Consider the following 57,671-nt stretch of genomic DNA (forward strand, 5'->3'; position numbering starts at 1 on the left):
CTCGCCGCCACGGCGGTTTTCGTCGGCTGCTTCCCGTTCCTGGTCGGCAACGGGCTGTTCCCGACCGTCCTGGGCGGGCTCGTGTCCGCGGCGGTGCTGATGCGTTCGCGGGCGCTGCTCGGCGTGTGGCAGCGGGTGCCGCTCGCCGCCGCCGGCGCGATCGGCCTGGTGCTGCTCGGGCTGTCGCTGATCCAGCCGTTGCCGACGCCGTGGCGGGGCGCCTGCCTCGCCGGGCTGTGCCTGGTGTTCTTCCTGCTCCTGCTGGCGATGCTGCGCCCGCCGCCGCGGCGGCTGCTGCCGATCTGGGGGCACCTGGCGAACTGGCTGGAAACGCTGAGCGCGGTGGCGATGATCCCGATCCTGCTGCAGCTGTTCGGCGTCTACGCGTGGGCCGTCGGGCTCACTTCCTGAGCGATGGAGGGGTGACATGGTGCAAACGCAGAAGGACCACGTCGAGGCGTATTCGTTCCTGATCGGGCGGATGACCTCGGCGCTGGTGCTCGGCGACGCGAGCCACCTCGACGTGCCCGCGCGGCGGGCCTGGGTCGGCCTGCTCGTCGGGCTGGTGCTCGGCCTGCTGATCGCGGTCGGGTTCTTCGTGTACGGGCTGATCGCGCACCACACCGGCGGGGCGGCGCCCGCCGTCGGACGCCGGGCCTGAGCGGAAGGAGGGCAGCCATGGAACTCTCGCTGATCCGGCGCGACGACGGCGCTTTGGAGAAAAAGACCGTCGGCAACGCGCTGGTCGTGCACCTCGCGGAGGGGATGACCGGGCAGGCGCAGTCGCTCGCGCTCGGGGTCGCGGCCGATCCCGACCACGACCTGGTCGTCGTGGACCTGCCGGTCGATTCGCCGATCGCGATGTGGGAATCGGTGGCCAGGGCGCTGCCCCGGCGCCGCCGCGGCGTGCGGCTGGTGATCGGCGGCCGTTCGCGCGAGACGACCGCGCTGGCCGGGCAGTGGCTGGCCGAGCGGATCAACCGCCCGGTGCTCGCGCCGGACGGTTCGGTGATCCCGAGCGCGGGCGGCGCGCTGTTCGTCCACGCCGGGCGCGGCGGCGGCTGGGTGCGCTTCCGGCCGGGCCGTCCGCCGGCCTGGGAGGCGAAGCGGTTCCCGCGCCCCGCTTGGGATTCCGGGATCACCGCCGAGCTGACCACGACGAGTTCGCGCGGCGTCGCCGAACCGCTGCCCGGCGGCTTGTGGGTCCGTCCGGTCGGGTTCGACGCTCCCCAGCGGCACCACCGCGCGGCGCTGATCTCCCGGATGCCCGCGCAGCACGACACCATGACGATCGTGCTGGGCTGTCCCGGCTGCCCGCCGCTGGCCCTGGACGACGCGGCCCGGCTGTGGGTGCAGCTGCCGGAGAAGGTGCGGGCCAAGGCGCGGTTCGTGCAGTACGGCCCGATGTCGGTGCCCGGCGAGGCCAGCATCGGACAGGCGCTGGCGGATCTGCTCGGCAAGCCGGTCGCGTTCTACTCGGGCGTGCCGGTCGGTTCGCCGCAGCTGCCGACCCTGCGGACCGTGATGTACGACGGACGGTTCGGCTGGCGTCCGTTCACCACCGAACTCGGCTACGAACCGCGCTCTGATGACGAACCCCCGTTGCCTGAGCTGCTTTCGCACCGTCCGCCGATCCACGGGCTGGACCAGGTCGCGCCGGCGGTGTACTGGTATTCGCCGGACGCGGTGGTCGAGGTCGTGCAGTCGGGTCTGCTGGTGCGGCCGCCGCAGGACGGCCCGTCGTCGGCCGCGGTCCGCGAGATCACTCTCGACGCGGCGGTGCACAACCTCACCTTCGACGCGGCTGACGAGGGTTCGGCGTCGCGGATGCGGTTGCTGGCGGAGGATTTGCTGGCGCGGCTGGACGAGGAGACTCGCCGGATGAGCCGGGTCCTGCCTGCGGCCGCGCTGCTTGCCGAGCGCGCTCGGCCGCGGGTGGTGACGCGGGCGTTGGAGGCGATCGAGTCCGGGAATCCGGTGCCGGTCGTTGCTGCGGCTCCTCCGGCGGCGGCGTATTTGCCCGCGGCTCCGGCCGCGTTGGGCATTGCCGCGCCGACGGAGGTTCCTGGGGCGATCGCGGCTCCCGCCAAGCCGGGAACGGCTGACGTCCCCGGCCCGGCCGACCACAGCGAGCCCGCTCCGGCTGAGGTGCCGGAAGCAGCCGCTCCCCCGGTCAAGGCTCCCAGTGTGCCGCCGGTCATTCCTGCGGCGACGCCGTTGACCCGCATCGCTCCGGCCGACGTCGCACCGGCGAAGCCGGTCGAACCGCCGGTCGCCAAGCCCGCGGTCCCGGCGCCGTTGCCGACTTCCTCGGATTCCGCGGAGCAGCCCGGCCCGGAGTCCGCTTCGGACAAACCGGAACCAGCTGCCAAGCCGGGGCCGTCGCTGGCCCAGCGGCTGAGCCCGCCCGCCGCGAAACCGGCGAAAGCCCCGGCACAGCTGCGTTTCCAGGAGACCCCCGGCGCGGAATCGACCGCACTGCTGCCCAAACGCGGCGCGGACAAGGAACGCCAGTGGCTGCGCAAATCGCTCGGCGCGGAGTACGGCCTGATGTCGAACACCGTCGCGCGGATCCTGTCCGAGCACCCGGGCTTCCAGGGCGTGCTGTCGACCTCGTCCTCGGCGGAGGTCCTGACCGACGCGGTGGCCGTGCAGCTTTACCTGTCCCCCAAGGGATCGACCATCGACGAGGGACTGCGGCGCGGCGCGAACGGCCCGCACGTGCCGGTCGCCCGGTGCGTCGTGGCCGGGCTGAGCAGGCTGCCCTCGCACCGCGGCCCGGCGACCTTCGCCACCGAGCTGCCGCCGTCCGCGTGGCCGTTGCTGGACGGGCGGAAAGTGCTGACCGAATGGGGCTTCCTCAACGCGCTGACGCACCCGCCGTCCACTGTGGACGGAGAGACGGACGTGCTGGTGTGGTCGATCACCGGACGGCGCACCAAATTGCTGGAACCGAGCGAGGGCGGCGTGGAGAATCGCGTGCTGTTCGTGCCGGGGACCAGTTTCAAGGTGCTGGAAACGCGCGAACCGGCCGCGGGCGCGCGTGGCGCGGTGCTGCTGCGGGAGCTGACCGCGAGCGAGATCGACGAGACCGGCCGGGTCGCGAACGACCGGGCGTCGCTGGACGAACTGGCGATGAACTCGCTGCGGCAGACGCTCGAGACGTGGGCGGAAGCGGGCGAGGACCTGGTCCGGACCGTGATGGACGAGCAGGCGGCGGAGCGGTTCGGGGCGCTCCCGGGCCTGGCGTGAGTGCGGAGAGGCGGAGACGATGAACCGACAGCTGCTCGTGGTCGGCGGCGACCGGCCGGGTGCGTTCGGAACCATCGGCGCGGCGCTGGCGCAGGCGCAGCCGGGGGCGACGATCAGCGTGCATCCGGGACGGTACGAGGAAAACCTCGTGGTGGACCGGATGGTGTCGCTGGTGGCCGAACAGGGCGCGGGCACCGTGGAAATCGTGGCGAGCACCGGAAGCGTGCTCGTCGCGAACGCCGAAGCGGTGCAGTTGAGCGGATTCATCCTGACCGGCGTCGACGACCAACTGGTCACTGTGGACGTTGTCCGCGGCGAAGCGGCGCTGGACGGCTGCCGGCTGTCCGGGAATTCGTGGGCGACTTTGCTGGCCCGGCTGACGGGTTCGCTCGCGCTTCGGGGCTGCACGGTGACCAGTGCCGGTGGCGCCGGGGTCGTGATCGCCTCGCCGGTGCAATCGGCCATTGAGGACACTGAGATCGTGGACGCCGCGTCGTCCGGCGTGGTCGTGGCCGAGACCGGTTCGGTGCTGCTGCGCCGATGCGCGGTGCGGGGCGCGGCGGGCAACGGCGTTTGCGTCAACGGCGAAGCGGTCGCGATTGTCGAGCAGTGCGAGATCGTCGGCGCGCAGAAACCCGCGATGGTCGTGGAACAGCAGGGGCGCGCGACGATCACCGGGCTGACGGTGCGGGACAGCGCGAACGTCGACCTGTACGTGACCAGCAAAGGCCGGGTTTCTGTGGCGTCGTCGCAGTTCCGGTCGGCACCGATGCAGGCGGCGCACATCGCCGCGTCCGCCGAACCGTTGCTGCGCGAGTGCGTGTTCGCCGGGGCCGGCACGAACGCGGTGCAGGCCACCGGAACCGCCGCGCCGCAGTTCGTGGACTGCACCTTCGAAGGTTCCCCGGTCACGATCCTGGTCGACGACCAGGCGCGGCCGCGGTTCGAACGCGCGACCGTGCGGGGTTCTACGCACACCGCGATGTCGGTCGGCGCGGAATCCGCCGTGACCGTCGGCGGGCTGCGGATGACGCCGGACAGCGGGGCCGGGATCGTCCTGTCCGGACAGTCCGCTTTGAACCTCGCGGACGCCTCCATCGACACCGGCCGGGAACCCGGGGTGCAGGTCACCGAGGACGCCAAGCTGACCGTGACCGACATCCGGGTCGATTCGACGGCGGACAAGGCGGTCTCGTTCGCCGCCAGCGCGCCGTCCTCGGCTAAGTCGGTCCAGGTGCGCGGCGGCGGCCTCCACGTTTCCGGTACTGCGGAAATCTCCTTGCAGGACTGCGAGATCATCGACTCCACAGTGGACGGAATCACCGTCGCCGAAGGATCGGCGCTCACCGCTTCCCGCTGCCGGGTGCGCAATGCGCGAGGCAACGGCGTGTATGTCGGAGCCAAGGCGTCGTTCACCGAATGCGAGGTCCTCGGCGCGGGCGAGGACGGCTTCCATGTGGAAACAACCGAGCCGGTCGGCATCCGGGACTGCGTGGTCAACGACGCCTCGGGCGAACTCGTGAGCGGCGACCACGCGGACGTCGGCAATCTGAGCACCGATTCCGCCCGGCCTCTCGAGATGCTGTCCGGCCCGGAGAGCGACGTCGCGGCCGGGCAGACCGTGAGCGAGGCCGCCGGCGAGGTGCTCGAAGGCCCGCTGGGCGACCTGGAGGCCCTCGTCGGGCTCGCCGGGGTGAAGAAGGAAGTCACCGGCCTGATCAACCTGATCAAGATGTCGCAGATGCGCGAGCGGATGGGGCTGCCGATGCCGCCGATGTCGCGGCATCTGGTCTTCGCGGGCCCGCCCGGCACCGGCAAGACGACCGTCGCCCGGCTGTACGGCACGGTGCTCGCCGAACTCGGCATCCTGTCGAAGGGGCACATGATCGAGGTGGCCCGCCAGGATCTGGTCGGCCAGTACATCGGGTCCACCGCGATCAAGACCACCGAGGTCGTGGAGAAGGCCGTCGGCGGGGTGCTGTTCATCGACGAGGCGTACACGCTGAGCGCGCCGACCGGCGGTTCCGGCCCGGACTTCGGGCAGGAGGCCATCGACGCGCTGATGAAGATCATGGAGGACCAGCGCGATTCGCTGGTGGTGATCGTCGCGGGTTATTCCGAGCAGATGGAGCAGTTCCTGCAGTCGAACCCCGGCCTCGCCTCGCGGTTCACCCGCACCATCGAATTCCCGAACTACAGCGTCGACGAGCTGGTCACCATCACGACCGGACTGACCCGCAAGCACTACTACGAAATGACCGACGACGCGCTGGCCGCGCTGCGCGAGTATTTCGAGCGGGTGCCGAAGAACTCGACGTTCGGCAATGGCCGCGTCGCGCGCAAGCTGTTCGAGGCGATGGTGAACAACCAGGCGTCGCGGCTGGCTCTGTACCCGCCGTCCAAAGACATCGAGCTGAACCGCCTCACCGCCGACGACCTGCAGGCCGAGCTGACCCAGCTGCCTTCCGCCGCGAAGTCGGCGGTCTCGGTCACCGCGGATCCCGCCGCCGCGGTCAAGACCAGCGCGGGCTGGAAACGCCTCAGCGGGCTGGTCGGCCAGAAATCGGTGCGGGAGAACGCCGAACGGCTGCTGCTCAAACTCGGCAGGCTCACCCACGAACGGCAACCGCTCGGCCACCAAGCGAACCTGGTGATCAGCGGCAAACGCGGCACCGGACGTGCCGAATACGCGAAGCTGTACGCGCAGATCCTGTCCGAATTCGGCATGACCCCGACGGGACAGCTGGTCCGCCGCCACCTCGCCGACGAGCTGTCGCCGCAATGGCCAGGCCAAGCCGAACACCTGGTCCGTTCCGCGGTGGAAGACGCGTCCGGCGGCACCCTGGTCGTCGACCTGGACGGCGACTGGGACACCTCGCCGCACACCCCCGGCATCGAAGCCTTGGAAGCACTGTCCGAAATGGTCGCTCGACGCCCGGCTGATCCCGTCGTGGTGTTCACCGGAGAAAGCGACCGCGTCGGCGAACTGCTCGCCCAGCTGCCCACCCTGCGTGACGCCTTCCCATACGGCTGGCAACTCGGCGAGTACACAGTGGACGAACTCGCGGAAATCTCGGTGCGCCTGCTGGTCCGACGCGGCCACGAGGTCCCCGATGACGTCCGCGACGCACTCGCCCACGAACTCTCCGCCGCCTCAGACCACACCGCGTACGCCGCGCACGAACTCGCCCGCACGCTCTCGGCAGCCGCCGCGTCGCGCACGCTCGCCGCCGCCGACCTGCGCGGCATCCGCCCGCCCGACACCGGAGCCATGGCCCTCGGGCCCGGCCTGGCCTCGGTCGGCTGACCCGGGAGGAACCCGATGAGTACGCAGCACGAGAAGATGCTCGAAGACGCGATGGCCGCCTACCAGCACCAGCGCGACCACTTCGACCAAACCCGCCAGGACGTCGAAACCGCCACCAGCACAGTCACTTCCGCCCGCCGCGAGGTGACCGCGACCGTCGGCCGTACGGGCGAGTTGACCGAACTTTCCTTCCCCACCAGCGCCTACAAACGCATGGCCCCCGCGGAGCTGGCTTCGGTGATCGTGCAGACCATCTCCGCCGCACGGCAGAAATCCGTGGCCGCGGCGGCGGAAATGATGGCCCCCATGCTGCCGCCGGGCATCTCCGCCCAGGACCTGATGAGCGGAAAAGTGGACGTCAACGCCCTGTTCTCGGCGCGAGTGCCGGGATTCGACGAAGGGAACCTGCCGTGACAGACCAGTTTTTCGTCGACGCCGACGGACTAGACGGCGGCCGCGACGGCTTCGACGGCAAGAGCGCCGAACTGCGCACGCTGGCCCAGCTGGTGCAGAGCCTGGCGAATCCCGGCCGGATCGTGGACGCGGCCGGAAACGACAAGAACGGCAACGAATTCTCGAAGACGCACATCCAGTCGGCGGCCGAGATCTACAACGGCATCAACGCCTGGGCGCTGGCGGTGGAAGCCACCCGCGACGCGATCGGCGACATGGCCACGTCGTTCCGCGAGGCCGACCAGGGCGCCTACGACGGGTCGAACGCCCTGTTCAAGAACTTCACCGACCTGAACCACAAAGTCCGCAAAGCCGATCCCGGCGGCACCGACGCGCCTCCGACCGAGTACGGGCGCGGTGTGCGAATCCAGGGCAAACTGCTCGGCAAAGACCGGAAAGCCGAAGACGGCGGCGGCTGGACCCCGGCCAAGACCGCCCGAGCGCAGATCCCGGACCGCGGCCAGGAACCTCTGCCTTCGAAACCTGGCGAGGAGCCGCGGCGCTTGCGGCGGATGGCGGTCGAACGCCCGGTTCAGCACCAGGTGCTGAGGCGCGAAGGCGAGGCCACCCCGCTGCGGCCGGCCGAGTCGACCGTCTTCGTCCGCTCGGAAAAACCGGCGCATGCGGTCGAGGACAAGATGGAGACCCCCGAGGGCGAAGTCACCACCCCGACGCGTCCGCTGGAGCCGGCGGAGGCCTGGCTGCCCGCCGTGGAAGGCGCGGGTTGGCAACCGGCGAAGTCGATCCCCGCCCAGCCCCCGGTCGATCCGGAAGAACCCGTTTCCTGACTTTTTCGCTCCGTGCAAGGAGGTGACCCGCGATGAGCCTCATGGTGGACCCCAGCCTGAACTGGGTGTTCTACATCATCGCGGGTGACGCCTGGCCGCAAGGCGACGAGGACAAAGCGCGCGAACTCGCTGCCGAATGGGACCAGGTCGCGCAGCAGATCTCCGCCGCCGGAACCGGTTTCAGCCAATTGGCGGACCAAGTGGTCTCCAACGTCGGCGGCGAGGTAGCGACCAATTTCGCCGACTACGCCAACAAACTCAGCACCATGGGCGCCGGTTTCTCCTACCGGGCCCAGCAGCAAGCCGCGGCGTTGCGCGAATACGCCCTGAACGTGGAAAACGCCAAATACGGCATCCTCATTTCCATCGCGGTCACCGCCGCGGACCTGATCTGGGCGATGACGAACCCGTTCACCGCCCCGTTGATCCCCGGGATCTGGGCCGCCGGCCGGACCGCGGTGATGCAGATCGAACGCTCGCTGATGTCGCGGTTGATGAGCCTGCTGTCGAGGGTCGCGCGAGAGGCCGCGCAGGAAGCCGCGGAAGAGGCGGCCGAGGAGATGCTGGCCGAGTTCATCCAGATCGCGCAGGGGAACCGGGACGGCTTCGACTGGAAACAGATCGGCCAGAACGCGGCGCTGGGCGCGATCGGCGGTGCGTTCGCCGCCGGCGCGCACAGCGGCCTGGGCAAGTGGGGCAACAACGTCTTCGGCGCGGCCGGAGTGGAAGCGGCCACCGAGGTAGTGGTCGGTTTGGCCGGCGCCGGCCTGTTCGGCGGGGACCTGGACAGCCTGGGCTGGGGAGCCCTGAACGGCGGCCTGAGCGGCGCCGCCACGCACGGCGCCCACCACGCCGGGCAAAACCTGCACGACAAACTCACCGGCGGCGGCAACGACGGCGGCGGGGCGGGGAAGGGCCCGAACGATCCCGGTGGGGGCGACGGGACGGGGAATATCAAGGTGGACCCGGTCAACGGGCCTGGTTCGCCTGGTGGCTCCGGGGATCGGGGTGGCGTCGGTTCCGGCGGTTCGGGCGGTTCTGACGGGTCCGGAGGTTCGGGCGGCTCCCGTAGCGGCGGCCCCGGCAGCTCCGGTCCCGGCGGCTCCCATGGCGGCGGCCCCGGTGGTTCTGGTCCCGGTGGTTCCGGCAGCAACACCCCTCACGGCGACGGCCAGAACAACTCCCACTCGCCCAACACCACCTCGACGAACAACCAGCCCCCGGCGACCAACTCCACGTCAACGGGCGGCCCCAACTCCACGAGCGGCGGCACCTCACCCGGCAGCCAGAACTCCACCAACGGCTCCCATTCCACCGGTGGCCCCGCCTCCGGACCGAACTCAGCGAGCAACCCCAACTCGTCCAGCAGCCCCAACCCCGCAGGCAACTCAGGTTCGGCGAACGGTTCCAACTCCGCAAGCAACTCGCAGTCAACCGGCGGCGCCAACTCCGCAAACGGCTCGCACTCGGCGAACGGCAGCACCTCAACCGGCGACCTCAACCCCGCAGGCCCCAACACCACCAGCAACTCGACTTCACCGAGCAGCCCCACCGGCGGCTCGAACTCCGCAGTCAACCCGGACTCGGCGAACAGTTCCAACCCCCCAAGCGACTCGCAGTCAACCGGCAACGTGAACGCCGCGAGCCCCAACCCCACGGGCAACTCGGACTCGGCGAACGGTTCCACCTCCGCGAACCCACCCCACGACTCCAACCCCGCCAGCGGCAACACCCCCGCGAACGGCTCGGCGGGCGACACCCATCAGAACTCCCCCTCGCCCGGCAGCACCGCCACCACTCCTGCCGGAGGCACTGGCAGCTCCAACCACGAAGCCCCCACCACCGGCTCGAACCCGCCCGGAGTCCACCCCGGCACCGAAAACCCGGGCGGAGCCAACACCACCAGCCCGGGCGGCAACCCCAACCCCCCAGCCGCCAGCTCCGGCACGAACGGTCCCCAGGGCCCCGGCACGACCGGCAATCAGGGCACTGGCCCCGGCTCCACCGCCCACTCGGGTACGAACAGCAACCCCGGGCCCAGCACCAATCCGGCCCACAACCCGGAATCCGCCCCCGCCAGCCAAGGCACGAACGGCACCGATCACCACCCCGCCCCGCCCCCGTCCACCCCGGACTCGGTTAAAACCGACACCCCCGCACCACCGCCATCGACACCGGACTCGGTCAAGACCGACACCCCCGCACCACCACCGAACGCGACACCGTCCACACCGGACTCGGTCAAGACCGAAACCCCCGCACCACCACCGAACGCGACACCATCGACGCCGGACTCGGTCAAGGCTGAAACCTCCGCCCCACCAGCCGCGACACCGTCGGTGCCGGAGTCCGTCAAACCCGGAAGCCCCGACTCCACCAGCACAAACGACCAACCCCTTCCCCTCACCGGAGACCGCGCACCCTCACCGCCCGCGACCAACGGCAACCACGCGCCCACCCCACACCCCGACACCGGTCTCCCCGGCTTCGGCGGCAACCGGACCGCCGACCCGACGCCCAACACAGCTCATCCCAGCCAGCCGGACGGCTCCGCGAACCCAACGACTCACCCCGGGTCAGAGTCCGCCCCAAGCTCGCCCAACCACCTCAACCCGGCCCCCTCAACGAACTTCACCGGCGCTTCGAACCCCTCCCCCGGCCCGAACGTCACCCCCTCTCCGAGCCCGGCCGCCAACCACGCCCCGGAGGCCAGCCCGTCCCCCGGCTCCGTCCGCGCCCCGGGTTCGGCTGCCAACCTCAGCGGCCCGAACTCCAACCCGAGCCCGGACCCGGCCGCTGCCCCGCAGCCCAAGCCGGTCCCGCCGCCGACGTCGGCCAGTGTCAAAGGCATCGACTCCTCCCCGGCTCCGAAGACCACCGTCAACGGCACGAACCCCGCACCGGTCGCCACCGGGCAAACCCCGTCGCACGCCCCCGACCCGAGCCCCCATCGGACCTCGACCACCAGTCCCAGCCCGGCAACTGGCAGTCCGAACCCAAACCAGTCCACCAACCCGAATCCGCCGATCAAGTCCACCCCGGATCCGACGCCGAGCCCCGACCGGAACACCAGCCCTTCCCCGAATCCGGCCACCGCCGCGAAGCCCACCCCCGAGCCGACCCCGGGCGACACCGACCCCACCCAGCCCAAGAACGGCATCAAGCCACCCCCCGCCCCGGCGAAGCCGATCAGCGCCAATCCCACTCCCGCCCCGCGCTCCCGCGACAACGCCGCCCCACCCCGCGACCTCCCCACTCCGGGCGGCGCGCCCAAGAAACCAACCCCCACACCCAACCCGCCACACCGCAACCTCCACACCCCCGTCGCCGCGCCCAAAAAGCCAAACCCCCAGAGCCCCAACCTCCACACCCCCGTCGCGGCACCCAAGAAACCAACCCCCACACCGAACCCGCCACACCGCAACCTCCACACCCCGGTCGCCGCACCGAAAAAGCCGACCCCCGTCGCACCCGCCGGTCCCGGCCCGAACGTCGGCAAACACCCCCCGGTCACCGGCGGCAAGGGCGACTTCGCTCAGCACCACAAGAACTTCAAGTTCACCGTCGTGCACGAAACCGGCATCATCGGCGATCTCGGCACCCGCAACGAGAACAACCAGGACAGCATCGGCGTAGTAGCCACCGTCGCCGCGACCCCGGACGACGATCTCCGCACCATCGCCGAGAAGTACTCCACCGGATTCACCGGAAACTCCTCCGACGGGCGTTTCGGCCTGGTCATCGGGCTCAACGGCACACCAGGTTCAGAACAAGCGATCAACCAGAAAATCCAGCAATTCCAGAATACCTGGGACAACCGCTTCCCGGTAGCTATAATCGGATTCACCTGGAAACACCCGAGCAACCCGAACATCGACCAGAAAACCATCCCTTACGGCGGCATCCGCGAAACGATCGCCCGCAATCCGGTCACCGAAAAGCTCACCGAGCAGATCCGCGAAGCCGGTGGCGACAACGAGGTCTACCTGCACACCGGCGACGCCGACGTCCACACCCTCGACACCCGCAACGGACCGCTGTTCGACGCGGTCAACACCGCGGTCCAGCAGAACCCCGAGGGCCCGCCGGAGCTGATCAGCGGCGGTTACCACGTCCGGCCGGAGGACGGGGACCTCGCCAACCGCGCCGCGCGACTGGATCTCGACGTCCGGCAGGCACTCGCTGGAGTCGACCCTCGGTCGGTCTATTTCCCGGAGCCGAACACCTTCGTCCGGATGCCGGGAAACAAACTCGAGAACGACGCGACCTTCGGCACCAAAAACCCGAACACCGGCACCTTCGAATACGGAGCGAAGGAAGGCCAGGGGCTCGCCGATTCAGTACTGTCCCAGCGCAATCCGAGCTGGCAATACAGCGACCATCCGACCGCGATCGCGAAATTCTCCTCCGATCTCGCCGTCCAGACCGACGGAACGCGCATCGCGGGCAAGGTCGGCACCGACCCGAACGGCATCACCGCGCTGACCCAGAGCCACGCCAACGAAACAACTTGGTCCGACCAGATCGGCCATTACCTCGGCAATCACACGACGCTCGACCCGAATCTGGCGAAGATCGCCGCGAAAGCCGCGTTCCACGGGATCACGCCGAGCGGGCCTGCTCCCGCCCGGCCGGAGGTGTTCTCCGAGGTCGTCGCGAATCTGCCCAAGGACGAGCGCTCCTCGCTGGGCAGGGGCATGAAGGAAAACGTCGAGGACGGCAAAAAGCTCGCCGCTCTGACGCTCGCCACCCGGCAAGCCCTGGTCGACAACCTCAGCGGCAACCGTCCGGCGAACACGCAGACTCCCGCTGCCGCGCCAAAAAACAACGGGCAGGCGAAAGCGGCCCCGAAACCAGACCCGAAAACCCTGCCGGGGCCGAAGGACTGGAACGGACGCCGCGACGGCGCGCCGGTCACGAGGTTTTCCTCAGAGCGGTTCGACCCGATCAAAGAGATCGCCAAACAGTTCACCGGCAACCGCGCGGGACTCAAGGGCGGGCAGCTCGCCGGCGCGATGGCGCACATCCGGTTCGACGTGCGCCGGTTCGAGATCGCGCCCGGCCAGTGGGTGCGCGAGCACACCATCCCGATCGACCTGACCTCGCATTCCGGCTCGGTCTCGCCCGAGCAGCGCGAACAGTTCGTCCAGGACCTGCGGGCCCACCTCGACGAATGGGTCAACCAGTCCTCCCGCCTGCCCGGCGGCGACCAGCTGCACCTGCGCCTCGACGTCCGCGTCGCCGACGACATCCACCCCGGCGACACCAGCTGGCAGGCCGACCCCCGCCGCAGGATCCCGGTGAACCTCCACGATTCCACTGTGGACCCGGACACCCCGGACACGAACCAGCTCAACTGGGACGTGCACGACTCGGCCTTCGGCGTCACGCACGAGCTGATGCACTTCCTCGGCCTCGGCGACGGCTACAAGAACGACGAGATGCTCTTCAATCGCGGGGACCAGCCCGGCGTGATGGGGCCGGACGCGTGGCACGATTCTCGGCTCAACCAGGGCAACCTCGACCAGCTCGAACAGGTGTCGAACACCGCGAACATCCGCGACCACCACCTCGGCGACGCCCCCGCGCCGAACCCGCAGCCGCACCCGGAAAACCCCCGCTCACAGCCCGAGCCGGACGGCAAGCCGAACCTCCACACGCCCATCAAAGCGCCGCACGAAACCGGCCCAGAGCAGACGCCTGAGTCAAACCCGGAGCAAAACCAGACACCGCAGCAGGACGACGCCGTACTGGTGGCGGACGAGGAAACCGAGGAACCGCCGGACAATCGCCCCCTCTCCGACCGGCTGCCCGAGTTCGCCCGCGACGGCAAAGCACTCGGCTCGGTGGTCCCGGTCGACGTCCGCGGCGCGAAGGACGTCGGCACCAGCATCGAGAACCTGATCCACCGTCTCAACCCGAAGCAGCAGAACCCGCCGCGAACACACGGCATCGACGCGATCACCGATTCTCTCTCCGGCCCCGAGTTCGAGTCCTTTATGGGCGATGGCCGCAAATCCATGGTCCGGGCCGGCGAGAAATGGTATGAGGTGCACGTCACCGCGGAGCCGGACTTCAGTGCGGTCAACGCCGATCAGATCACCAAACTGCCGCAGCCGACGATCGGCGATGTCAAGAACGAAGTCAAGACCACCCACGCGAACCCGAACACCGACACCACCGCGAAAGCCGTCGGCAGCTCGTACTTCGGGATGTTCCCGGCCGGTCCGTACGCGTCCGTCGGCGGCACCGTGCAGCTCGCCAGCCCGTCCGCGGAACACACCGGCACCACGACTGGCACCGAGCAGCGCGTCATCCGGACCGCGGGCGACACGCAACGCGCCGACGCCCCGGTGACCTACCGGATCACAGTACGCACCGAAACCGGCGGCCTGGTCGGTTCCACAGTGGACGGACAGGTGGGACTGGTCCTGTCCACTGATCTGTCGAACCTGAAACAGGAACAGACCGTCGGACCCGCGGAGCCGAAACCGGACTGGGCCAAGAAGATCGAATTCCTCTCGCCGGAGGCCGTCGATTTCGACGAGAACGCCCTCTTCGACCAGGTAAGCAAGAACCTCCATCCCTCGGTGACGAAATTCGGCGCCCCGGGCCGCACCTCGCTGCGGGAATTCCTCAGCCGCGGCGGGGTGCGCAGCATGCTCGGCACCGCGATGCAGGGCAACCCGGTGGTCTCGAACGACCTGCTCAGCCCGCACGGCGCCCACCGGGAAGCCGTGCAACTGGCGGTGCGGCCGACGAACGTCGAATACCTCGGCACGATTCCCGGCGACAGCGAACTGCGGTTCAACGATTCCGCGGTGAACGGCGGGAGCGCCGCTGTCTCCTCCAAGTACGGCGGAGAGGTCAACGCGATCTTCGGCGGCGGGTCCTATGTGCCCGGTACGGCCGGCGGCGTCGGCGGGGTCAGCGGCAGCTACTCCCGGAAGGTCAACCAACAGTCCACAAGCGGCACCAGCTTCACCAACAAGTCCACAGTGAACGCGAAGGGCGACATCGGCCTGTACAAGGTCACCGTCGACCTCGACGTCACCACCTCGACCGGCGAGAAAACCACCGTAACGGCCACTTCGTACACGCGGATGGGCTTGCCCGAGGCGAAAGCCCAGGGACTGCCGGTGCCGAAGAACACCCCGACGAAGTTCAAGGACGTCGGTGCGCGCTACGAGCCGCCGTATCTCGCGGCGGCCGTCGCGGCGGGCACGGCCCGCCCCGGATCGTTCGAACCGGCGACCCGCGTCCAGCCGCAGATCGAAAACGCTCTGCGGAACCTCCCCGGCGCGGACAAGTTCCTGCCGCGCTGGGACCAGTTCCAGAGCGACAAACAAGGTTCCAGCCGGGACATCGCCGACCGCTTCGCGAACCTCCGGAAGATCACGTCGACGTTCTCAGTCGCCTCGCTCCGGGGCAAAATGGACAGTCTCTTCACCCAAGGCGTGTCGGCGCAACTGAAGCGGCGCGGGCTGTTCACCGACGAGTACATCAACGTCACGGTGAAGGCGAAGCCCGGGCCGGGACGTCATCTCGGCCAGGCGGACGGCCGCTCGGTCAAGAACAGCAACGAAACGAGCCCTTCGCTGACCAGCGCGACCACGACCGAACGAGGCTGGTCGGTCGGCGTCGAAGGCCGGATCATCATCCCCGGCGCCACGGCGGGCGCGAACATCGGCATCAGCCCGACCGTGACCCCGCTGCAGTACTCCGACAACCGGACGTGGAAGAACTCCGGCGGTCCGACGGTGACCACGACGACCGGCAAGGGCGGCAGCCCGGATTCGCAGGTGTTCGAACACGACGTCGAGTTCGAGGTCGAGATCACCAGCTACACCCGCAACCGGCCGTGGGTGCGGCGGCTGACGCCCGGGTCGCCGTTCCGGGTCACGCCGAAGGTGTCCACAGTGGCCAGGACCGGCGACCCGGACCTTCCGCCGATCTCCGGCAAAGTCGATATGTGGCTCAACGACGGCGCCGCGCTGACCAAGGATCCGGCGGAGTTCAAGCCGGGCAAGCCGGGGGTCGTCTCGATGACCCCGAACGAAACCCCGAGCATCGACGACCTGCTTACGCGGCAGCAAAACCAGACGACGCCGAAGTTCCTGCACGTGGAGGCGTTCGCCAATACCGAGGCGCTGCGGGACGAGGCGCTGCGCCAGCTCCAGCGTGCCGCCGGCGGCGACGCGGTGCTCGGTCTGCCCGGCAGCGAAGCCCGCGCCCGCGTGGACCGGATGTTCTCGCCGGAGAACTTCCGCGGCCTCACGCCGAAACTGCTGAAGCAGGGCGGGACGGCGAACGGATTCCGCTACGAACGCCGCGTGGCCGACCGGGTCGGCGGCCTGGGCATGGGCATCTCCCTGAGCAATCCGAAACTCGTCGCGGTGTCCGAAACGGGCGGCGGCGACCGGACGTACTCCGGCGGCTCGAAGGCCAGTTACGAAGGCACGCACAAACAATCCGTCGAAGCCAACGTCCAGCTCGGACTCACCGTGCGGCCGACCGGCAGCGACACGCACGGCCAGGGCCAGCTCTTCGGCACCGCGAAGTGGAGCCCGTGGCAGCGCAGCTCCGGCTCGTCCCACGAGGTCACCGCGAGCATCGATCACACCAACAGGTCCTCTTCGGACAGTCGCACGGTGCTCGTCCAGTACGACACCAATGTCCGGCTGATCGCGGAAAGCCGCCAGGAAGGCCTGATCAACGGGTCGATTTCGCGAGCGGGCGCGGACGTCCAGCTGCCGGGTTCGGTCTTCGTGGCGATGACCGAGGACGAGGCTCGCGCGGAAGGATTGCTGCCCCCGGTCGAGCCGCGCACCCCGGCACCGGGCAAGCTTTCCGCTCCGCCGCTGGTCGGCGGCAAATCCAGTTCGCTCGGCTCGGCGGTGCTGGAGGACGCTCCCAATCTGTCGAAACTGGTGCAGGACGCCCGGCAGCAGCTTGGCAAGCTCGGCGACAGACTGCTGCCGAAATCGGTGCTGGACGACTCGATGAACAACCTCCAGCGGACGCTCGACACCGCCTCCCCGGAAGCGGTCACGTCTCTTGTGGACGGTGCGCTGGACGGCGGCGTTTCCTTGGTGGCGCAAGACCCGGGCGTGCTCTGGACGGACAACTACCAGCTGCTGCTCAAGGCGAAGATCCTCGACACCCAGTTCCTCGACGTGAAACACGACGGCAGCGAGGTCGATCACGTCGTCAACTCGACCGTTACGGACAAAGAGAATTCCGGTCGCGGTTCGTCCTACGGCGGGCAGATCCGCGGGGCCGGCCGCGGCTTGTTCCAGGACAGCCAGCCCAAGGTCAGCGGGTACGACGGTGCGTACCTGGGAGCTTCCGGGACGCGCGCGAAGAGCGACCAGACCGTCGAGAACAAGGCCACGACCACGGCGTTGACCTCGTCCTCGAGCGGACCGTCGGCGCGGTACCAGCACCAGTTCCAGTTCGAATTGGTCGTCGCCAGGGACGGACGCACTTACCCGGTCGCCTCGCAAGAGGCGACCGTGACCTCGAGGTCGTCCGCGGACGACCAGAAGATCTCCGGCGACGAGCAGTACCACACCAAGCTCTACGGATCGCGGACGACCGAACTCAACGCCGCGGAGTCCACTCCGGACCGCCTCGCGGCGTGGCAGCAGGAAGGTTTCGGCCCCCTGCCGAAGTCTTCGACTGTCGAAGGACTCCGCGGCGCCGCGGACATGCGAGCTGGCGCCCTCCGCGCCTTGCGGCTGGCCGGCGCGGGCAACGGGCTCACCGGCCCCGGCACCGGCGCGCACAACACGCTCTCGTCCTCGATCACCAATGAAACGCTGCAAGCCCATCTCCCGAACATGGTCGGCAAACCGTTCGAGACCCCGGACTTGCATTCCTCCGCGGTGACCGGCAGCAGCCACGCCTCGGTGAAGGTGTACACCCGCGTGGTGAAACCGGATCTGGTCGGGCTCAGCGATTCGGTGAAACTGGAGCGTTCGGACCAATCCGGGTCCACGTTCACCGGCGAGGCCAAGGAAACGGTCACCGGCGAGCAACAGGGCAATATCGGCACCGGCGGGATCACCGACCCGGGCCGGAACACGCACGCCTGGGGCGGGCTCGACGTCCGGGGCCCGGTCGGCCAGAGCGATCCGACGTCCAGCACCGCCGCGGCGCAGCGGTCGGTCGTCGGCAAGGACAAGGGCCGGACCGGCCTGGTCGGGTTGGACGTCGAGTACCGGATCGTCGCGACGGTCGACGGCAAGACCGCCGCGGTCGAGGTGCGGGTGCCGCGGTCCTCGCGGACGCGGATGAGCGAAACCGACCTGGAGCAGTCGCTCGGCCAGCCGTTGCCCGAGACGCTCGCTTCCGCGCAGGACACGGTGAAGAAAGCCGCGGAGGATTGGCGTACCGCGGAAGAGGAACTCGAAAAGGCGCAGCGCGATTTCGATGATGCGTGGCTGTCCGAAAACGACAATGTGCGCACTACGAGCGACGGCGCACGCGGGCTGAACCTCCCGGTCGACGACAATCCAGTACAGCAGATGCGGCAAGCGGTCCGGACGGCGCAGAACGAGGCCCGCGACGTGGGCCAAGCACTGCGGACGGGCAACGACGAAATCGCCCGGCTCAACGAACTCGACGAACAGCTTCTTTCGCTGGCTCTCGGCGAGGAACCGGGTTCCGTCGCGCAAAGCGATCTGGTCGCGCGTGCGTGGGATACGCAACGGCAGGCCCAGCAGATCCGGAACGAGCAGGCCGAACTGGTCCAGCAGCGGCAGGCGGCGCAGGACCGCGCCGCGGAGATCCTGGCCGTGCTGGACGAGTACCGCAACAATCACACCGACCACGCCGCGCGGCAGGACGACGCGAACAACCGGATCCAGCAAGCCCGGGAGAAGGCCGACGAGGCCCTGCGGACGTGGTGGCAGGCCAAGTCCGAAGTGGACAATCAGATCACCGCGCACGCGTGGCCGCGCCCGCCGGAGCACACCCCGGAACAGCACCGCGAAGGCACTGTCGAGGCGAACGACACAGTGTCCGGTTGGGACGCTGACACCGATCGGCCCTACAGCTTCGACCCGGCCGAGATCCAGACGCGGACGATCACCGACGGCTCCGGCCGGGTTCGCGCCGTCTCGTTCCTCCCGGCGAACGAGCACACCGAGAGCGTCGAACGAGACTGGGTGGCCAACAATTCCGGTAAGGTCAGCACGCTTCCGGAAGGCGCGACGCCGGACAAGTTCGACCCGCTTTTGAAGCAGGCCAACACCACCGGGGCCACGCCGGACCTGTCCGGACGCCGATTCGGGGCATGGGCCGACCACACCGCGGCACCGTGGGACGACGACTCCCTCTTCGTCTTCGCCCACGGCCGCGAGCAGTCGGTGAAGGTGACCCTGCTGGGCGGCCAGACCGTACGGGTCGACGGCGATACGTTCGCCCGGATCGTGGCGCAAGCCGCTCCGCTGGCCCAGTCCCATTCAGTCACGCTCATCGCGTGCAGCACCGGCCAAACCAACGGTCCGGGCGGCCTCGCCCATGACTTCCAGCGCGCGCTCGGTGAACTCGGTGGACCGTCCACAGTGCACGCGCCGACCAAACCCGCTTTGTTCGGCCGGGATTCGGCGACGCTCGGCAAAGCGATCGGTGCGACGCACGGCTTCACCACCGTCACCGATGGCGGTCATTTCCGCACCTTCGGCGATTCTCCAGCACAGTCCACACCAGACGCTGCGCCAGCCACCGAGGTGCACCACTATTCCGCCCCCGAGGACCTGGTGGCCGACTTGCGGCAGACCGCGGTCGACAACCCGCCGCCAGCGCCGCTGCTGGGACCGGATCTGTTCGGTTTGTACCGCGCCCCGGAACCGCCGGAGTTCCTGCGCGGGCACGATTTCCGCGCCCTCACCGCCGGACAGGGCATCAGCTTCCTGGACCTGCTGGACCTGACCAAGGGTTACCAGCTGAGCAGCGAACACCTGGACCCCGCGCACCTGGACGACAATCGCGCGTGGACCCTGGAGAAAGAACGTCCGGACGACCGGCTGGCCGCGTGGGCGCCCGGCGACGTCGAACCGCTCGCCAAGACCACCTCGACCCCGCTGCTGATGCACGCCATCTGGCTGGGCGGTCCGCTCAAGGACACCGGCACTATGCACACCTTCCGCCGGAACTTCGGCGACGCGGCGGACCGGCTCGGCGACGGCATCGTCCCGATCCTGTGGACGGACGTGCCGCGCTGGCAGACCGAACTGGCATTGACCACCGCGGCCCCGGAGGAGGGCCCGGATCCGCTGCACGACGTCCGGGACCTGTTGCGGTGGGCGGCGGAACACCGGGTCCAGCTGGTCAATGTGGACGAGGTGTTCACCAGCGAGCACCCGATGCGCACGCAGGAGTTCTACCTGTCCGAACTGGCCAAGCAGACCGGCCCGGGTTTCGCGGCGGCGAGCGACATCCTGCGGCTGGAGCTGATGCACCGGTTCGGCGGCCTCTACACCGACGGGGACAACGTCGTGCACGGCTTGGACGACGTCGTCCGCGCCGCCGAGTCCGACGCGGGCTACGCGGTGCACCGGGTCGGCGGGAACATCGCGAACTCGGCGTTCACCATGTCGAAAGGACATCCATTCGCCGCGTCCTATTTGGACCAGCTGCGCGAGAACTACGGGAAGACACAAGCGAATCTGATGCCGCGCGAGGTCGACTCGCTCGGCCAGGGGTTCTTCGCGACGCCGATGGGCCGGGTGCACCGGCAGTCGGTGATGTACCGCTCGGGTCCGGTCGCGATGACCGAAACGGCCCGGCGGATCGGCCTGAACTCCGCGCTCGAACTGCCGGGCATGACGGAGATCCGGATGAACAGCGACCACAGCTGGCTCCTGCCGCCGCAGGGCGATCCGGCCCCGCTGTCGGACCGGTTCGAGACGCTGGAGCTGACCCAGCGCGTGATCCAGACATTGGTGCGCGGCCTGCACAACCGGGACGGCGACCTCCATCTGACCGCGGTCGAGCCCGCAGTGCGGCGGCACGCCGATCCGGATCTGGTATGGCAGGCGGCGTTGTCCTACATCGCGGCCGATCCGAAGCTGTCGTCTCTGGTCCGCACCGTCACCGACCGCAGCAGCTACACCGGCGAGGTGCACGATGTTCCGCTGCCGCCAGCCGCCCGTGCACTGCTGACCATCGACGACAGCCGGGTGCATTACCACCTGGGCGAGGTCCAGCGCGCCGCCACGTTGCATGCCGCGGACGCGGTCCTGGTGGCGGATACCCCGCTGGAAAACCTGATCTCCCGTCTTCGTTCGACGGACGGCCCGGTCCCGCCGATCGAGGTCACCGGAACCGGTCCGGACGGCCGGGCGCACGCCACCGCCGCGGCCCGCGAACTGGCCGGGCAACTCGCCGACGCCCTGGGCACCGACGTGCTGGACCGTGTCCCGGTGAAGATCCGGGTGTCCGAAGGGGACGGTCGGGTCAAGATTTCTTTCGGCCACGCTGTCGAGATGTCGACTGGCGCACCGGTGCCGAGGGTTTTCCGCGGCCTGGAAGACGGTCCGGCGCCCGCGACGCCTCGGCCCTGGACGCACGACGGCCGCACCGTGGGAGTGCACTACTCACCGTCCGATGTGTCCGTCCCTAATGGATCGTCCTTCCTGACCACCGACCCGGCAGCCACCCGGAACTTCACCGAGCAGTTGCGCACCGACGGCACCGACCGTGCCGCCGACGCGGTCACCGTCCGGCTGTCCGCCGCCGAACACCCGACCGCGGACTACTTGCTCAGCGGCGACACCCGGGATCTGCTCCTCGAAGAACTGGCGCGAACTGCTGCCCACCGCTGGTGGTTCCGTCCGACCCCGCCCGCCGGGCCGATCGCGCTCAGCGACCGCGACGGCACCGCCAAACTGCTCGGCTGGGTCCTCGCGGAACTCGGCCGCGGCGAATCGGCGGCGTCGATCGCGGAGGACGTCGCCCGGCACGAACGACCGGACCTGATCTGGACCGCCGCCCGCGAACTCTCCGCGCTCCACAACGACCTCACCGAGCAGCACGCCGTCCTCCACCTGCACGGCGTGACCGACACCTTGCTGGGCAAGCCGGACGCCGCCGCAGTGCTCACCGACCTGGCCACAGCAACCCGAAACGGCGCTGACGTCACCCGAATCGCCGAAGCAGTCGAGATCCTGGAACGGCACGGCACCCTGGACACCGTGCTAAGCGCTCCCGGCGGCCGACGTTTGCTGCTCGAAGAAATCGCCCAGCTCACCGACCGCCCGAACCCCGACAGCTACGCCCGGGACCTGGCCACCGTCATCCAGAAACTGATTGCGGAAGACCTGCCCGCGGCCGCCTTCCGTACCGCACTGCGGAATGCCCTCGACGGCCCGAGGACGCGACCAGCACCGCACCGGCTGAGCGTCGTCGGCCTGGGTTGGCTGGACCGGTGGCACACAGCCGCCGCAATCCGCCGCTACCAGGCGGAGGAACGCGCGGCGTCCGCCCGGCAAGCCGCTGAACTGGCCGAAGGAGCTCCCCGCCATGGATGAAGTGCCGGTAGATTCACCGGACGCGAAGGAGGTACCGGCGATGTCCGAGGACCAATGGGTGCTGCTGGTCGACCCGGCGTGGCAACCGGCCTCGACGACCGGCGGGGCCGAGATTCCGAGCCCGCCGCCGCAGGCCGTGGTGGGCGGCTGGCTCGCGCGCGAGGACGGGTCCGTCAGCCGCTTCGAACCCAACCCGTCCTACGAACCGGCGGCGGAGGACTCCCCGACCGACCCGCTGGACGCCGTGCTCCGCCTGACCGCCCGCGGCGAAGCCGACTTCGATCAACTGGCCGCGGTCTTCCGCGAGTCGGCCTTCGCGGTGGCCGTGGACACCGACGAATCCCCGCTCGTCGCGCCGTCGCCGGACAACATCCCGTGCCTGCTCGTCACGACCGCCCCGGCGCACCGCCGCCGAGTCCGCGCCGCCGGGTGGCGACCGGCCGCGCCCGCCGATCTGCTCCGGCTGCTGGACAGCTACGACGACGTCGACCTGCTGCTCAACCCTGGTGCACCGGGATGCCTCCGGCTGCTAGCCGACAGCGTCCGCGAAATCACCGGCTGACCCGCATCCGCCAAGAACACCTCGGGGCGATCCAGCCACGAAATCCGCACGACACAATGCCGCCCCGGCACACCGCCGCCGGGTGGCGACCGGCCGCGCCCGCCGATCTGCTCCGGCTGCTGGACAGTTACGACGACGTCGACCTGCCGCTCAATCCTGGTGCACCGGGATGCCTCCGACTGCTGGCCGACAGCGTCCGCGAAATCACCGGCTGACCGGCATCCGGAAACACCTCGGGGCGATCCAGCCACGAAATCCGCACCACACAGCGCCACCCCGGCTCACAGCGGCACAGACCGCACCGCCGGCACGCCCGGCTGAGCATCCACCGACAGCCAGTCGTTCCGAGTAGCGTGCAGCGCCAGCTGAAACCGGTTCGCCGCCCCCGTCCGGGCCATCAGGTTCTCCAGATACCGGAACATCGTCCGCCTGCTCACCCCGAGCACCCGGGCGACCTGGTCGTCCGTGAGCCCGGCGGCGAGAAGCGCGAGCAGCCGTCGTTCGCTGGGCCGGATCGCCGGTCCCGAGGTGTCGTCGGCGAGGCCCAGCGGCAGCGCGACCTGCCAGCACATGTCGAACAGCCCGGCCAGCGCGTCGAACAGGCCGCACGAGCGGATCAGCAGCACGGTGCGGTCCGCGCCGGACAGGGCCGCGCAGTCGTCGACGATCAGCAGTTTCACCGGGACCTCGGGCAGAACCCGCGCCTCCTCCCCGGCTTTCCCGCAGGGCAGGATGTTCTCCGCGACGTACTCCGGCCGCTCCAGCGCGAGCCTGCCGTAGACCGCGCGATAGCGCACGCCCCGGGCCAGGTTCTCCAGTTCGATCTCGTTGGCGTCCGCGTCGGCGTAGTACGGCGGGGAGTCCAGTCCGCGGACCTCCGTGCGCGCCGCTCGCTCCAGCTGCTGCACCCGTTCGGCGGCAGTGGTTCCGCTGACCACCTCGATCATCGCGTCGGCGTCGTACCGGACCGAGTGTCTTCGGTACTGCTCGTACAGGCGCGTCATCGCCGCCCGGGCTCCGGCCAGTTCGGCCTCGCGCTGCCTGGTCAGCACCTCCAGCACCGGTTCCGGGCGCAGCGCGGACATCGGCGAGCCGGGACCGTCGACCGGGCCGGCGAGCCCGATCCCGGCCAGCACCGCCAGCACGCGGAGCACCTCGCCGGGGTCGCGGCCGGTGTCGCGCGCTAGCCGGTCCGGCGGAACCGGTCCCGACGAAAGTAGGTCGAGATAGATTTCTGCTTCGTCCGCTTTGAGCCCGAGAGTCAAGAGATGGCCGATTGCTTCGGGAACCATTCGGAGGCACCTCCACCGGGCTGACCGACACCATTGCGCCACTGGCACCAGCGCGTCACCGCCAGGGCTGAACGAACTGTAGACAACTGGGCACCGAATGGCCCGACGCCGTTCGCAGGAAATTCCCTGGGAGGGATCGTGTCCCGTTCAGCCCGAAGAATCCTTGCCATGGCCGGTTTCGCGGCCTTGGCCTTGACTGCCCCGGCCCTGCCCGCCGTCGCAGCGCCCGCCGCGGCGCATCCGACCGCCCGTGTCTGCGCCGAAAAGGCGAAGCCCGGTATGGTCACGTGTTTCGCCGAACGCCAGACCGACACCATGCGCGCACTCCTCGCCCCGGGCGCGCTGCCCGGCGGGTTCGGCCCCTCGGACCTGCGCTCCGCCTACAACCTCACCGCCGCGGGCAGCGCGTCGGCCACCGTGGCCATCGTCGACTCCAACGACGACCCGAACGCTGAATCGGACCTCGCGAGCTACCGCTCCACCTACGGGCTCCCCGCGTGCACCACCGCGAACGGCTGCTTCAAAAAGGTGAACGAAAACGGGCAGACCAGTCCCCTTCCGGCCGCGGATTCCGGCTGGGCGGGCGAAATCTCGCTCGACGTCGACATGGTTTCGGCGATCTGCCCGAATTGCCACATTCTGCTCGTCGAAGCGAACCAGCCGAGCATGGCCGATCTCGGCACCGCGGTGAACACCGCCGTGTCGATGGGCGCGAAGTACGTGTCCAACAGCTACGGCGGCGGCGAGGACGGCACCGAACCCTCCTCCGACTCCAGCTACTTCCACCACCCCGGCGTCGCGATCACGGCGAGCACCGGCGACAGCGGTTACGGCATCAGCTACCCGGCCTCGTCGCAGTACGTGACCGCGGTCGGCGGCACCTCGTTGAGCCGCAACAGCAGCGCACGCGGCTGGGGCGAAACCGCTTGGAGCGGCGCGGGCAGCGGCTGCTCCGGTTACGTGGCCAAGCCGTCGTTCCAGAACGTCACCACGAGCTGCAGCAAGCGCGCCGCCGCTGACGTCTCGGCCGTGGCCGACCCGCAGACCGGCGTCGCGGTGTACCAGACCTACGGCGGCAGCGGCTGGGCCGTGTACGGCGGCACCAGCGCGTCCGCCCCGATCGTCGCGTCCGTGTACGCCCTCGCCGGCGCTCCCGGCGCGTCCGACACCCCCGGCGCCTACCCGTACTCGCACACCGGCAACCTCAACGACGTGACCTCCGGCAGCAACGGCAGCTGCTCCGCCTCGGTGCAGTGCAACGCCGGCCCCGGCTGGGACGGCCCGACCGGCCTCGGCACCCCCAACGGCACCGCGGCGTTCGCCGCGGGCGCTCCCAGCGGCGGCGTCACGGCGGCCAACCCGGGCAGCCAGAACGGAGTCGTCGGCACCGCGGCGAGCCTGCAGCTGTCCGCGTCCGGCGGCAGCGGCGGCTACACCTGGACCGCCAGCGGCCTGCCCGCCGGGCTGTCGATCAGCTCCGGCGGCCTGATCTCCGGCACGCCGACCACCGCGGGCACGTATTCGGTGACCGCGACCGCCAAGGACTCCTCCGGGGCCACCGGCTCCACCACCTTCGGCTGGACGATCGCCCCGACCGGCGGCGGCACCTGCTCCGGGCAGAAGCTGGGCAACCCCGGCTTCGAAAGCGGCACCAGCCCGTGGACCGCGTCCAGCGGAGTGGTCAGCACGTCGTCCAACGGCGAAGCCCCGCACAGCGGAACGTACCTCGCCTACCTCGACGGCTACGGCAGCGCGCACACCGACACGGTCTCGCAGTCGGTGAGCATCCCCTCCGGCTGCCACGCCACGCTGAGCTACTACCTGCACGTCGACACCGCCGAGACGACCGCCTCGACGTCCTACGACAAGCTGACCGTCAAGGCCGGTTCGACCACGCTCGCCTCGTACTCGAACCTGAACCAGGCGACCGGATACCAGCTGCACACCGTTGACATGTCGGCCTTCGCCGGCCAGACGGTGACGCTGACCTTCACCGGCGCCGAGGACTCGAGCCTGCAGACGTCGTTCTGCCTCGACGACACGTCGCTGACCGTGAGCTGAAACTGAAACCGAGGAAAGGCCGTCCCGTGCGCGGGGCGGCCTTTTCCGGTGCCTTGCGCGAAACACGCCCGTATTCCGCTCAGTTCGGTTTGGCGGCAAGCAAATCGAGCCCGAGCGGGGTGCACTGGTGGCAGACCGCCTTGCCTTCCCGGCGCGAAACGATCAGGCCCGCCTCGCGCAGAGCCTTGGTGTGCAAGGACGCGGCGGCGACCGAGACGGACACCTCCCGCGCGAGACCGGTGGTCGTGCGTCCGCTGATCAGGGACCGCAGCGCCCCCGCGCGAGTGGCGCCGAGCAGCGCGGCCAGCGGGTCCGGCGGCCCGGCCGGGGCGAGCAGGGGCAGCGGGGTCAGCGCGGGATAGATCAGCGTGGTTGGCCGGTCGGCGTAGTACGCCACCAGCGGGTGTCCCGACCACAGCAGCGTCGGCCGCAGGACGAGGCCGTGTCCGTGCAGGGTCAGGTCGAGGTCGCGGGGGAAGTCCGCTTCGAGGGTCAGGCCGTTCCAGCGGAGCATCGGCCGGAGACTGGCGAACAGCGCGCTGATGCCTTGGCGCGCAAGGATTTTCGCCCGCCACGCCGTTTCGGCGTCGAAGCCCGCCCGCAGGCTGTGCCAGTGTTCGGCGAGGACGCTCTGGTAGCCGGCGCGGATGGCCTGGTCCAGCACCTTCCACGCGTCGCGGTCCTGCCCGGCCAGCCGCTTCGTCCAGGAGGTCAGCGGCCGGTCGATCGCGCACACCCGCCGCAGTTCGGCGCGCACCTCGGCCCGCGGCGTGGACAGCACGCGGTCCAGCCCCTCTTCCACGGTGCTGCTGGGCGGATCGAGGAACATCGGGCCCGCGCCGGAGGGCGAGACGAGCTGCAGCAGCGGCCTGCCTTCGCGCGGCAGCCGCCGCGCGACCTGCTCGCGCCACGGCGCGAAAGCCGGGTCCGGGTCGCGGCGCTGCAGCATCTGCATCGCGAGGGTCAGCTCGCCGAGCGGCACCGGGTGTCCGGCGATCGACACGTGCAGAAGATCTTCGGGCGTGCAGCGCAGCCGAAGCACGGAAACCCCCTTGTTTTGAGTTCTAGCTTAAACCATCGCGCCCCCGCCCCCGGGTGCGCGAATATGGGTTTTCCGGCAGGGGGACGGGAAATCACCGAGCGGCGGCATCGCATCCGGCCTATCGGCATACGCCGTTCGCGCCCTCCTGGACATTTCCAGCAGAAGAGGGGTTTCCATGCGAGCGAGAATCGGCGCGTTGCTGGGGGCGGCATTGGTTTCGCTGGCCGCCGTCACGACAGTGGCGACGGCGGCGGACGCGGCTCCCGCCAGCACGGGCTTTACGGCGCAGCTGCGGTCCGCGGGGTTCACCGCCCAGCAGGCCGCCGCGCTGCGGGGCGAGATCGACCGCGACCTGGCGATGCTGCGCGGAAGACAGGTCACGCCCAATCAAATCGTTACCGGCGACAATTCAGTCATCACCTATCCTTTGCCCGGCGATAAGTACGCGCACGCATTCGGCGACGGGCTGAACGGCAACGACCCGCGCACGCCGTACGAACTCTGTTCCTACGGAGCGTTCTGCGGATGGAAGGAAGCGAACTACACAGGAAAGGGATTCACGCACGCGGCCTGCGGCGATTTCTACGAGATCCCGAACGGCTTCAACAGCGGCGGGTCCTGGATGAACAACCAGACGCACCACTACACGACGTCGTTCTGGGGCAAGGGCAAAACCTACTTGTCCACCTCGCCGAAGGCCTACTACGCGCAACCGCACGGGAACTGGCACCCCGTGTGGTACATCTCGAACGACTGCTGACTGACGCGGTGACGGCAGCGTGAGGCGGCGGCATCCGGCGAGGATGCCGCCGCCGAGTCACGCGTCGAGGACCTCGGCCAAGGTCGGCAGCGAAGGATGCGCTCCGTGCCGCGTCACGACGACAGCGGCTACCTTGGCCGCGAACCCGCAAGCCGCCACCACATCCGCGGTCGTCGGCTCACCGGGGATTTCCGCGAGCCGCGCGGCAAGCGCTCCGACGAACGAATCCCCCGCTGCCGTGGTGTCCACTGCCCGGACGGAAACCGCCGGGACACGCGCGGACGACGACGCGTCGAGGACGGCGCATCCCTCGGCTCCCAGCGTCACGATCGCCCACCGGCACCCGGCGGCGAACAGTTCGGCACTGCCGCGCCGCAGGCTGCCGCCGTCGACCGGCTCCTGACCGGTGAGCTGCCGGAACTCGATTTCGTTCGCCACCACCACATCGCTGAGCGGCAGCAGCTTCGCGGCCACATCGTCGACCGGCGCGGTGTTGAGCACCGTCAGCACGCCACGCTCGCGAGCGGCCGCGAACGCGCGTTCCGTCGCGTCGGCCGCCGCCTCCAACTGGCCCACCACCACCCGAAGTCCCGGCAACTCGCTGATCGCCGTTTCGGCCGCCGCGGCCGGAATGTCGGCGTTCGCCCCGGCCACGACGACGATCGAGTTGACGCCCTCCGCGTCGACGGTGATCGCCGCCCGTCCCGTCGGCAGCGCCGAGGTTCGCAGGTGCGCGACGTCCACGCCCTCGGCGAGCAGGGCTTCCCGGTACTCGTCGCCGTCCTCGTCCCGGCCGACGCACCCGAGCACGGCCACGTCCGCGCCGAGCCGGGCGGCGGCGACCGCTTGGTTGCCGCCTTTTCCGCCCAGCTCCCGGCTCGTCGAGAATCCCATCAGGGTCTCCCCTGGCTCCGGGATGCGCGGCGCCTGGACGATGTGGTCGACGTTGAGCGACGCGACTACCGCCACCGCCGGGCTCATGCGGTCAGCCATCGAGCCGGGACGTCCCGCGTCAGCCGGGCCACGGCGTCGGCCGCCACACCCTCGGCTTCGAGCAGATCGGCGAAGACCGTCGGCACGAACACGAGGCCGTTCCCGCCGTTCTGCGTCCACATCTGCTTCAGGAACAGGTCGTGCGACAACATGATCTGCTCCCCGAAGCCCTCGTGCACCCACCGCGCCACGGCGCGAGCGGTCTGGGAGACCGTCGGGGCGACGCCTTCGCCGGGGAACGAGATGTCGAGACCGATCATGTCGAACTCCAGCAGCACGCCGCGTTCGAGAAGCTCGCGCTGGTAGCCCGGGTCGTCGCCGGACGGATCGCTGTGCGCCAGCGCCACTTTCCCCGGAACCGCCCCGCATTCGTCCAGCACCAGATCGAGCACCTCGTGCCCGCGACGTTGCCAGCCCGGCAGGTGGATGTTGAGCCCGACGGCCGGCCGCGCCGCCTGCGCGAACGCCGCGGCCCGCAACGAAGCCCGCTCCCCGTCGGTGAAAAGCGGAGAGACGCCGACCTCGCCGACGACCCCGGCCCGGATCCCCGTTTCGCCGACGCCCTCGTCCAGCTCCGAGAGAATGCGCGCGGTCTGCGCTTCGACGGTGACCGCGGTGATGCGCTCGCCCTCGAACTTCTCCAGGTACGCACCGGTGCCCATGATGACGTTGACGCCGGTCGCCTCGGCCACCGCCGCCAGGGCTCGCGGATCCCGGCCGATCGACGCGCTGCCGGTCGCGTCGACGACCGTGCCGCCGCCGGCCGCGGCGAACGCGGCCACCTCGCGCACGACGCTCGCGTGGTCCTTCACCGCCACGTTGTCGGCGCAGCAGTAGGGATCCTGGCGAAGCAGGAATTGCCAGCCCGGACCCACTTCCGCCTCGACGAGCCGACGCGTGGAGGCGTACGAGGGCTCAGCGACTGCGGACGACAGATCGTTGAAGAGGTGCTCGTGCGGCAGCACCAGCCCGAGGTCCGCCGCGTCCACCGCACCGAGGACGCCGCGCACTTCAGCCACGACGCACCTCGGCTGGCTGGGCAAGGACCGCCGGTTCGGCTGTGTGCCGCGACGGAATCATCGCGATCGCCGCGGCCGCCAGTGCCACGCCGGCCCCGAGGACGGTGACCAGGTGCAGGCTGGAACCCGCTGCGGGAGCGACGATTTCGAGCAGCAGCGACCCGATCAGCTGACCGGCGGTGGAGGCCAGGCCCAGCAGCAAGAGCCCCAAACCGCGCACCAGCAAGGCCATCAGCGCGATCGACAGGAGGCCGAGCGGTCCGCCGAAGTACATCCACCACGTGCCCGGCAAGGCGAAGTGCGCGCCCGCGGCCGCCATCCGCACCACGTACACGAGGCCGAGCGCCACGAAGCCGATCAGGAAGTTCCAGGTGATGGAGATGAACATCGAACCGGACAGCAGGCCGATCTCCGAGTTGCCCGCGGGCTGCCAGCCGGCGAGCAGACCGCCGACGAACGGCATGATCGCCAGCGCGATCATGTGCGGGGCCGACCAGTTCGGGGAGACCACCAGCACCGTGGCGCAGATGGCCAGGATCGCCCCGGCGACGCGCGGCGCGCTCATCGCCTGCTTGAACGGGACGCCGATGCCGAGCCGGTCGCACACGACGCCGGAGATGACCATGCCGGAGATCAGCGAGGTCTGGAAGATCGCCACCCCGAGGAAGCCCACCGTCACGCCCTCGGAGAGCACGATCACCGCACCGCACAGGCCCGCGAAGAAGTTCCACCTCGGGATCTCGCCGCGCACCAGCTGACCCGGCAGCCGGAAGAACGCGGTGCGCGTCCGGGCGCGGGCCAGCACGATGACCAGCATCAGCGCCAAGCCGGTGCCGAAGGACACCAGCGCGGCGGCGTGCCCGTCGCCGAGCGCGGTGCCGAGGTGCCCGTTGACCAGCGATTGCAACGGGCCGAGCATCCCGGCGAAGACGGTCGCGATCGTCAGCACGACGGCCGAGGTCGCGCGGCGGGTGGGTGACGTACTCATCGAATCCTCCTTGATCCCGAGTGCGCGCGGCTCAGATTTCGCGTCCGGCGAGCCAGGTCAGGGCCTGAGCGAAGAGCTTGCCGTAGCCGTCCCAGCTCATGAACTCCTCCGGAGCCCAGTGCGGGGAGATGTCCGAGGTGAAGGCGAGGGTGCGGCCCCGCCCGACCTGGCGAGCGGCCAGCATGACGTCGCCCTCCACGGTGGCGAGCAGCTCGGCGTCCGGCTTCAGCGTGGTGTGCTGGTAGCCCAGCAGGATCGGCCACTCCTGGTCGAGCCCGGCGACCACCGGGTGGCCGGACCGCACGACCTGGGCGCGCACGCCCTCCGGCGTCTCGACGCGGTCGTCGAACGGGTCGATGTCGACCGGGAGGATCTCCTCGATCGGCGTCCGGTGGTAGTTGGCCTTGCCCTCGAAGCCCTGGAAGCTCAGGTAGCCGCCGGCCATCATCAGGCCGCCGCCGCCGCGGACCCACTCGCGCAGCAGCTTGAGCCGGTTGGGCGACGGACGGCCGAGGGTGAACGTGTCCGGGTGCAGCAGCAGGGTGTTGGAGCCCACGTCGGAGAGCAGGACGACGTCGTAGGCCTCGAGTTCCTCCAGCGTCCGCGGGAACTTCTCGGCCACGTCGTGCGAACGCAGGTGAGTCACCTCGACCCCCTCCGCCGCCAGCGCCGCCAGGAGCCGCGCGCACCCGATCTCCACCTGCGTGTGCGCGAACGGGTCGTATCCCTTGTGGTCGATCGTCGCACTGACCCACGACTCCCCGGCTAGCAGGACCTTGACCATCGACGACTCCTTCGGGGCGAAAGTGCTTAGCGCGTGTTGCGCAACGTAGCGCAACAACGCCAATATAAGATGCGGTTGCAGTCGCCGTCAACGCTCAACGGGGAGGAGCCGGATGTCGCTGGCGAAGGTGGCCCGAGAGGCCGGGGTGGCCGTGTCGACGGTGTCGAGGTACGTCCGGGGCGAGCTCAACGTCGCCTCCGAGACGGCCCGGCGCATCGACGCCGCGCTGTCCGCCGAAGGGCATCCGCCCGTGCGGAAACAGGTGACCGGGCTCAGCCTCGGCCTGGTGGTCCCGTCGCTGGACAACCCGTATTTCTCCACGCTGGCGGACGCGGTGGCCGACGCCGCCGCGGCGGACGGCATCGACGTGTTCACCGCCCTCACCGGGTCGTCGCCGTCGCGGGAGCGCGCCAGCGTCGAACGCCTGATGCGCGTGCCGGACGTGGGCGGGCTGATCTATCTGGGGATGAACACCACCAACGAGGCCTTCGCGAGCCGGCTGGCCGGCGACTTCCCGGTGGTCTTCCTCGACGAGTACGTCGAGGCCGCCGGGCCGCGGATCGCGCACGTCACCGCGAACAGCTTCGGCGGCGCGTACCAGGCGACCACCCACCTGATCTCCCAGGGCCACCGGCTCATCGCGCACGTCGGCGGCCCGGCCGGACTGCGGACGGCCGACCAGCGCGAGGCCGGATACCGCGCGGCGCTGAAGGCGCACGGGGTCGAGGTCGACGAATCGATGATCGTGCGCGGCACCTTCAGCTCGGCTTTCGGCATGAACTTCTTCGCGCACATGGCGCGGGCCGACGCTTCGCCGACAGCCGTGTTCACCGCGAGCGACATCGCCGCGGTCGGCCTGCTCGAAGCGGCCCGCCGCGCGGGAGTCGCGGTGCCGGGAGACCTGTCGGTGATCGGCTGCGACGGAATCACTCTCGGCGAATGGACCTCGCCCCGGCTGACCACCGTCGCGCAGCCGACCGAGCAGATGGCCCGCAAGGCGGTCGACGAGATCACCCGTCTCGCGGCCGGCGAGAGCCCGGCGGACCACGTGCTCTCCATGCAGCTCGTCGTCCGCGAATCGACCCGGGAGCACTCCGCATGACCGACGAAGCCCTCGCCCTGTTGCGCGATCTGGTGCGCCAGGACACCACTTCCGGCGACAACGCCGCGCAGGCCGCCGCGCAGGAGCTGGCCGTCTCCTACGCCACTGCTGTTTCAGGCGTCCGCGTGCTGCAACGTTCCACTTCCGGGAGGCCGTGGGTTCTCCTCGGCACCGGTTCGCCCGATGGGGTGCTGTTCGTGTGCCACGTCGACACAGTCCCGGTCGGCTCCCCCGATTTGTGGGAGCGTGCCCCATTTTCCGCAGACGTCGACGAGGAGTTCCTGCACGGCCGCGGCAGCGTCGACATGAAAGGCGGGCTGGTCGCCGCCCTGGTCGCGTTGCGCAACGCCGCGGAAGCAGGCGCCGACGCACAAGTCCTCCTCACCAGCGACGAAGAGATCGGCTGCCGGGGCGCAACGGAGGCTTCGTCCTCGCTGAACCTGACGCCGCGACTCGTCGTGGTCCCGGAGGCGACGCAGAACCGCGTCTCGCTCGGACACCGCGGAGCGACGTGGCTGCGGCTCGCCGCAGCGGGCAAGGCCGCCCACGGGTCCACCCCGCAACTCGGGCGCAACGCGATCCAGCTGCTCGCGGACCGCGCGCTGGGCGCGCTCGATTCGCTCCCGCTGTCCACTGAGGACTATCTGGGCGAGGAAACCGTCAACGTCGGCACGTTCGAGGGCGGCACCGCGACGAATATCGTTCCCGCTTCGGCTGTTCTGACGCTGGATGTGCGCACTGTGGACGGTGGCGCACCGGTGCTCGCCTGGGCTTCCGGGCTCGATCCGGCGATCAGCACCGAGGTGGATCTTGACCTGCCCGCTGTTCGCACCCCGCGCTTGCCGGACGCGCTCGCCAGCCAGGCCACCGCGCCAGCCGCGACCTATTTCACCGACGCTTCGGCCTTGGCCGGGTCAGTGGGCGGTGCGCCGATCGTGATCTGGGGCCCGGGAGATCCCCGGCAGATGCACGCGGCGAACGAGAAACTGGAACTGGAATCCTGGCGGCAGGCGTTGCGCAACTACCGCGAACTGGTGTTGCCTGCCGCGCGCTGAACGTTTCCCACGGCCGACGACAGTCCTCTGTGGACTTAACGGCCCGCCAGCCTGAGCGCGTCCGCCACGCGCTGGCCATGAACCCGGCGCTGCCCGGTCTCCCGGCAAGGCGCCGGGGTCCGGATGCGAAGGGCGACGAGACGGCGGGTCCGAGCTAGCCGTGCGCGACTGACCGCACTGCACGGCGAGAAGACTCCTCGCCGGAGGAGATTCAGGCCGCCACGTGCTCAGCTGCCCAGTCATGACAGCGCTCGGCTCGCTCGGGACGGCGACCCCGGCTGATCTCGTATGACCTGAGTCACGTTGTCCGCGTGCAACCTGCCAGCCGTCACGCGGCCTGTATCCGGTGTGGAGCAGGGCGTGCGCGGGGCATGGTGGGACGACGAGTTCGTCGCGTACGTCATGGCGTCTTCGGGATCCCTGCGCGCCACCGCGTTTGTCCTGTGCGGAGACTGGCACCGGGCCGACGACCTGGTGCAGGTCACCTTCCTCAAGCTCTACCGGGTGTGGCCGAGGCTGGTCCGGCGGGGCGAACTGGACGGCTACGTGCGGCGGATGGTCGTGCGCGCGTACCTGAACGAAAACCGGCGGAAGTGGCGTTCGCGCGAGCGCCTTTCCGCCGAACTGCCGGACGTCGGCACGGCACCGGAACCCGACCATGCCCAGCGGCTTGCCGTGCGTGCGGCGCTCGACGGCGTCCCGCCGAAGCAACGCGCGGTTCTCGTGCTGCGCTTCTGGGACGACCTCAGCGTCGACGAGACCGCCGCCGCGCTCGGCTGCACGACCGGCACCGTCAAGAGCCAGTCCGCGCGCGGGCTGGCGACCCTGCGCAAACGCCTCGATCCCAGTCAGCTCGGGTACTTTCCCGTCCTCGCGTCACAGAAGGGGCGGGCATGAACGACGAAGAAGCACGTGCGGTGATCCTGCTCGCCGGCCCGGCGGACGAGCCGCCCCCCGGCGTGGACCCCGAGCGGCTGCTGGCGAAGGGCCGCGAACAACGCCGGCGGCGGAACCTAGCCGCAGCAGGCGCGAGCGCCCTGATGACGGCTCTGGTCCTGGTCGTGACGGTGACGGCGGGCCAGAGCGGCCCGGCCACCGCGCCGCAGATCGTCCAGCCGGCCGCCGCGACGACCGCCGGACCCCAGCGAACGAGCGAAACCCCGCCGCTCGGCACCACCGGCAACGCCCCTGTCTCCACTGGTGATCCGACGCCCGGAAGCGGTTCCCCCGGGGCGTCGACCACCGGCCGCGCCTCCACTGGCCGCGTCTCCGCCGGCACGACTCCGAACCGAACGACGACCACCGGCGCGCGCTGACCCGTCCGCCGGAACCCGTTCCACGAGAAAGAACAATCTTGCCGACACTTGCCGAACCAGCCGCCCTCGTCCCGACCGCGATCCGCTGGCACCAGCGGCCGTATGTCCGGGCGATCGGCGGGTACCTGTGCATCCGCGTGTTCAGCGTCGCTCTGCTCGCGCTGTTCGCCGCGAGGACCGGTCAGCCTCTCATCGGCCGCCTCACGGCATGGGACGGACAGTTCTACTTGGACATCGCCGACTACGGCTACTTCGGCACCACACGCGGCCTGTACGACGCGGCGGGGAACTACGCGCCGTACACGCCGCTCGCGTTCTTCCCCGCGTACCCGACGCTGTTGCGGATTCTCGCGCCAGTCACGTTGGGGAGCACGGTCTTGGCCGGGCTGCTGGTGAGCACCGTCGCCGGATGCCTCGCCGCGGCCGCGATCTTCCGGCTGGCCCAACGGATCGACGGACGGACGCGCACCGGGTTGCTGTTAGTGGCGCTGTGGGCCGGAGCACCGCTCGCTATCACGCAGTCCATGGTCTTCACTGAAGCGCTGTTCACCGCGTTCGCAGCCTGGACGCTCGTCGGGGTGATCGAGCACCGCTGGCTCCTGGCGGCCGCCTGCTGCGTGGGCGCGGGACTCACCCGGTCGACCGCGGCGGTACTCATCGCCGTCGTCGGCGTCGCCGCGGTGATCGCCTTCATCCGCACCCGCGACCGCTGGACGACCATGATCTGCGCGGTGCTGTGCCCGCTCGGTTTGCTCGGCTGGTGGGTCTTCGTCGCGGTCTGGACCGGCAGCCCGACCGGCTGGTTCGACCTCGAGTGGGACAACTGGCGAACCCGCTTCGACGGGGGCCTCGAGGCGGCGGAATTCTCCTGGCAGAAGCTGGCATCCGGCTCTTCGGTGATGGAGACGCTGACCGTTTTCCTCCTGCTGGGCGCGGCCGTGCTCGCCGTCCTGCTGACCAAGACGCTGCGCCCGTTGTCGCGGTGGTGGCCGCTCGCCGCCTACGGCGCCGGGATGGTGGTGCTGGTCGTGGGCACCGCGGGCCTCCCGACCGCCAAACCGCGGTTCCTGATCCCCGGCTTCATCCTGCTGTTCCCGATCGCCCGCGGTCTCGCCGCCCGCCGCCCAGGCACCGCAGTGGCCGCGACCGCCGCCTTCGTCCTCATCGGCTGCTGGTTCAGCGCCTACTCCCTCACCGGCTGGCGCTACGTCATCTGAGGAGGCGAACCTCTCGCGAAAAGCGAAGGCCTCCTTGCCGCTGCGGGCAAGGAGGCCTTCACGCGTCCACAATGGACTCAAAACCGCGAGCAGCGCGTCAACCGCACTTCACGGCACTCTCCGCGATCGCCACTCCGCCGACCTTGCCGTCGGCCGTGGGAGTGAACTCGAAGTGCCAGCCCGGCTTTTCCGCGATGGGCAGCTCGAACCGCCCGGCCGTGCCCTCCTTCAGGCCGCGCGCGTCGTACGCCTTGCGCAGCTCGGCCAGCGAGGACCCGGCGCCGATGCCCTCCGCGGTCTTGGCGTCGGGCGGGGCACCCAGCTCGTGCAAGCCGTTCTTCCCGAACGACGCGCCCCCGGCAGCGGCGAACGCCTTGTCCCGATCTTCCCGCTTGCCCGCCAGATCAGCACTCGCCATCGCGGCGTCTGCCGCCAATTGGGCCGCCTCCGCGTCCTTGGCGGCCGCGTTGGCCGATTCCGCGGCGGACCTGCCCGCGGGCTGCTTCGCGGCCCGGTCCGCGTCGTCCGCCTTGGCGTTGAGCTCCTTGGCCTTCCGCTCCGCCTCGGCCTCGGCGGCAAGCCGGGCCTGATCCGGCGCGGGACCGCCCTGCCAGCTCAAGACCGTGCAGCCGTCCAGCACGGACACCGGTGCGTCGGCGAGCTTCCCCGTGGCGAGAGCCGCTTCCTTGGCCATCCCCGGGGCGATTCCGCGGTAACCGGCCGCGCCGAAGACCTCGGCGCGCGCGGCGGCGGTTTCCGGTTGCGCGGCAGTGGTTTCCGACGAACACGCCGCCAGCACGGCGACAGCGACGAGCCCCACGGCCGCACGGCCGGCGGACATGACAAAACCCTTGTGCATCTGATTCCCCTCGTACCGGACCCCATCTGACGGGTCGTCATTCCCGGCGGACCGAGATATCAGACAACTTACCGGGCCAGGCAGAGATCCCCCATCGATTACCGGGCAAGCGGACGGGGCGCTTTCGGCCCGCCGTCAGCTCGCCCGCCGGCGCCGCAGGAGCACCTGCCTTCCGGGCAGGACGAGCAGCACCAGGCTGTAGTACTGCAGCGCGGGCACGGCGAGCGCGAGGGCCAAAGCCAGGACCAGCGCCAGGACGTTGAGGTAGCTCTCCGTGTAGCGCTCCTGGAGCGTCTCCGGCTCCTGCTCGTCCTCGTCGATCAGGTCCGGGGAGGCTTTCAGGATCCTCAGCATCGCGAACCGGCACACCATGCTCGCCAGGAGCGTCGCGTAGTAGAACACCGCCACGAACCGGTCGCGGCCGAAGGCGCCGATCATCTCCGTCGGGAGGGGAAGCACGACGACGGACAGCAGCCACCCCATGTTCCACATCGTGAAGGAGCGGGTGACCCTCGCGACCGAGGAGAACGTCCGGTGATGCTCCCGCCAGATGTTCGCGATCACCGCGAAACTCAGCAGGAAACTCCAGATCTGGTTGAAGTGACCGGTGATCACCTCGCTGGCGCGACCGTCGGCGGCCGCGACCTCCGGGACGAGGTCGACCAGCGGCAGGATCAGCAAGGTGATGGAAATCGCGGTCACCGCGTCGGTGAACAGCACCAGCCGCTCCCCGGAGGCGCCCTTCTTGCTCCTGCCCGGCGCGTGCGCCGGGGCGGGCCCTCCCGCCCCGGTTCCGTCGGCGGCGTCGCTGGCACTCATGCGTGATGCACCTTTCCTCGTCCCGGAAGACTCTCACCGCTGGCTATACAGCGATCGCGGCCGACATCCCGGCCACGACACGCCAGCCTGAGCGACGCCGGCGAGGCAACTGCCCGGAAATCCGTTCCAGGGCGCACGAACGGGACCGCGGCTCCCGGAGCGTCCGGCCACCGGATCGCCGGGAAGGATCAGCGATTCGCGACGACCCGGCGATAGTCGAGGATTCCGACGACGGTCAATGCCATGACGATCGCCCCGGCACAGCACACCTGGGCGACCACCATCGCGCCGAACGGGATGATCCCGTTTTTCAGCACCAGGTTCTGGGCCACCGCCAGGGCGATGCACAGAGCCAGCGCGAAGGTCCAGGCCGGACGTGGACCGGTGCGGAGCCGGAGCACCAGGTACGCGCCTCCAGCGATCGCGCACAACCAGACAAGCGGGGACAAACCGGTGATCTGGTCCGGATCGCCCGGGAGGCCGAACCTGAGCGCGAGAGCGGGGCCGAGGACCAGGCTTCCGCCGACGACCCACCACCACGGCCGGGCCGGCGGCAGCGGGGCGTCGACGTGGAAGGCCGCCAGCACCAGCACCAGCGGAAGCCACTGCGGAACGAAGTACCCGATCGGCTCGAGCCCGGGGCCGGAGGAATGCTTGACCAGGAACCAGATCGCGCCCGCCGCCAGGATCGCCCCGGCGGCGATCCGCGCCAGGCGGCGCCACCCGTCCACCAGCAGCACGAGCGGGATCAGCGAGGCCGCCAACCGGACGAGGTCCGTGGTCAGGCCGGAGGTCAGCGCCGCGCGGAACTGCTCGGGGTAGTCGCCGGAGGAGGAGAGCAGCCAGAGCGTTTCGCCGGCGGTCGAGGCCGATTTCAGCACGCCCCAGAGCAGGCCGAGGAGCGCGACCTGCCGCACCAGATCGCCGAAAGCGACCGTGCGCGCGGGCGCCGCCCTGCTCGCCAGCCGGGTCCGCACGCCCAGCGCCAGCAACGCCCCCAGTTCCCTCCGCAGCGCCGCGCGATCCCGCTCGCCGTGCAGATCGAGCAGGGTGGCGACCATCTCGTCGCCGCGTTCGGCGCGGTACCACGCCGGGAGCACGCGCACCAGCGCGCGGTATTGCTCCTCGGCGCCGATCATGCCCGCACTTCCGCTGCGTGGCGCGCCCGGCGTTCGGATGACTCCCGCGCCTCACGAACCCCGTATCCGTGCCGCGGCTCGCCCGCCAGAGCGTTCGGCACCAGGACGGCCCGCTCGGAGAAGCTTCGCTCAGCCATGGTCCGCCTATCTCCTAAGACGAGATACAGCGGTGTCCGTTGCTTCGTCGCCCGCGAAACTTCCCGAAGCGGCCGCAGACCCTAAATGCTGCTCAAACGAGCCTAAGTCATCCTCAAGTTTCCCGCCGCCGGCACCGTGTGGCCGTAGTCTGGCGATACCGGAGCACGAGGGAGAACAGCCGGCCGTCGGGGGGAATCATGCTGGAAGCATTCGTCATCCTGGGTGGGATCGTCGTCGTACTGCTCGCAGCGGGGCTGATCGTGGACTCGAAGGACCTCGGCCGCAAGGGACAGCCGGGCGCCGCGGGCCGCCGTTCCAGCCAGGCCCGGCAGGACGCCCTCCGCCAACGGCAGCAAACCGGTGCCCAGCGCGGTTACTTGTTCTTCAGCCAGCCGTGGAGCTGACTACCGGCGGGTGCCGGCCTGCCTGAACGGCCGGCGGTAGCGCTGGCGCTACCGTGAAGTCGGGGGTTTAAGGCATGTTGGCGGGCCCCGGCGGTTTCTAGTGTCGTCGGCATGGAAATGGAAGCTTCCCGCAGCCGCCAGGCCGGCGGTCCGGTCGTCACCACGTTGCTCGGCCTGTTCTTCGTCACCGGTGCCGCCACGAACTCGATCGGCGCTTTCACCGGCCTGGACACCATGTTCCGGATGACCGCCGGCGGGATCGCCGTGGCGTGCCTGCTCGTCCTGATCGTGCGCTTCATCGCGCGCCGCAAGGACTGACGCCGATGTTGACCACTGCTCCGTTGCTGCTGGCCGCGGCACTGCTCGCACCCGCGACTCCGGCCGCCGCCGCTGCGGACCCGGTTCGCGCGCTCGCACAGGACATCGTCTCGTCCGGCGCGACCGGCGTGCAGATCCGGACCGTCCACAACGGACACACCCGTACCGTCACCGCCGGAGTGTCCGAACTGGACTCCCGAAAGCCGGTCTCGCCCACCGGGCGATTCCGGATCGGCAGCGCGACCAAGATGTTCACGTCCGCTGTGGTCCTTCAACTCGTCGCCGAACACCGCGTCCGGCTCGACGCGCCCGTCGAGCGATACCTGCCCGGACTGCTGCCGCACGGCGAAGAAATCACCGTGCGAATGCTCCTGCAGCACACCAGCGGCCTCTACGACTACACCGATTCCCTCCCGCTGCCCGGGTCCGAACTGGAGAAGATCCGGTACCGGCACCATTCGCCGGAGTCGATGGTCGCGATCTCGACCGCCAAGCCGCCGGACTTCCCGCCGGGCAGCAAACACGCCTACTCCAACACCAACTTCATCGTGCTCGGGATGCTCATCGAGCGGACCACCGGGCGCCCGTAGGGAACCGAAGCGGCGCAACGCATCCTGGTGCCGCTCGGACTGCGCCACACGTCGGTTCCCGGGGACCGGACCGGGATCCCGGGCCCGCACGCGCACGGGTACCAGGAGATGAACGGGAAACTGGCCGACGTCACCGAACTGAACCCGAGCGTCGCCTGGGCGGCCGGCGAGATCATTTCCACCACCGCGGACCTGGACAGGTTCGTCCGGGCGCTGGCGGCGGGGCGGCTGGTGCCGCCGGACCTGCTGGCGCAGATGACCACCCCGCGTTCCGCGACCGAGCAGTACGGGCTCGGCTCGCGCACCCCGACCACCGCGTGCGGAGCACGGGTTTTCGGGCACACCGGCGGGATTCCCGGGTTCCAGACCGTCGCGTTCACCAGCCCGGACGGGAAACGGCGCGTCGAGGCTTCGGTGACGCTGGGCCGGGGCCCGGACTTCGACTGGACTCGCGCCGTGCTCGACAAGGTCTTTTGCAACTGAGTGCCAACACCGAACGAGGAAACCCATGCTCAACACTGTGCCTTTCGTCCTGACCGCTGCCCTGCTCGCGCCCACCGCGCCCGCCGCCGCTGACCCCGTGCGCACAGTCGCGCAAGAAATGATCACGGCCGGCGCGACCGGCGCGCAGATCCGCGCCGTCCGGGACGGACACACCCGCACGGCCGCCGCCGGAGTGTCCGAACTGGACTCCCGGCGACCGGTCTCGCCCACCGGACGATTCCGGATCGGCAGCACAACAAAGACGTTCGTGGCCACCGTGGTCCTGCAGCTCGTCGCCGAACACCGGCTCCAGCTCGACACCCCCGTGGAGCAATACCTGCCCGGACTGCTGCCGCACGGCGAAGAAATCACCGTGCGGATGCTCCTGCAGCACACCAGCGGCCTCTACAACTATCTCCGGTCGATCTCGCTGAAGGGCGCCGATCTGGAGAAAATCCGCTACCAGCACCATTCACCGGAGTCGCTGGTGGCCATCGCGACCGCGCAGCCGCTCGATTTCCCGCCGGGGAGCCAGTTTTCGTATTCCAACACCAACTACATCGTGCTCGGCATGCTGATCGAACGGACCACCGGGCACGCCTGGGGCGACGAGGCGGCCAAGCGGATCCTGCGCCCGCTCGGCATGCACCACACGGTGATCCCCGGCGACCGCACGAAGATTCCGGGCCAGCACGCGCACGGGTACCAGGAGATGAACGGCAAGCTGGCCGACGTCACCGAGCTGAACCCGAGCGTCGCCGGCGCCTCGGGCGAGATGATCTCCACCACCGCGGATCTGGACAAATTCGTCCAAGCGCTCGCGTCGGGACGGCTGGTGCCGCCAGCGCTGCTGAAGCAGATGACCACCCCGCGCTCGGCGACCGAGGAATACGGACTCGGCTTGCAGACCCGGACCACGCCGTGCGGGATCCCGGTTTTCGGGCACACCGGCGGGATTCCCGGGTACGGGACGATCGCGTTCACCAGCGCGGACGGGAAGCGCCGGGTGGAAGCTTCGCTGACGTTCGGGCACGGGCCCGCGAATGAGGCCTTCTATTCGTTGATCGACAAGGTGATCTGCGCCTGAGCGAGGCACAACCCGGGTCACGTTGGGACCGCGAGGCGTATCGGTGCCTCGCGGTCCTGTGCCATATCCGGCTGGAAGCGCGACGGCCGCCAGCCGAGGACCTGAGCGCGTGGCGTGCTGGGTCGCGAACGCCACGACGTGTCGCTGGGATACCACCAGGCGTATCCCAGCCGACGCTGGCACGCAGCGCTCACGCGGCACTGGCCCTAGCGCCAGGCGATTGCCTGACAAGACCCGGACACCGCGACTGTCGCAGTCCCCTCCCCACTCGACCGCAGGCCCTCGCGCCCGGCCCTCCGCACCGGCCTCGATCACGGCTTCCCTCTGCCGGGCTCCCCTTCGCCCGCAGTGAGCCGCGGTCCCAGCGGGGCCGCCGCCGCGACCTAACCGACACTCCAAATGATTGAATATGACGTAACTTGCTAACTTCAATCATAAAACACCGTCTACACTGAGCGCCGCGCCACTGCGCTGATCCCGGATCGAAGGGGTTTCATGTCCGAGTCGTCCTCACCAGAGTCCGCCGCGCCCGGTGCGGCCACCGCGTCGGAGCCCGGTTCGTTCGTGGCCGCCGAACTGGCTTCCCAGCCCCGGATGTGGCGCGCCGCGGCGGCGTGCGCGGCCGAAGCCTCCGCGAAGCTGCCGAAGCCGGGCGAGCGGGTCGCCGTGGTCGGCTGCGGGACCAGCTGGTTCGTCGCGATGAGCTACGCCGCTGCCCGAGAGCGGCGAGGGGACGGCGTCACCGACGCGTTCGCCGGGTCCGAGTACCCGGCCGGACGGCAGTACGACCGGGTACTCGCGATTTCCCGGTCCGGCACCACGACCGAAATCATCGAGCTGCTCGCCGCCGTGGCCGGACAGCCCACCACGCTGATCACCGCGGTGGGCGACGCGCCGGCCGCCGCGGCCGCCGGCGAGGTCGTCGAGCTGCCCTTCGCCGACGAGCGTTCGGTGGTGCAGACCCGTTTCGCCACCAGCACGCTCGCTCTCCTTCGCGCGGGGCTCGGCGACGACGTCGAGGAGCTGGCACGACAGGCCGAGCTCGCGTTGCGGGAACCGATCGACGATCTGCTCGGCGCCGAGCAGGTGACCTTCATCGGCCGCGGCGCGGCAGTGGGGATCAGCTACGAGGCGGCGCTGAAAACCCGTGAGGCGGCACAGTTCTGGGCCGAGTCCTATCCCGCGATGGACTACCGGCACGGTCCGATCGCGATCGCGCAGCCGGGCAGGCTCGTGTGGTCGTTCGGCGAGCCGCCCGATGGGCTGGCCGCCGAGGTCGCCCGCACCGGGGCCCGGTTCGTGCACCACGGCTTCGATCCGCTCGCCGCGCTCGTAGTGGCACAGCGGTTCGCGGTCGCGCTCGCCGCCGGGCGCGGGCTCGATCCCGACCGGCCGCGTTCGCTGACCCGCTCTGTCATCCTCGCCTGATGGCCGTCCTCGGCATCGACGTCGGCGGCACGACGGTCAAGATGCGCGTGAGCGACGGGCGTTCCGTATCCGCCGAATGGCGCGAACCGACCCCGGTCGGCGATCCGGCGGCGCTCGCCGCGCTGGTGGCGGGCGCGGTTTCCCGCCATCCGGTCGACGCGGTCGGGCTGGTGGTGCCGGGCATCGTGGACGAACGCGCCGGCCGCTGCGTCCTGGCGGTCAACCTCGGCTGGGAAGACGTCGCCGTGCACGACCTCGTCTCCGCTCGCCTCGACGTGCCGCTCGTGCTCGGGCAGGACGTCCGCGCGGGTGCGCTCGCCGAAGCCCGTACCGGAGCGGCGGCGGAGGCTTCCGGGCCGGTGCTGTTCGCTCCGATCGGCACCGGCTTCGCGACGGCGCTGGTGGTGCGCGGCGAGGTGCTCGACGCGGGCCCATGGGCCGGCGAGGTCGGTCAAGTCCGGTTGCCCGGCGGCCGCCGGGTCGAGGAGGTCGCGTCGGCGTCCGGGCTCGCGCGGCGCGCCGGGGCCCCGGACGCGGCGACCGTCGCGGCGCGGGTCCGCCAAGGCGATCCCGCGGCCGCCGAGGCTTGGGACGAATGCGTGCGCGCGCTCGCCGAGCCGATCGCCTGGGCCGCCGCCGTAGCCGGGTGCTCCACCGTGGTCGTCGGGGGCGGGCTGGCCGAATCGGGCGATCTGCTGCTCGCTCCGCTCTCCCGGGAGGTGGCGCACCGGCTCGGCGCGCTGCGGGCGCCCGAGATCGTCCAGGCGCACCACGGGGATCGGGCCGCGGTGGTCGGCGCGACGCTGCTGGCGCTCCGATGATCGTCGTCGCCACGCCCAACCCCGCGATCGACGTGACCTACCGGGTCGGCACGCACGTTCCCGGCGGCACCAACCGGGTGCTCGAGGTGCGGCGGCGGGCAGGCGGCAAGGGCGTGAACGTCGCCCGCGTCCTGGCGGCGCTGGACTTTCCGCTGCACGCCGTGCTTCCGCTCGGCGGCGACGCGGGCCGCTGGCTCGGCTCGGCACTCGACGTGCCGTTCGACGCGACGCCCAGCCAGGCCGAAACCCGATCGACAGTCACCGTCGTCGGCGACGGCCATCCCACTGTCTACACCGAGCCCGGCCCGCGTCTGTCCACAATGGAATGGGATGCCTTTTCGGCCGGGCTCGCCTCCCGGCTGCCGGACGCGGACCTGCTGGTGATCTCCGGTTCCCTGCCGCCGGGCGCGGCGCCGGAACTCGTCGGCGACTGGGTCCGGCAGGCGCGAGCGGCCGGAGTGCGGACGCTCGTCGACGCGTCCGGACCCGCCTTGCTCGCCGCCGCGCGCGCCGGGGCCGACGTGAAGCCCAACCGGGAAGAACTCCTCGCCGCCACCGAAACGAGCGACGAAACCTCCGGTGCGGCAGCGCTGTCCAGGCTCGGCGCCGATCTGGTCGTGGTGTCGCGGGGCGAAGAAGGCATCGCCGCGTACGGCCCGTCCGGTGTCGTCGAGGTTCCCGCCGTGCCCGGAGTGCGCGGAAATCCCACCGGTGCCGGGGACGCCGCGACCGCCGGTCTGGCCATGGCCCTCGTGCGGCAATTGCCCCTCGACGCGGCTTTGCGCCAGGCGGCGGCACTCGGCGCGGCCGCGGTGCTGCGCCCGGTCGCCGGCGAGGTCGATCTCCCCGCCTACCGCAGATTCCTGAACGGAGCATCAGCATGATCACCCGTCCCGGTTTTGCCCGGCTGCTCGCCTCAGCCCAGGAGCGCGGCGGCGCGGTCGGCGCCTTCAACGTGATCTTGCTGGAGCACGCCGAGGCCATCGTCGCGGGCGCCGAGCAGGCGAAGCTGCCGGTGATCCTGCAAATCAGCGAGAACTGCGTGCGCTACCACGGCGGACTGGCCCCGATCACCGTGGCTTCGCTGGAGATCGCACGCCGGGCGTCGGTCGAGGTGCTGGTGCACTTGGACCACATCGAGGACACCGAACTGGTGCGCGAAGGCTTGGCGCTGGGAGTACACAGCGTGATGTACGACGGTTCGCGGTTGCCATACTCGGACAACGTGCGCGTTACGCGCGAGGTGGCGGAGCTGTGCCACGAGGCAGGCGTGGGCGTGGAAGCGGAGCTGGGCGAGGTCGGCGGCAAGGACGGCGTGCACGCGCCCGGTGCCCGCACCGACCCGGGCGAAGCCGAGGAATTCGTCGCCGCGACCGGAGTCGACGCGCTGGCGGTCGCGGTCGGCACGTCGCACGCGATGCTGTCACGCACCGCCCAGGTCGACCGCGGCCTGGTGACGAGGCTGCGCGAGGCCGTCCCGGTGCCGCTGGTGCTGCACGGCTCCTCCGGACTCTCCGACGACGAGCTGCGCGGCGCGGTGACCAGCGGGATGGCGAAGATCAACATCTCGACCCACCTCAACGGGCTTTTCACCGGCGCGGTACGGCAATTCCTCGAGGAACAGCCCGCCGCGGTCGACCCGCGCAAGTACGTCCGACTCGGGCGATCCGCAGTGGCCGCCGAGACCGCACGACTGCTCCGGCTGCTAGCGGCCTGAACCGGCGGGGGCTGCCTGGCACCGCAACCGCCTCGGAAATCCGCCCGAACCGGGGCATCGCGCGAGCGATCCGCGCCGAATTGACGGCCTGCCCCGCAACTGCGCCGGATTCCACCCGCCCCGAGCACCACGCGAGCCATCCGCTCCGAACCGGCAGCCTGCCCGGCACCTCAACCACCCCGGATTCCACCCGACCCGAGCACCGCGCGAGCGACCCGCTCCCCGAACTGGCAACCTGCCCCCGCACCTCAATCACCCCAGAATCCGCCCCACCCGAGCACGCGCGAGCGACCCGCCCCGAACCGGCAGCCTGCCCCGCACCCCAACCGGCCCGAAAACCCAACCCAACCAAGCACCACGCGAGCCATCCGCCCCGAAATCCGCCCCAACCGGGCACCACGCGAACGATGCCCCGGGGTCAGGTGGATTCCGGGCACCACGCGAGCGACCCGCCCCGGTTTGGCAGCCTGCCAGCCCCTCGCCGCAGCGGAGCGGACCCCGGCACGGGACGAGTCCCGGGCACCACCGCCAGGCACACGGGAAGGCCGCCGCGCGCCGGTCCGGTTCGTCCGCAGCACCTGCGGCTCCCCGCCGCACGAGTCCGGCTGGCCGGCCACCCGACGGAAGTCTGGTGCACCGGTTCAGCCGGTGACTTCGCTGGCCAAGTGCGCTATACAAGACCTCGCTGTGCATTTTAATGCGCGAGGAAGGTTCTTAATGAGCAAGATCATGCACAACCTTCGATGCCTGGCCGCAGTGCTCGTTCTCCTGGCCGTCGCGGCGCCCGCCACCGCCGAAGCCGCCCCGTCCGACGGGCAGCTCGGGGACCTGACCGGGTTCTCCGCCGACGGCCCGGTGACCACGCTGGCCTCGGGCCAGGCCGCCGTCCGGGTCAGTTTTCCCGCGGCGGGCGCGGTCCGGGTCTGGCTCGCGCCGGACGGCACGTTCACCGACCCGGCGGAGGGCAAGATCGTGCTGCCGGGCGGCGCTGGCCCCGTGCCGCCGACGCGAACCGACAAGGGCGCGTACTGGGCCATCGGCACCGGAAAGGCCACCCTCCGCGCGTATAAGCACCCGTTGAAGTTCGCCCTCTACGACGGTGCGGACCGCAAGCAGCTCTGGACCGAGTCCTCCCCGCTGTCCTGGACCGCCGGCACCACGACGCAGACGCTGGCCCGCGGCGCGAACGAGCAGTACGTCGGCGGCGGCGAGCAGAACGGCCGGTTCAGCCATCGCGGCCAGACCATCAAGATCTTCGCCGACGACAACTGGAACGACGGCGGCGCACCCAACTCCCAGCCCTTCTACGCCTCGACCGCGGGGTACGGCGTGCTGCGCAACACCTTCGCGCCCGGCAGCTACTCGTTCGACGACCCGGTCCGCACCACGCACGACGAACGCCGCTTCGACGCCACCTACGTCGTCGGCGACGGGCTCAAGGACGTCATCTCCGGCTACACCGATCTGGTCGGCAAACCCTTCCTCCCGCCCGTTTACGGCCTCGAGACCGGCGATTCCGACTGCTACCTGCACAACGCCAACCGCGGCGAACGGCACACCCTGGACGCGGTGAAGGTGGCCGAGGGCTATCCGGAACACGGCATGCCCAACGGCTGGATGCTGGTCAACGACGGCTACGGCTGCGGCTACGAAAACCTGCAGCAGACCGGGCAAGGGCTGCGGGACAACAAGATGCAGCTCGGCCTGTGGACCGAGAACGGCGTGCCCAACCAGGCCGAGGAAGTGAAAGCCGGCGTCCGCGTGCGCAAACTGGACGTCGCCTGGGTCGGCCCCGGTTACCAGTTCGCCCTCGACGCCTGCGACACCGCGCACAAGGGCATCGAGGACAACAGCGACGCGCGCGGCTTCGTCTGGCAGCCGGTGAGCTGGGCCGGCGCACAGCGCTGCGGCGTGCTCTGGAGCGGCGACCAGTCCGGCTCCTACGACTACATCAAATGGCAGATCCCGACCTACGCCGGCTCCACGCTGTCCGGCATCGCCTACAACACCGGCGACATCGACGGCATCTTCGGCGGCAGCCCGCAGACCTACGTCCGCGATCTGCAGTGGAAGTCCTTCCTCCCGGTCGCGATGACCATGGACGGCTGGGCCAAGTCGGACAAGCAGCCCTGGCGCCAGGGCGAGCCCTACACCTCGATCAACCGCAAGTACCTGCTGCTCAAGGAAAGGCTGCTGCCCTACACCTACAGCTACTCGGTCCAGGCGCACCGGACCGGCGTCGGCCAGGTCCGGCCGCTGGCCCTGGAATACCCCGACGACCCGAACGCGTGGACGGACCAGGCGAAGTACGAATTCCTGTCCGGCACCGACTTCCTGGTCGCCCCGGTCTACGACAACTCGTCCGTGCGCAACGGCATCTACCTGCCCAAGGGCACCTGGGTGGACTACTGGAGCGGCAAGACCTACACCGGACCGACCACTGTGGACGGTTACAGTGCGCCGTTGGACAAGCTGCCGCTGTTCGTGCGCGGCGGGGCCGTGGTGCCGATGTGGGCGGAGGGCACGACGTCCTGGCAGACCCGCGACAAGGGGCAGCTCGACGTCGACGTGTACCCGCAGGGCAAAAGCAGCTTCACCCTCTCCGAGGACGACGGCGTCACCCGCGGCTACCAGCGCGGCGAACAGGCCACGCAGACGTTCACAGTGGACGCTCCCCGGTCCGGTCCCGGCACGGTGACCGTCGGGATCGGGGCGAGCACCGGTTCCTACGCAGGGAAACCGGCCGCGCGGAATTACCAGCTGTCCGTCCACACGGGAACGAAACCGGCCGCGGTACAGAGCGGCCACGGGATCCTGCGGCAGTACGCCAGCAAGGCGGAACTGGACAAGGCCCCGTCCGGCTGGTGGTACGACCCGTCCGCGCGAGGCGTCGTGCGGGTGAAGACCGGCTCGATCGATTCCGGTGCCGCCCAGGACATCCGGTTGTTCGGAGCGAGTGCCGTCGGCGGGTTCTTCCCCAGCGACGACAACGTCTCCGTGCGGCTCTCGGCCCCGGTCACGGCGACCCCGGGCCAGCCCGTCGCGGCGACCGTCAGCTTCGCCAACAACACCCCGCTGCCCGTGCACGACGTGGCATTGTCCTTGCAGGGCAACGGCTTCCACGCGGACGCACCGAAGGCTCCGGCATTCGTGCTGCCGGGTCAGACGGTGCAGATCCCGGTCCGGCTCACCCCGGACGCCGGTCTGCGGCCCGCGGACTACGAACTGACCGCCACCGCGAGCTACCAGGCCAGGCTGGGCACCCGCGAAGCAGCCGGATCGACGATGGTCACGGTGCCCTACGCCTCGCTCGCCGCGGCGTACGGGAACGTCGGCGTCACCGATGCGGCGCACGCCGCGAACGGCGACCTCGACGGCGGCGGCAGCAGCTTCCGCGCGGAGGGACTGGCCGATGCGGGCCTGAAACCGGGAACGTCGTTCACCGCGAACGGCGCCACCGCCACTTGGCCCGACGCGGGCACCGGAAAGCCGGACAACGTCGTGGCGGGCGGGCAGACCGTCGCTGTGCAAGGAACCGGTTCGAAACTGGTCCTGACCGGTACCGGAACCGGCTCCTCGGCGACTGGCAAGGTCGTCGTCCGGTACGCCGACGGCAGCACCGGCCGGGCCGACCTCGGCTTCCCGAACTGGTGCTGCGCCGACCCGGCACAGTACGGCGCGACCACAGTCGCCGCCACGCAGGGCAAGAACACGAAGTCCGGTCCGGCCTATCCGACGGTCTCCTACCGGGTGTTCGCGAACTCCGTGCCGCTCGCCGCGGGCAAGCGGGTCGTCGCGGTCACCCTGCCCTCGAACGCCGCGCTGCACGTGTTCACCGCCGCGATCGCCTGACGCGCCAGCAGCCGGGCGGGGTCGCGCACCCCGCCCGGCGGGACGAGCAACGCGCGTGCCGGTTTCCTTTTTCGCGCCGCCGTTCCGCCTGACGCGGGCCGGAACGGGGCCTCCGGCGGGTCACGATGCCGAAGCGAAACTCGCAGGCGATGTTGACAAGTGATTGATAAGGACCAAAAATGCGCAGCAACACGCACCCGGTGTGTGATCTTTCGAACTCGATCAGGTGGTGGCTGATGCGGTTTCCCAAGCTTGTGGGCACGACCCTAGCGGCGGCGCTGGTGCTCGCCGGGTGCGGCGGCGGGGGCGCGGCGGACGAGGGCACCGGGGAGAACAAACTTCCCGGCGCGGCCGAATTCCTCTCCTCGCCCTGTCCGGAGCCCGCCGTGAAGCCCGCGGGCGGCGGCCAGCTCGTCTACTGGTCCATGTGGACCGCCGACGAGCCGCAGGGCAAGGTGCTGCAGAAGGCGCTGAAGTGCTTCCAGGAGAAGACCGGCGTCAAGGTCGACGTGCAGTGGCTGGGCCGCAAGGCCTACACCCAGAACCTCGTCCCCGCGCTCAACACCGGCACCGTGCCCGACCTGTTCGACCAGGACACCAGCAAGGTCGGCGCGGCGATCATGACCCCGGGCGGCACGCAGGGCCTCGACGACGTGCTCGGCATGAAGATCGGCGAGGGCGACAAGACCGTCAAGGACGTGCTCTCCCCGACCTCCTACGACTTCCCGCAGAACAAGGACCGCGAGGGGCACGTCTTCCTGATGCCTTACGAGGTCCAGTCCAGCGCCTGGTGGTACAACAAGACCGCGGGCGCGATCGCCGCCCCGAAGACGACCGACGAGCTGATCGGCCTGTTCGACAAGACGAAATCCGAGGGCAAGGCGGCGGTCAGCCAGGACGGCGACATCCCGTTCTACAACATGTACTACTTCACCCAGCTCGCCGAACGCTACGTAGGCGCGGGCGGGCTGGCGAAGGCGGCGCAGGACCCGACCGGCCGCGCGTGGACCGAGGTGCCGGGCTTCCGCGAGGCGGCCGCGCAGACCGCGCGGATCTCGAAGTACTTCATCGACGGCTGGGACGCGGCGAAGTTCCCGCAGATCCAGCAGCGCTGGGCGGACGGCGACGCCCGCTTCCTCTACGTCGGCACCTGGGCGCCCAGCGAGACCCGCGAATACCTGGACAAGCAGGGCGCGGGCACGAAGATCGACTACGGCTCGTTCCAGTTCCCGATGCCGCCCGGCGCGACGCACGACACCGTGGAGCAGATCCCGATCGGGTTCTCGGTCACCAAGAAGGCCAAGAACCCCGAAGCGGCCAAAGCGTTCATCGCCTACTTCCTCAACAAGGGCAACCTCGGCGGGATCCCCGCGGTGGCGGACAACCTGGTGCCCCGCCCCGATCTCCCGGTCCCGGACGACCTGAAGCCGGTCAAGACCGTGCTGGACGACCAAAAGAAGGAACACGTGCTGCAGTACGACGGCATCGACGCGATCGCGGGCGGCAAATGGCAGACCGACGTGTTCGACCCCGCGGACACCGCGCTGCTGAAGGGACAGCTCACCCCGGAGGCGTTCGTCGCCCAGCTCGCGCAGAAGTCCGCTGAGTTCTGGAAGAACCAGCACTGATGGCCACGGTCACCGCGGCGGCCCGGGGCGGGCGGCGGCCCGCGCTCGGGCCGCACCTGAGCCGCAAACGCAAGCTGTTCTGGCCCTTCGCCGCCCCGGCGCTCGCGCTCTACCTGGCGTTCCTGGTGCTGCCCACGATCGCGACCGTGGTGCTGAGCTTCACCAGCTGGTCCGGCGCGGGCGACACCCCTCGCCCGCAGGGGTTCGGGAACTACACGCGGATGTGGCAGAGCGATTCGTTCCGCTACGCCTTCGGCAACACGCTGATCTACGTCTTCCTCGGCGGGATCGGCACCTTCCTGCTCGCCTTCCTGTTCACCATGGTGCTGCGGGACATGCGCGGCGGGAAGGTCGTGCGGGCGATCCTGTTCTTCCCGAACATCGTCGCCCCGGTCGCGCTCGGCATGTTCCTCGGCTTCGTGTTCAAGTACCAGCCGGGCAAACAGGGGCTGGCGAACTACGCGCTGGAGCACCTCGGCGCGGACGCGGTGAAATTCCTCGCCCCGGAGAACGTGACCGGGGTGGTGACCGCGTCGCTGATCTGGGCCAGTTCCGGCTTCTACATCACCATCCTGATGGCCGCGGTGGACCAGATCCCGCCGCACCCGTACGAGGACGCGGACCTCGGCGGCGCCTCGCCGTGGCAGAAGTTCCGCTCCATCACGCTGCCGCTGACCTGGGACGTGGTGGGCGTGGCCGGGGTGCTGTGGACGATCAACGCGCTGAAGATCTTCGAACTCGTCTTCGTGCTCGCCGGCCCGGGCACCTACGCCCCGCCGAACCAGGCGTGGACGCTCGGCATCTACGTCTTCGACCGCACTTTCGGCTCGAACGGCACCCCCGACTTCGGCGCCGCCTGCGCCTGCGCGGTCGCGATGATCGCGCTCGTTTCGGTCCTCGTCGTGCTGCTGCGGCGGCTGATGCGCCGTGACGCCATCCAGTTCTGAAGGAGAACCCGTGTCCGTCACGGAAGCACCGCCGCGCGGCGCCGCACCGGGCAAGCCCCGGCGCACCCCGCCGCGCCGGCCCCGCCCGGCTCCGGGCAGCCGCGGGCTCAGCCCGCTGCGGCTGCTCGGCTCAGTGATCGTGTGGCTGTTCACCGCGGGCAACCTGCTGGTGCTGTACTGGCTGATCACCGCGTCGTTCAAGACCCCGGTCGAGATCTTCACCAAGCCGTTCGCCCTGCCGTACCAATGGTTCCACGTCGGCAAGCCGTTCCGGAACTTCGTCTACGCCTGGAACAACGCCGGCTTCGGCGACGCCGTGCTGTCCACAGTGGTCCTGGTCGGGCTGGCGACGATCGTCACGGTCGCGATCTCCGCGCCGTGCGCCTACGCGCTCACGCGGCTCGGGGTGCGCGGTTCGGGCCTGCTGACCAACGGCGTCGCGATCGGCATGGGGGTGCCGTTCCAGACCGTGATCATCCCGCTGTTCGTCGCGTTCAGCGAGATCCACCTGGACAACCAGTACGGGCTTTTCGTGCTCTACGTCGCGTTGTCGATCCCGTTCACGGTGTTCCTGCTGACCGGGTTCTTCCGCTCGCTGCCGGAAGAGATCGAGGAAGCCGCGGTGCTCGACGGAGCCTCGCCGGTGCGGGTCTTCGTGTCGGTGGTGCTTCCGCTGGCCCGCGGCGGCGTGATCACCGCGCTGACCCTCAACGCGATCGGGCTGTGGAACGAAACCCTGCTGGCGATCGTGTTCCTCAAGGACCAAGCCCATTTCACGCTGTCGCGCGCGCTGTTCACCTTCTACGGCGCGGCCAGCTACCAGTCCGAGTACGGCGGGCTGATCGCCGGGGTGGCGATCGTCGTGCTGCCCATGCTGGTGCTCTATGTCGTGCTCGCCCGCCGGATCATCACCGGCCTGACCCTCGGCGCCGGAAAGTAGGACCCTGATGGCCACCGTGAGCTTCACCGACACCACCCGCTATTACGCCGGGGTCGAGCGCCCCGCGGTGGACGGGCTCGACCTGGAGGTCGCCGACGGCGAGTTCCTCGTCCTGGTCGGCCCGTCCGGCTGCGGCAAATCGACCACCCTGCGGATGCTCGCCGGGCTGGAGGGCGTCGACGAGGGCGCGATCCACATCGGCGAGAAGGACGTCACCGCGCTGCCGCCGAAGGAACGGGACATCGCGATGGTGTTCCAGAACTACGCGCTCTACCCGCACATGACCGTCGCGGAGAACATCGGCTTCCACCTCAAGCTCGCGCGCATGCCGAAGGACGAACGCGAGCGCCGGGTCCGGCAAGCCGCGGAGACCTTGGACCTGACCGGATACCTCGACCGGCGGCCGGCGAAGCTGTCCGGCGGGCAGCGGCAGCGGGTCGCGATGGGGCGGGCGATCGTGCGCGAGCCGAGCGTGTTCCTGATGGACGAGCCGCTGTCCAATCTGGACGCCAAGCTGCGGGTGCAGACCCGCACGCAGATCGCGGCCCTGCAACGGCGGCTCGGCACCACCACGCTCTACGTCACGCACGACCAGATCGAAGCGATGACCATGGGCGACCGGGTGGCGGTGCTGCGCGACGGCGTGCTGCAGCAATGCGATTCCCCGGTCGGGCTGTTCGAGCGGCCGCGCAACGTGTTCGTCGCGGGCTTCATCGGCTCGCCCGCGATGAACCTCATCGAGACCACAGTGGACAGTTCCGGCGCGGCGGCGGGCGGCGGCACACTCCCGCTGACCCCGGCGCAGCGGTCCGCGCTGACCGGGCCCGGGATCGTCGTGGGCGTGCGGCCGGAAGGCTGGGAGATCGGCGGCGCCGGATACCGGGCGGTGGTCGAGGTCGTGGAAGAACTCGGCAGCGACCAGTACCTCTACTGCCGTGCCGGCGACCGGGTGTTCACCGTGCGGACGCCCGGGATGGCGCCCTGGCAGCGCGGCGCGGAGATCTCGCTGGCGCCGCGCACCGGGGCGGCGCACCTGTTCGACGCCGCCTCCGGCGAACGGCTGCCGGACGCATGACCACGATCTCCCGCACCGGACTGGTCCTGCCCGCGGCCGCGCTCGGCCCGGAAAACCCGTTGCCGCCGCTGGTCCGTTCCGAACCGGCGGCTTCGGTGGCCAATGCGGGCGAACTGCCCGCGGACCTCGCGGCCAACCTCGCCTACGGGCGGTTGGACACCGTGCTGCCGTACCGGACGCAGGACGGCTACGGCCGCGACCGGACCGAACAACGGCTGCCCGCGCTGGTGCTGGAGAACGACCGGCTGCGCGCGACCGTCCTTCCTGGACTCGGCGGGCGGCTGTACTCCTTGCTGGACAAGGAAACCGGCCGCGACCTGGTGTTCCGCAATCCGGTGTTCCAGCCGGCGAACCTGGCCCTGCGCGACGCGTGGTTCGCCGGCGGCGTCGAGTGGAATCTGGGCAGCACCGGGCACACCACGCTGACCTGCGCGCCGATGTTCGCCGCGGAAGTGCCCGGCCCCGGCGGCGAACCGGTGCTGCGGCTGTGGGAGTGGGAACGCACCCGCGACCTGCCCTACCAGCTGGACTTCTGGCTGCCCGAAGGATCGCCGCGGCTGTTCGTCGGCGTGCGGATCCGCAATCCGCACGACCGCGAGGCGCCGGTCTATTGGTGGTCCAACACCGCCGTGGCCCAGACCGCCGGGACCCGCGTGCTCGCCCCCGCCGCCAAGGCCTGGCACTACGGCTACTCCGGGCGGCTGGAACTCGTCGACGTCGCGGGCGAGGTGACCCGCCCCGCACGAGCGGAGGCAGCGGCCGACTATTTCTTCGAAGTCGACGGGCCGCCGTGGATCGCCGCGCTGGACGCGGCCGGGCACGGACTCGGCCAGGCGTCCACGACGCGGCTGCGCGGCCGGAAACTCTTCGTGTGGGGCGAATCCCCGGGCGGGCGGCACTGGCAGGATTGGCTCGCGCCCGGGACGGAGGGCTATCTCGAAATCCAGGCCGGGCTGGCGCGCACCCAGCTGGAACACCTGCCGCTGCCCGCGGGAGAGTCGTGGGACTGGCTCGAAAGCTACGGCCCGGTCTCCGCCGACCCCGAGATCGCGCACGGACCGGACTGGCCCGCCGCGCTCGGCGCGGTCGCCGCGCAGCTGCCCGCCGCGGAGGAACTGGACCGGCGGCACCGAGAATGGCGGGCGATCGCCGACACCGCGCCCGGCGAACTCCTGGCCGCCGGATCCGGCTGGGGCGCGCTGGAAATCCGCCGGATGCTGATCGACCTCCCCGGAACGCCGTTTCCCGAAGACAGCCTCGGCGCGGCCCAGCAGCCGTGGCTCGAACTGCTCGAAGGCGTGGCCCCGCAAGGAGATCCGGCCGCCGAACCACCGGTCACGCTGGTCAACCGGCACTGGGCCGAGCTGCTGGAAGCCGTGCCGGACGAGGGCTGGCTCACCTGGTACCACCGGGGAATCGCGCGCTGGGCGGCGGGCGACCGCGCCGGAGCGGTGCGGGCGTGGCACCGGTCGGCCGCGGCCGAGCCGAACGGCTGGGCGTGGCGGAATCTCGCCGTCGCCCAGCACGATCCGGCGCTCGCGGCGCGCGATTACCGCCGTGCCGCGGAACTGCTGCCCGAACTCGAACCGCTGGCGCTGGAAGCCGTCGCCGCGCACCTGGCCGCCGGGGATCCGGCGACGGCGCGGACCTTGCTCGAACCCTGGCCGGCGCGGGGCCGGTTCGCCTTGCTGCGAGCACGGGTCGCGCTCGCGCTCGGCGACCCGGAGGAGGCGCGCGAGGTGTACCGGCGCGGGTTCACCGTGCCCGGGATCCGCGAGGGCGAGACGTCGCTGAGCGACGTGTGGCACGCGATCTCCCCCGGCCCGCTGCCCGCCGAATACGATTTCCGGATGAAAGCGGACGGCGAGGCGGATGGGCGGAACGAGAGCGCCGGGTGAACAATGGCGCGGCGGAGGGCACGACAGCACCGGGACCGGCCGGAGGAGGGAGCGACACCGATGGCTCGGCACGAACGGTTGAGCACACTGCTGGATCTCTTGGCGGAGCGGGAGAAACTCGACGTCGAGGAAGTGGCCGCGGAGCTGAACGTCTCCGCCGCCACCATCCGCCGCGACCTCGACCACCTCGCCGAGCAGCAGCTGCTCACCCGCACCCACGGCGGAGCCGTCGCGAACGACCTGGCCTACGACCTGCCCCTGCGGTACAAGACCGCCCGCCACGCCCCGGAAAAGCAGCGGATCAGCTCGGCGGCGGCGGCGCTGGTGTCGAACGGGATGGTGGTCGGCCTCAACGGCGGCACCACGACCGCGGGCGTCGCCCGCGCGCTGGCCATGCGCGCGGACCTTTCCGACGCCCCGGGCCTCACCATCGTGACCAACGCCCTCAACATCGCGCACGAGCTGGCCGTGCGGCCGAACATGAAGATCGTGGTGACCGGAGGGGTGGCCCGTCCGCAGTCGTTCGAGCTGAGCGGTCCGCTGGCCACCCTGGTGCTCAGCCAGCTCAGCCTTGACCTGCTGTTCCTCGGCGTGGACGCGCTGCACCCGGAGGCCGGGGCGTTCGCCTGCCACGAGGGGGAAGCGGACATCAACCGGCTCATGGTGGCCAGCGCCTCGCGGGTGGTGGCGGTGACGGACAGCTCCAAACTCGGCCGCCGCGCCTTCGCCCGCATCTGCGACGTTTCCGAGATCCACGAAGTGGTGACCGACTCCGACGCCGACCCCGACCTCACCGCCGCGCTGAAGGCCGCCGGGGTCCCGGTGCAGATCGCCTGACCAGCCCCCTTCCCCCGGCGGCAGCGTCCGGTCGGGCAGCGCCGGTTCGGCTATGGTCGGGGGACGGGGACGCGTCCGGATCGGACCGCCCCGGCGGAGAACCGAACGCGACGTGACCGGAGGGGAGCGTGCGCCGAGACGCGGCTTCGGCCGATACGCCCGG

General features: G+C 70.0%; 40 protein-coding genes and 1 pseudogene (2 of these 41 running past the window's edge). 32 read left to right on the forward strand and 9 right to left on the reverse strand.

Features of this window, described 5'->3' with window-relative positions:
- The 9 genes in view from eccD to ACZ7SW_RS30160 are tightly spaced (at most 56 nt apart) and all read left to right on the forward strand, a layout consistent with a single transcriptional unit that may run on beyond the window.
- Positions 1–411 carry the end of a type VII secretion integral membrane protein EccD gene (gene eccD / locus ACZ7SW_RS30120; RefSeq protein ID WP_470233734.1) on the forward strand. 975 nt of this gene lie to the left of the window's left edge, so the window shows 411 of its 1,386 coding nt (coding positions 976–1,386); the start codon falls outside the window, past its left edge; the stop codon is at positions 409–411.
- A 16-nt stretch (positions 412–427) separates the two neighbouring features.
- Complete coding sequence (locus ACZ7SW_RS30125; protein ID WP_037812626.1) at positions 428–661, forward strand: type VII secretion protein EccB; 234 nt, start codon at positions 428–430, stop codon at positions 659–661.
- Between the two features lie 17 nt (positions 662–678).
- Complete coding sequence (locus ACZ7SW_RS30130; RefSeq protein ID WP_470233735.1) at positions 679–3,252, forward strand: hypothetical protein; 2,574 nt, start codon at positions 679–681, stop codon at positions 3,250–3,252.
- Positions 3,253–3,271: 19 nt separating this feature from the next.
- Positions 3,272–6,559, forward strand: a complete 3,288-nt coding sequence (locus ACZ7SW_RS30135) for a right-handed parallel beta-helix repeat-containing protein (protein ID WP_470233736.1) — start codon at positions 3,272–3,274, stop codon at positions 6,557–6,559.
- A 15-nt stretch (positions 6,560–6,574) separates the two neighbouring features.
- Positions 6,575–6,973 carry a YbaB/EbfC family nucleoid-associated protein gene (locus ACZ7SW_RS30140; RefSeq protein ID WP_470233737.1) on the forward strand — a complete coding sequence of 133 codons (399 nt, stop codon included), beginning with the start codon at positions 6,575–6,577 and terminating at the stop codon, positions 6,971–6,973.
- Positions 6,970–7,800 (forward strand): hypothetical protein, encoded by an 831-nt coding sequence (locus tag ACZ7SW_RS30145; protein WP_470233738.1) that lies wholly within the window; start codon positions 6,970–6,972, stop codon positions 7,798–7,800. The genes ACZ7SW_RS30140 and ACZ7SW_RS30145 overlap by 4 nt, the downstream gene beginning before the upstream one ends.
- 32 nt (positions 7,801–7,832) lie before the next feature.
- Positions 7,833–22,337, forward strand: coding sequence for a WXG100-like domain-containing protein (locus tag ACZ7SW_RS30150; protein WP_470233739.1), 14,505 nt, complete (start codon positions 7,833–7,835; stop codon positions 22,335–22,337).
- A complete protein-coding gene (locus ACZ7SW_RS30155) occupies positions 22,330–22,899 on the forward strand; it encodes a type VII secretion system-associated protein (RefSeq protein WP_470233740.1) in 570 nt (189 codons plus the stop codon). Before ACZ7SW_RS30150 ends, ACZ7SW_RS30155 begins: the two co-directional genes overlap by 8 nt.
- 56 nt (positions 22,900–22,955) lie before the next feature.
- Positions 22,956–23,114 (forward strand): hypothetical protein, encoded by a 159-nt coding sequence (locus ACZ7SW_RS30160; protein WP_470233741.1) that lies wholly within the window; start codon positions 22,956–22,958, stop codon positions 23,112–23,114.
- 66 nt (positions 23,115–23,180) lie between these two features.
- Here the strand turns inward: ACZ7SW_RS30160 and ACZ7SW_RS30165 are convergent, their stop codons facing one another.
- Complete coding sequence (locus ACZ7SW_RS30165) at positions 23,181–24,191, reverse strand: helix-turn-helix domain-containing protein (protein WP_470233742.1); 1,011 nt, start codon at positions 24,189–24,191, stop codon at positions 23,181–23,183.
- A 168-nt stretch (positions 24,192–24,359) separates the two neighbouring features.
- Between ACZ7SW_RS30165 and ACZ7SW_RS30170 the strand changes: the two genes are divergently transcribed.
- Positions 24,360–26,252: a putative Ig domain-containing protein gene (locus tag ACZ7SW_RS30170; RefSeq protein WP_470233743.1), complete on the forward strand. Its 1,893-nt coding sequence runs from the start codon at positions 24,360–24,362 to the stop codon at positions 26,250–26,252.
- A gap of 79 nt (positions 26,253–26,331) precedes the next feature.
- Here the strand turns inward: ACZ7SW_RS30170 and ACZ7SW_RS30175 are convergent, their stop codons facing one another.
- Positions 26,332–27,294, reverse strand: a complete 963-nt coding sequence (locus ACZ7SW_RS30175) for an ArsR/SmtB family transcription factor (RefSeq protein ID WP_470233744.1) — start codon at positions 27,292–27,294, stop codon at positions 26,332–26,334.
- Positions 27,295–27,469: 175 nt separating this feature from the next.
- On the opposite strand from ACZ7SW_RS30175, the gene ACZ7SW_RS30180 reads away from it, so the two are divergent.
- Entirely contained in the window at positions 27,470–28,054 is a 585-nt protein-coding gene (locus ACZ7SW_RS30180) for a hypothetical protein (protein WP_470233745.1), read from the forward strand.
- Positions 28,055–28,111: 57 nt separating this feature from the next.
- Here ACZ7SW_RS30180 and ACZ7SW_RS30185 read toward each other — a convergent pair whose 3' ends face one another.
- The 4 genes from ACZ7SW_RS30185 to ACZ7SW_RS30200 are packed head-to-tail and all read right to left on the reverse strand — an operon-like array spanning position 28,112 to position 31,838.
- A complete protein-coding gene (locus tag ACZ7SW_RS30185) occupies positions 28,112–29,047 on the reverse strand; it encodes a ribokinase (RefSeq protein ID WP_470233746.1) in 936 nt (311 codons plus the stop codon).
- A complete protein-coding gene (locus ACZ7SW_RS30190; RefSeq protein ID WP_470233747.1) occupies positions 29,032–30,066 on the reverse strand; it encodes a phosphotriesterase family protein in 1,035 nt (344 codons plus the stop codon). The genes ACZ7SW_RS30185 and ACZ7SW_RS30190 overlap by 16 nt, the downstream gene beginning before the upstream one ends.
- Positions 30,059–31,054 carry a DMT family transporter gene (locus tag ACZ7SW_RS30195; protein ID WP_470233748.1) on the reverse strand — a complete coding sequence of 332 codons (996 nt, stop codon included), beginning with the start codon at positions 31,052–31,054 and terminating at the stop codon, positions 30,059–30,061. Before ACZ7SW_RS30195 ends, ACZ7SW_RS30190 begins: the two co-directional genes overlap by 8 nt.
- Before the next feature lie 31 nt (positions 31,055–31,085).
- Positions 31,086–31,838 (reverse strand): glutamine amidotransferase, encoded by a 753-nt coding sequence (locus ACZ7SW_RS30200; RefSeq protein WP_470233749.1) that lies wholly within the window; start codon positions 31,836–31,838, stop codon positions 31,086–31,088.
- 112 nt (positions 31,839–31,950) lie between these two features.
- Between ACZ7SW_RS30200 and ACZ7SW_RS30205 the strand changes: the two genes are divergently transcribed.
- The 5 genes from ACZ7SW_RS30205 (at position 31,951) to ACZ7SW_RS30225 (ending at position 36,528) form a co-directional block, all read left to right on the forward strand.
- Positions 31,951–32,940, forward strand: coding sequence for a LacI family DNA-binding transcriptional regulator (locus ACZ7SW_RS30205; RefSeq protein WP_470233750.1), 990 nt, complete (start codon positions 31,951–31,953; stop codon positions 32,938–32,940).
- On the forward strand, positions 32,937–33,995 hold the full coding sequence (locus ACZ7SW_RS30210; RefSeq protein ID WP_470233751.1) for a M20 family metallopeptidase: 1,059 nt from the start codon (positions 32,937–32,939) through the stop codon (positions 33,993–33,995). Before ACZ7SW_RS30205 ends, ACZ7SW_RS30210 begins: the two co-directional genes overlap by 4 nt.
- A 360-nt stretch (positions 33,996–34,355) precedes the next feature.
- The gene (locus ACZ7SW_RS30215; RefSeq protein ID WP_470233752.1) at positions 34,356–34,892 is read left to right on the forward strand and encodes a SigE family RNA polymerase sigma factor; all 537 of its coding nucleotides are present in this window, start codon (positions 34,356–34,358) and stop codon (positions 34,890–34,892) included.
- Positions 34,889–35,311, forward strand: coding sequence for a hypothetical protein (locus tag ACZ7SW_RS30220; protein ID WP_470233753.1), 423 nt, complete (start codon positions 34,889–34,891; stop codon positions 35,309–35,311). The genes ACZ7SW_RS30215 and ACZ7SW_RS30220 overlap by 4 nt, the downstream gene beginning before the upstream one ends.
- Before the next feature lie 38 nt (positions 35,312–35,349).
- On the forward strand, positions 35,350–36,528 hold the full coding sequence (locus ACZ7SW_RS30225; protein WP_470233754.1) for a hypothetical protein: 1,179 nt from the start codon (positions 35,350–35,352) through the stop codon (positions 36,526–36,528).
- Between the two features lie 97 nt (positions 36,529–36,625).
- Here ACZ7SW_RS30225 and ACZ7SW_RS30230 read toward each other — a convergent pair whose 3' ends face one another.
- The 3 genes from ACZ7SW_RS30230 to ACZ7SW_RS30240 all read right to left on the reverse strand — a co-directional run bounded on the left by ACZ7SW_RS30230 (position 36,626) and on the right by ACZ7SW_RS30240 (position 39,345).
- Positions 36,626–37,369, reverse strand: coding sequence for a hypothetical protein (locus ACZ7SW_RS30230; RefSeq protein ID WP_470233755.1), 744 nt, complete (start codon positions 37,367–37,369; stop codon positions 36,626–36,628).
- Between the two features lie 153 nt (positions 37,370–37,522).
- Positions 37,523–38,206, reverse strand: coding sequence for a TMEM175 family protein (locus tag ACZ7SW_RS30235; RefSeq protein WP_470233756.1), 684 nt, complete (start codon positions 38,204–38,206; stop codon positions 37,523–37,525).
- A gap of 188 nt (positions 38,207–38,394) precedes the next feature.
- Positions 38,395–39,345, reverse strand: coding sequence for a hypothetical protein (locus ACZ7SW_RS30240; RefSeq protein WP_470233757.1), 951 nt, complete (start codon positions 39,343–39,345; stop codon positions 38,395–38,397).
- A gap of 335 nt (positions 39,346–39,680) precedes the next feature.
- On the opposite strand from ACZ7SW_RS30240, the gene ACZ7SW_RS30245 reads away from it, so the two are divergent.
- The 16 genes and pseudogenes from ACZ7SW_RS30245 to ACZ7SW_RS30320 form a co-directional block, all read left to right on the forward strand.
- A complete protein-coding gene (locus ACZ7SW_RS30245; RefSeq protein WP_470233758.1) occupies positions 39,681–39,887 on the forward strand; it encodes a hypothetical protein in 207 nt (68 codons plus the stop codon).
- A 111-nt stretch (positions 39,888–39,998) separates the two neighbouring features.
- Complete coding sequence (locus ACZ7SW_RS30250; protein WP_470233759.1) at positions 39,999–40,205, forward strand: hypothetical protein; 207 nt, start codon at positions 39,999–40,001, stop codon at positions 40,203–40,205.
- 5 nt (positions 40,206–40,210) lie between these two features.
- Positions 40,211–41,278: pseudogene (locus tag ACZ7SW_RS30255) on the forward strand (serine hydrolase domain-containing protein).
- A 25-nt stretch (positions 41,279–41,303) separates the two neighbouring features.
- Positions 41,304–42,365, forward strand: coding sequence for a serine hydrolase domain-containing protein (locus ACZ7SW_RS30260; protein ID WP_470233760.1), 1,062 nt, complete (start codon positions 41,304–41,306; stop codon positions 42,363–42,365).
- Positions 42,366–42,959: 594 nt separating this feature from the next.
- Entirely contained in the window at positions 42,960–43,793 is an 834-nt protein-coding gene (locus tag ACZ7SW_RS30265; protein ID WP_470233858.1) for an SIS domain-containing protein, read from the forward strand.
- A complete protein-coding gene (locus ACZ7SW_RS30270; RefSeq protein ID WP_470233761.1) occupies positions 43,793–44,614 on the forward strand; it encodes an ROK family protein in 822 nt (273 codons plus the stop codon). The genes ACZ7SW_RS30265 and ACZ7SW_RS30270 overlap by 1 nt, the downstream gene beginning before the upstream one ends.
- The gene (locus tag ACZ7SW_RS30275) at positions 44,611–45,498 is read left to right on the forward strand and encodes a 1-phosphofructokinase family hexose kinase (protein WP_470233762.1); all 888 of its coding nucleotides are present in this window, start codon (positions 44,611–44,613) and stop codon (positions 45,496–45,498) included. The genes ACZ7SW_RS30270 and ACZ7SW_RS30275 overlap by 4 nt, the downstream gene beginning before the upstream one ends.
- Complete coding sequence (locus ACZ7SW_RS30280) at positions 45,495–46,331, forward strand: class II fructose-bisphosphate aldolase (protein WP_470233763.1); 837 nt, start codon at positions 45,495–45,497, stop codon at positions 46,329–46,331. The genes ACZ7SW_RS30275 and ACZ7SW_RS30280 overlap by 4 nt, the downstream gene beginning before the upstream one ends.
- 717 nt (positions 46,332–47,048) lie before the next feature.
- The gene (locus ACZ7SW_RS30285) at positions 47,049–50,183 is read left to right on the forward strand and encodes a TIM-barrel domain-containing protein (RefSeq protein WP_470233764.1); all 3,135 of its coding nucleotides are present in this window, start codon (positions 47,049–47,051) and stop codon (positions 50,181–50,183) included.
- Positions 50,184–50,419: 236 nt separating this feature from the next.
- Positions 50,420–51,811, forward strand: a complete 1,392-nt coding sequence (locus tag ACZ7SW_RS30290) for an ABC transporter substrate-binding protein (RefSeq protein WP_470233765.1) — start codon at positions 50,420–50,422, stop codon at positions 51,809–51,811.
- Entirely contained in the window at positions 51,811–52,758 is a 948-nt protein-coding gene (locus tag ACZ7SW_RS30295) for a carbohydrate ABC transporter permease (RefSeq protein WP_470233766.1), read from the forward strand. Before ACZ7SW_RS30290 ends, ACZ7SW_RS30295 begins: the two co-directional genes overlap by 1 nt.
- A 10-nt stretch (positions 52,759–52,768) precedes the next feature.
- Positions 52,769–53,698, forward strand: a complete 930-nt coding sequence (locus tag ACZ7SW_RS30300) for a carbohydrate ABC transporter permease (RefSeq protein ID WP_470233767.1) — start codon at positions 52,769–52,771, stop codon at positions 53,696–53,698.
- Positions 53,699–53,705: 7 nt separating this feature from the next.
- Positions 53,706–54,773, forward strand: coding sequence for an ABC transporter ATP-binding protein (locus ACZ7SW_RS30305; RefSeq protein WP_470233768.1), 1,068 nt, complete (start codon positions 53,706–53,708; stop codon positions 54,771–54,773).
- On the forward strand, positions 54,770–56,671 hold the full coding sequence (locus ACZ7SW_RS30310) for a DUF5107 domain-containing protein (protein ID WP_470233769.1): 1,902 nt from the start codon (positions 54,770–54,772) through the stop codon (positions 56,669–56,671). Before ACZ7SW_RS30305 ends, ACZ7SW_RS30310 begins: the two co-directional genes overlap by 4 nt.
- Before the next feature lie 60 nt (positions 56,672–56,731).
- The gene (locus tag ACZ7SW_RS30315) at positions 56,732–57,508 is read left to right on the forward strand and encodes a DeoR/GlpR family DNA-binding transcription regulator (RefSeq protein WP_470233770.1); all 777 of its coding nucleotides are present in this window, start codon (positions 56,732–56,734) and stop codon (positions 57,506–57,508) included.
- Positions 57,509–57,636: 128 nt separating this feature from the next.
- Positions 57,637–57,671 carry the start of an ROK family transcriptional regulator gene (locus ACZ7SW_RS30320; protein ID WP_470233771.1) on the forward strand. 1,246 nt of this gene lie beyond the right edge of the window, so only the first 35 of its 1,281 coding nucleotides appear in the window; its start codon is at positions 57,637–57,639; its stop codon lies beyond the right edge, outside the window.

The organism is Amycolatopsis sp. NPDC114484 (assembly GCF_055633755.1).

What these genes read in the sequence shown, in the direction of transcription:
- ACZ7SW_RS30130 (WP_470233735.1), top strand. Translation starts at nt 679, where the DNA reads ATGGAACTCTCGCTGATCCGGCGCGACGACGGCGCTTTGGAGAAAAAG.
- ACZ7SW_RS30160 (WP_470233741.1), top strand. Translation starts at nt 22,956, where the DNA reads ATGCCGCCCCGGCACACCGCCGCCGGGTGGCGACCGGCCGCGCCCGCC.
- ACZ7SW_RS30230 (WP_470233755.1), bottom strand. Translation starts at nt 37,369, where the DNA reads ATGTCCGCCGGCCGTGCGGCCGTGGGGCTCGTCGCTGTCGCCGTGCTG.
- ACZ7SW_RS30315 (WP_470233770.1), top strand. Translation starts at nt 56,732, where the DNA reads ATGGCTCGGCACGAACGGTTGAGCACACTGCTGGATCTCTTGGCGGAG.
- ACZ7SW_RS30290 (WP_470233765.1), top strand. Translation starts at nt 50,420, where the DNA reads ATGCGGTTTCCCAAGCTTGTGGGCACGACCCTAGCGGCGGCGCTGGTG.
- ACZ7SW_RS30285 (WP_470233764.1), top strand. Translation starts at nt 47,049, where the DNA reads ATGAGCAAGATCATGCACAACCTTCGATGCCTGGCCGCAGTGCTCGTT.
- ACZ7SW_RS30200 (WP_470233749.1), bottom strand. Translation starts at nt 31,838, where the DNA reads ATGGTCAAGGTCCTGCTAGCCGGGGAGTCGTGGGTCAGTGCGACGATC.
- ACZ7SW_RS30185 (WP_470233746.1), bottom strand. Translation starts at nt 29,047, where the DNA reads ATGGCTGACCGCATGAGCCCGGCGGTGGCGGTAGTCGCGTCGCTCAAC.
- ACZ7SW_RS30195 (WP_470233748.1), bottom strand. Translation starts at nt 31,054, where the DNA reads ATGAGTACGTCACCCACCCGCCGCGCGACCTCGGCCGTCGTGCTGACG.
- ACZ7SW_RS30135 (WP_470233736.1), top strand. Translation starts at nt 3,272, where the DNA reads ATGAACCGACAGCTGCTCGTGGTCGGCGGCGACCGGCCGGGTGCGTTC.
- ACZ7SW_RS30165 (WP_470233742.1), bottom strand. Translation starts at nt 24,191, where the DNA reads ATGGTTCCCGAAGCAATCGGCCATCTCTTGACTCTCGGGCTCAAAGCG.
- ACZ7SW_RS30240 (WP_470233757.1), bottom strand. Translation starts at nt 39,345, where the DNA reads ATGATCGGCGCCGAGGAGCAATACCGCGCGCTGGTGCGCGTGCTCCCG.
- ACZ7SW_RS30280 (WP_470233763.1), top strand. Translation starts at nt 45,495, where the DNA reads ATGATCACCCGTCCCGGTTTTGCCCGGCTGCTCGCCTCAGCCCAGGAG.
- ACZ7SW_RS30310 (WP_470233769.1), top strand. Translation starts at nt 54,770, where the DNA reads ATGACCACGATCTCCCGCACCGGACTGGTCCTGCCCGCGGCCGCGCTC.
- ACZ7SW_RS30180 (WP_470233745.1), top strand. Translation starts at nt 27,470, where the DNA reads ATGCGAGCGAGAATCGGCGCGTTGCTGGGGGCGGCATTGGTTTCGCTG.
- ACZ7SW_RS30140 (WP_470233737.1), top strand. Translation starts at nt 6,575, where the DNA reads ATGAGTACGCAGCACGAGAAGATGCTCGAAGACGCGATGGCCGCCTAC.
- ACZ7SW_RS30210 (WP_470233751.1), top strand. Translation starts at nt 32,937, where the DNA reads ATGACCGACGAAGCCCTCGCCCTGTTGCGCGATCTGGTGCGCCAGGAC.
- ACZ7SW_RS30155 (WP_470233740.1), top strand. Translation starts at nt 22,330, where the DNA reads ATGGATGAAGTGCCGGTAGATTCACCGGACGCGAAGGAGGTACCGGCG.
- ACZ7SW_RS30170 (WP_470233743.1), top strand. Translation starts at nt 24,360, where the DNA reads ATGGCCGGTTTCGCGGCCTTGGCCTTGACTGCCCCGGCCCTGCCCGCC.
- ACZ7SW_RS30220 (WP_470233753.1), top strand. Translation starts at nt 34,889, where the DNA reads ATGAACGACGAAGAAGCACGTGCGGTGATCCTGCTCGCCGGCCCGGCG.
- ACZ7SW_RS30125 (WP_037812626.1), top strand. Translation starts at nt 428, where the DNA reads ATGGTGCAAACGCAGAAGGACCACGTCGAGGCGTATTCGTTCCTGATC.
- ACZ7SW_RS30275 (WP_470233762.1), top strand. Translation starts at nt 44,611, where the DNA reads ATGATCGTCGTCGCCACGCCCAACCCCGCGATCGACGTGACCTACCGG.
- ACZ7SW_RS30260 (WP_470233760.1), top strand. Translation starts at nt 41,304, where the DNA reads ATGCTCAACACTGTGCCTTTCGTCCTGACCGCTGCCCTGCTCGCGCCC.
- ACZ7SW_RS30305 (WP_470233768.1), top strand. Translation starts at nt 53,706, where the DNA reads ATGGCCACCGTGAGCTTCACCGACACCACCCGCTATTACGCCGGGGTC.
- ACZ7SW_RS30245 (WP_470233758.1), top strand. Translation starts at nt 39,681, where the DNA reads ATGCTGGAAGCATTCGTCATCCTGGGTGGGATCGTCGTCGTACTGCTC.
- ACZ7SW_RS30235 (WP_470233756.1), bottom strand. Translation starts at nt 38,206, where the DNA reads ATGAGTGCCAGCGACGCCGCCGACGGAACCGGGGCGGGAGGGCCCGCC.
- ACZ7SW_RS30265 (WP_470233858.1), top strand. Translation starts at nt 42,960, where the DNA reads ATGTGGCGCGCCGCGGCGGCGTGCGCGGCCGAAGCCTCCGCGAAGCTG.
- ACZ7SW_RS30205 (WP_470233750.1), top strand. Translation starts at nt 31,951, where the DNA reads ATGTCGCTGGCGAAGGTGGCCCGAGAGGCCGGGGTGGCCGTGTCGACG.
- ACZ7SW_RS30295 (WP_470233766.1), top strand. Translation starts at nt 51,811, where the DNA reads ATGGCCACGGTCACCGCGGCGGCCCGGGGCGGGCGGCGGCCCGCGCTC.
- ACZ7SW_RS30270 (WP_470233761.1), top strand. Translation starts at nt 43,793, where the DNA reads ATGGCCGTCCTCGGCATCGACGTCGGCGGCACGACGGTCAAGATGCGC.
- ACZ7SW_RS30150 (WP_470233739.1), top strand. Translation starts at nt 7,833, where the DNA reads ATGAGCCTCATGGTGGACCCCAGCCTGAACTGGGTGTTCTACATCATC.
- ACZ7SW_RS30250 (WP_470233759.1), top strand. Translation starts at nt 39,999, where the DNA reads ATGGAAATGGAAGCTTCCCGCAGCCGCCAGGCCGGCGGTCCGGTCGTC.